Origin of the sequence: Cellulomonas uda (assembly GCF_006538705.1) — a bacterium.
Lineage (GTDB): Bacteria > Actinomycetota > Actinomycetes > Actinomycetales > Cellulomonadaceae > Cellulomonas > Cellulomonas uda.
Window position 1 is genome coordinate 1 of the sequence record NZ_BJLP01000020.1, and the last position, 57,671, is coordinate 57,671.

The 57,671-nt window shown below is 74.1% G+C and carries 45 protein-coding genes and 1 riboswitch (1 of these 46 running past the window's edge); of the genes, 23 read left to right on the top strand and 22 right to left on the bottom strand.

The features are described from left to right. Positions 1–1,047 (top strand): CE1 family esterase (locus CUD01_RS07325; protein WP_141319904.1); only part of this gene is annotated, 1,047 nt, incomplete at its 5' end. Between the two features lie 83 nt (positions 1,048–1,130). On the opposite strand, the gene CUD01_RS07330 is transcribed toward CUD01_RS07325, so the two are convergent. After that, the gene (locus CUD01_RS07330; protein WP_141319906.1) at positions 1,131–1,850 is read right to left on the bottom strand and encodes an exonuclease domain-containing protein; all 720 of its coding nucleotides are present in this window, start codon (positions 1,848–1,850) and stop codon (positions 1,131–1,133) included. A 78-nt stretch (positions 1,851–1,928) separates the two neighbouring features. Here CUD01_RS07330 and CUD01_RS07335 point away from each other — a divergent pair, with 78 nt between their 5' ends. Then, positions 1,929–3,053: a GuaB3 family IMP dehydrogenase-related protein gene (locus tag CUD01_RS07335; protein ID WP_141319908.1), complete on the top strand. Its 1,125-nt coding sequence runs from the start codon at positions 1,929–1,931 to the stop codon at positions 3,051–3,053. An 89-nt stretch (positions 3,054–3,142) separates the two neighbouring features. Here the strand turns inward: CUD01_RS07335 and CUD01_RS07340 are convergent, their stop codons facing one another. From CUD01_RS07340 to CUD01_RS07360, 5 genes are all read right to left on the bottom strand, one after another. Next, positions 3,143–3,667 carry a PH domain-containing protein gene (locus CUD01_RS07340; protein WP_141319910.1) on the bottom strand — a complete coding sequence of 175 codons (525 nt, stop codon included), beginning with the start codon at positions 3,665–3,667 and terminating at the stop codon, positions 3,143–3,145. A gap of 85 nt (positions 3,668–3,752) precedes the next feature. After that, positions 3,753–4,517, bottom strand: coding sequence for an ABC transporter ATP-binding protein (locus CUD01_RS07345; protein WP_243860781.1), 765 nt, complete (start codon positions 4,515–4,517; stop codon positions 3,753–3,755). A gap of 65 nt (positions 4,518–4,582) precedes the next feature. Next, entirely contained in the window at positions 4,583–5,647 is a 1,065-nt protein-coding gene (locus tag CUD01_RS07350; RefSeq protein ID WP_141319914.1) for a FecCD family ABC transporter permease, read from the bottom strand. Next, positions 5,644–6,693 carry a FecCD family ABC transporter permease gene (locus CUD01_RS07355; protein WP_094180666.1) on the bottom strand — a complete coding sequence of 350 codons (1,050 nt, stop codon included), beginning with the start codon at positions 6,691–6,693 and terminating at the stop codon, positions 5,644–5,646. The genes CUD01_RS07350 and CUD01_RS07355 overlap by 4 nt, the downstream gene beginning before the upstream one ends. After that, positions 6,690–7,760, bottom strand: a complete 1,071-nt coding sequence (locus tag CUD01_RS07360) for an iron-siderophore ABC transporter substrate-binding protein (protein WP_141319916.1) — start codon at positions 7,758–7,760, stop codon at positions 6,690–6,692. The genes CUD01_RS07355 and CUD01_RS07360 overlap by 4 nt, the downstream gene beginning before the upstream one ends. A gap of 186 nt (positions 7,761–7,946) precedes the next feature. Between CUD01_RS07360 and CUD01_RS07365 the strand changes: the two genes are divergently transcribed. After that, a complete protein-coding gene (locus CUD01_RS07365) occupies positions 7,947–9,614 on the top strand; it encodes a succinic semialdehyde dehydrogenase (RefSeq protein WP_141319918.1) in 1,668 nt (555 codons plus the stop codon). Between the two features lie 78 nt (positions 9,615–9,692). On the opposite strand, the gene CUD01_RS07370 is transcribed toward CUD01_RS07365, so the two are convergent. The 3 genes from CUD01_RS07370 to CUD01_RS07380 form a co-directional block, all read right to left on the bottom strand. Next, the gene (locus tag CUD01_RS07370; protein ID WP_141319920.1) at positions 9,693–10,892 is read right to left on the bottom strand and encodes an acetate/propionate family kinase; all 1,200 of its coding nucleotides are present in this window, start codon (positions 10,890–10,892) and stop codon (positions 9,693–9,695) included. Then, complete coding sequence (gene pta, locus CUD01_RS07375) at positions 10,889–12,976, bottom strand: phosphate acetyltransferase (RefSeq protein ID WP_141319922.1); 2,088 nt, start codon at positions 12,974–12,976, stop codon at positions 10,889–10,891. The genes CUD01_RS07370 and pta overlap by 4 nt, the downstream gene beginning before the upstream one ends. Positions 12,977–13,112: 136 nt before the next feature. Further along, entirely contained in the window at positions 13,113–15,593 is a 2,481-nt protein-coding gene (locus tag CUD01_RS07380) for a phosphoketolase family protein (protein WP_141319927.1), read from the bottom strand. Between the two features lie 288 nt (positions 15,594–15,881). Between CUD01_RS07380 and CUD01_RS07385 the strand changes: the two genes are divergently transcribed. Together CUD01_RS07385 and CUD01_RS07390 are read left to right on the top strand one after the other, a co-directional pair. After that, positions 15,882–16,757 carry an SURF1 family protein gene (locus CUD01_RS07385; protein ID WP_244937700.1) on the top strand — a complete coding sequence of 292 codons (876 nt, stop codon included), beginning with the start codon at positions 15,882–15,884 and terminating at the stop codon, positions 16,755–16,757. 161 nt (positions 16,758–16,918) lie between these two features. Next, positions 16,919–17,335, top strand: a complete 417-nt coding sequence (locus CUD01_RS07390) for a hypothetical protein (protein ID WP_141319929.1) — start codon at positions 16,919–16,921, stop codon at positions 17,333–17,335. Positions 17,336–17,395: 60 nt separating this feature from the next. On the opposite strand, the gene CUD01_RS07395 is transcribed toward CUD01_RS07390, so the two are convergent. Then, positions 17,396–19,135, bottom strand: a complete 1,740-nt coding sequence (locus CUD01_RS07395; RefSeq protein ID WP_141319931.1) for an ABC transporter ATP-binding protein — start codon at positions 19,133–19,135, stop codon at positions 17,396–17,398. After that, entirely contained in the window at positions 19,132–20,985 is a 1,854-nt protein-coding gene (locus CUD01_RS07400; RefSeq protein WP_141319933.1) for an ABC transporter ATP-binding protein, read from the bottom strand. The genes CUD01_RS07395 and CUD01_RS07400 overlap by 4 nt, the downstream gene beginning before the upstream one ends. Positions 20,986–21,112: 127 nt before the next feature. Here CUD01_RS07400 and guaA point away from each other — a divergent pair, with 127 nt between their 5' ends. The 4 genes from guaA to CUD01_RS07420 all read left to right on the top strand — a co-directional run bounded on the left by guaA (position 21,113) and on the right by CUD01_RS07420 (position 24,762). Next, a complete protein-coding gene (guaA, locus tag CUD01_RS07405) occupies positions 21,113–22,696 on the top strand; it encodes a glutamine-hydrolyzing GMP synthase (RefSeq protein WP_094180658.1) in 1,584 nt (527 codons plus the stop codon). 28 nt (positions 22,697–22,724) lie between these two features. Continuing rightward, positions 22,725–23,162: a DUF3817 domain-containing protein gene (locus CUD01_RS07410; protein WP_371860766.1), complete on the top strand. Its 438-nt coding sequence runs from the start codon at positions 22,725–22,727 to the stop codon at positions 23,160–23,162. 155 nt (positions 23,163–23,317) lie between these two features. After that, positions 23,318–24,007, top strand: a complete 690-nt coding sequence (locus CUD01_RS17290) for an aromatic ring-opening dioxygenase LigA (protein WP_307722671.1) — start codon at positions 23,318–23,320, stop codon at positions 24,005–24,007. Between the two features lie 260 nt (positions 24,008–24,267). After that, positions 24,268–24,762 carry an aromatic ring-opening dioxygenase LigA gene (locus tag CUD01_RS07420; RefSeq protein WP_141319935.1) on the top strand — a complete coding sequence of 165 codons (495 nt, stop codon included), beginning with the start codon at positions 24,268–24,270 and terminating at the stop codon, positions 24,760–24,762. A gap of 71 nt (positions 24,763–24,833) precedes the next feature. Here the strand turns inward: CUD01_RS07420 and CUD01_RS16495 are convergent, their stop codons facing one another. After that, positions 24,834–25,184, bottom strand: a complete 351-nt coding sequence (locus tag CUD01_RS16495; RefSeq protein WP_166771950.1) for a hypothetical protein — start codon at positions 25,182–25,184, stop codon at positions 24,834–24,836. Beyond that, positions 25,181–26,704 carry a PspC domain-containing protein gene (locus CUD01_RS07425; protein WP_166771951.1) on the bottom strand — a complete coding sequence of 508 codons (1,524 nt, stop codon included), beginning with the start codon at positions 26,702–26,704 and terminating at the stop codon, positions 25,181–25,183. The genes CUD01_RS16495 and CUD01_RS07425 overlap by 4 nt, the downstream gene beginning before the upstream one ends. A 180-nt stretch (positions 26,705–26,884) precedes the next feature. Between CUD01_RS07425 and CUD01_RS07430 the strand changes: the two genes are divergently transcribed. The 6 genes from CUD01_RS07430 (at position 26,885) to CUD01_RS07455 (ending at position 34,868) form a co-directional block, all read left to right on the top strand. Continuing rightward, on the top strand, positions 26,885–28,282 hold the full coding sequence (locus tag CUD01_RS07430) for an ATP-binding protein (RefSeq protein ID WP_244937701.1): 1,398 nt from the start codon (positions 26,885–26,887) through the stop codon (positions 28,280–28,282). Then, positions 28,279–28,980: a LuxR C-terminal-related transcriptional regulator gene (locus CUD01_RS07435; RefSeq protein WP_141319939.1), complete on the top strand. Its 702-nt coding sequence runs from the start codon at positions 28,279–28,281 to the stop codon at positions 28,978–28,980. The genes CUD01_RS07430 and CUD01_RS07435 overlap by 4 nt, the downstream gene beginning before the upstream one ends. A 94-nt stretch (positions 28,981–29,074) precedes the next feature. Continuing rightward, positions 29,075–29,422: a hypothetical protein gene (locus CUD01_RS07440; protein ID WP_141319941.1), complete on the top strand. Its 348-nt coding sequence runs from the start codon at positions 29,075–29,077 to the stop codon at positions 29,420–29,422. 64 nt (positions 29,423–29,486) lie between these two features. Next, on the top strand, positions 29,487–29,969 hold the full coding sequence (locus tag CUD01_RS07445) for a DUF456 domain-containing protein (protein WP_094182290.1): 483 nt from the start codon (positions 29,487–29,489) through the stop codon (positions 29,967–29,969). A gap of 74 nt (positions 29,970–30,043) precedes the next feature. After that, positions 30,044–32,641, top strand: coding sequence for a DNA helicase PcrA (gene pcrA / locus CUD01_RS07450; protein WP_141319943.1), 2,598 nt, complete (start codon positions 30,044–30,046; stop codon positions 32,639–32,641). Positions 32,642–32,789: 148 nt separating this feature from the next. Continuing rightward, on the top strand, positions 32,790–34,868 hold the full coding sequence (locus CUD01_RS07455; protein ID WP_244937702.1) for an acyltransferase family protein: 2,079 nt from the start codon (positions 32,790–32,792) through the stop codon (positions 34,866–34,868). 14 nt (positions 34,869–34,882) lie between these two features. Here CUD01_RS07455 and CUD01_RS07460 read toward each other — a convergent pair whose 3' ends face one another. Beyond that, complete coding sequence (locus CUD01_RS07460) at positions 34,883–35,404, bottom strand: Clp protease N-terminal domain-containing protein (protein WP_141319947.1); 522 nt, start codon at positions 35,402–35,404, stop codon at positions 34,883–34,885. Beyond that, positions 35,404–35,619, bottom strand: coding sequence for a helix-turn-helix domain-containing protein (locus tag CUD01_RS07465; RefSeq protein WP_141319949.1), 216 nt, complete (start codon positions 35,617–35,619; stop codon positions 35,404–35,406). The genes CUD01_RS07460 and CUD01_RS07465 overlap by 1 nt, the downstream gene beginning before the upstream one ends. A gap of 91 nt (positions 35,620–35,710) precedes the next feature. Here CUD01_RS07465 and CUD01_RS07470 point away from each other — a divergent pair, with 91 nt between their 5' ends. Continuing rightward, the gene (locus CUD01_RS07470) at positions 35,711–37,804 is read left to right on the top strand and encodes an ABC transporter ATP-binding protein (protein ID WP_141319986.1); all 2,094 of its coding nucleotides are present in this window, start codon (positions 35,711–35,713) and stop codon (positions 37,802–37,804) included. Here CUD01_RS07470 and CUD01_RS16500 read toward each other — a convergent pair. The 3 genes from CUD01_RS16500 to CUD01_RS07485 form a co-directional block, all read right to left on the bottom strand. After that, a complete protein-coding gene (locus CUD01_RS16500) occupies positions 37,740–38,507 on the bottom strand; it encodes a hypothetical protein (protein WP_166771952.1) in 768 nt (255 codons plus the stop codon). The genes CUD01_RS07470 and CUD01_RS16500 overlap by 65 nt on opposite strands. A gap of 144 nt (positions 38,508–38,651) precedes the next feature. Beyond that, positions 38,652–38,954: a type VII secretion target gene (locus CUD01_RS07480; RefSeq protein ID WP_141319951.1), complete on the bottom strand. Its 303-nt coding sequence runs from the start codon at positions 38,952–38,954 to the stop codon at positions 38,652–38,654. Then, positions 38,951–39,694 (bottom strand): hypothetical protein, encoded by a 744-nt coding sequence (locus CUD01_RS07485; protein WP_141319953.1) that lies wholly within the window; start codon positions 39,692–39,694, stop codon positions 38,951–38,953. Before CUD01_RS07485 ends, CUD01_RS07480 begins: the two co-directional genes overlap by 4 nt. Positions 39,695–40,029: 335 nt before the next feature. On the opposite strand from CUD01_RS07485, the gene sucC reads away from it, so the two are divergent. From sucC to CUD01_RS07500, 3 genes are all read left to right on the top strand, one after another. Further along, a complete protein-coding gene (sucC, locus tag CUD01_RS07490; protein ID WP_141319955.1) occupies positions 40,030–41,205 on the top strand; it encodes an ADP-forming succinate--CoA ligase subunit beta in 1,176 nt (391 codons plus the stop codon). Between the two features lie 23 nt (positions 41,206–41,228). Beyond that, positions 41,229–42,119, top strand: coding sequence for a succinate--CoA ligase subunit alpha (gene sucD / locus CUD01_RS07495; protein WP_141319957.1), 891 nt, complete (start codon positions 41,229–41,231; stop codon positions 42,117–42,119). Between the two features lie 142 nt (positions 42,120–42,261). Continuing rightward, positions 42,262–43,596: a cell division protein PerM gene (locus tag CUD01_RS07500; RefSeq protein ID WP_208404920.1), complete on the top strand. Its 1,335-nt coding sequence runs from the start codon at positions 42,262–42,264 to the stop codon at positions 43,594–43,596. 86 nt (positions 43,597–43,682) lie between these two features. On the opposite strand, the gene CUD01_RS07505 is transcribed toward CUD01_RS07500, so the two are convergent. Beyond that, positions 43,683–44,228, bottom strand: a complete 546-nt coding sequence (locus CUD01_RS07505; RefSeq protein ID WP_141319961.1) for a hypothetical protein — start codon at positions 44,226–44,228, stop codon at positions 43,683–43,685. A 100-nt stretch (positions 44,229–44,328) separates the two neighbouring features. After that, positions 44,329–44,416: riboswitch (ZMP/ZTP riboswitch) on the top strand. 32 nt (positions 44,417–44,448) lie between these two features. Between CUD01_RS07505 and purH the strand changes: the two genes are divergently transcribed. Next, positions 44,449–46,083: a bifunctional phosphoribosylaminoimidazolecarboxamide formyltransferase/IMP cyclohydrolase gene (purH, locus tag CUD01_RS07510; RefSeq protein WP_141319963.1), complete on the top strand. Its 1,635-nt coding sequence runs from the start codon at positions 44,449–44,451 to the stop codon at positions 46,081–46,083. A gap of 71 nt (positions 46,084–46,154) precedes the next feature. Here purH and CUD01_RS07515 read toward each other — a convergent pair whose 3' ends face one another. Continuing rightward, positions 46,155–47,450, bottom strand: coding sequence for an NAD(P)/FAD-dependent oxidoreductase (locus CUD01_RS07515; protein ID WP_244937703.1), 1,296 nt, complete (start codon positions 47,448–47,450; stop codon positions 46,155–46,157). Positions 47,451–47,484: 34 nt separating this feature from the next. Here CUD01_RS07515 and CUD01_RS16505 point away from each other — a divergent pair, with 34 nt between their 5' ends. Further along, the gene (locus CUD01_RS16505) at positions 47,485–48,084 is read left to right on the top strand and encodes a DUF3017 domain-containing protein (protein ID WP_166771953.1); all 600 of its coding nucleotides are present in this window, start codon (positions 47,485–47,487) and stop codon (positions 48,082–48,084) included. Between the two features lie 29 nt (positions 48,085–48,113). Here the strand turns inward: CUD01_RS16505 and CUD01_RS07525 are convergent, their stop codons facing one another. Next, a complete protein-coding gene (locus tag CUD01_RS07525; RefSeq protein ID WP_141319965.1) occupies positions 48,114–48,881 on the bottom strand; it encodes a hypothetical protein in 768 nt (255 codons plus the stop codon). Positions 48,882–48,952: 71 nt separating this feature from the next. Beyond that, positions 48,953–50,026, bottom strand: coding sequence for an MIP family channel protein (locus tag CUD01_RS07530; RefSeq protein WP_141319967.1), 1,074 nt, complete (start codon positions 50,024–50,026; stop codon positions 48,953–48,955). Positions 50,027–50,260: 234 nt separating this feature from the next. Here CUD01_RS07530 and CUD01_RS07535 point away from each other — a divergent pair, with 234 nt between their 5' ends. Beyond that, positions 50,261–51,478 (top strand): NADP-dependent isocitrate dehydrogenase, encoded by a 1,218-nt coding sequence (locus CUD01_RS07535; protein WP_141319969.1) that lies wholly within the window; start codon positions 50,261–50,263, stop codon positions 51,476–51,478. Between the two features lie 310 nt (positions 51,479–51,788). Further along, positions 51,789–57,671: the 5' portion of a pullulanase-type alpha-1,6-glucosidase gene (gene pulA / locus CUD01_RS17025; RefSeq protein ID WP_243860724.1), read on the top strand. Its footprint extends 1,110 nt past the window's final position; the window shows 5,883 of its 6,993 coding nt (coding positions 1–5,883); the start codon lies at positions 51,789–51,791; its stop codon lies off the right edge, out of view.

Below are 57,671 nucleotides of genomic sequence, written 5' to 3' on the forward strand. Positions count from 1 at the left end.
AAGCCGTACCGGCTCGTCGTCGGCCTGCACTGGTGGCACGGCACGTCCAACGACGTGGTGAACGAGAACTACTACGGCCTCAAGCCGCTGTCCGGGACGAGCACGATCTTCGTCGCGCCGCAGGGCATCGACAACGCCTGGCCCAACTCGGGCGGCCGTGACGTCACGTTCATCGACGACGTCCTGCGGCGCGTCGAGTCCGACCTGTGCGTCGACACCACGCAGCGCTTCGCGCTGGGCTTCAGCTACGGCGGCGGCATGAGCAACGCGCTCGCGTGCGCCCGTGCCGACGTGTTCCGCGCCGTCGCGATCCTCAACGGCGCCGAGCTCAGCGGGTGCGCCGGCGGCACGCAGCCGATCGCCTTCCTCGGCTCGCACGGCGTCAGCGACGACGTCCTCAACATCTCCATGGGGCGCTCGCTGCGCGACCGCGCGCTGCGGAACAACGGGTGCACGGCCCAGAACGCGCCCGAGCCCGCGCCGGGCAGCGGCACGCACACGCGCACCGCGTACAGCTGCCGTGCCGGCTACCCGGTGGTCTGGCTCGCGTTCGACGGCGGGCACGCGTGGGCCGCGCGCGACCGCAACCAGGGCCAGTCCTGGGTGCCGGGCGAGGTGTGGCAGTTCTTCACGTCCCTGACGTCGACGACGACCACGCCGCCCACCCAGACGACGCCGCCGCCGACCGAGACGACCCCGCCGCCGACCGAGACCACCCCGCCGCCGACCGAGACGACGCCGCCGCCGGTCACCGGCGCCTGCACCGCGCGGTACACGACCGTCAACTCGTGGCCCGGCGGGTTCCAGGGCGAGGTCACCGTCACGGCGGGCTCCGCCGCCCTCGGTGGTTGGACCGCGAGCTGGGCCCTCGCCTCGGGGCAGGGCGTCACGCAGGTCTGGGGCGGCACCTCGTCCGTGAGCGGCGGTCGCGCGAGCGTCGCGAACGCGCCGTGGAACGGGACGCTCGCACCCGGGGCGTCGACGACGTTCGGCTTCATCGGCACGGGCTCGCCGAGCACGCCCTCGGTGGCGTGCGCGGCACGGTGAGCGGCGACGGCTGACGTCGCGCACCGCGAGGGTCGTCGTCCGCGTCCGGGTCAGCGCGGACGACGACCCGTCCGGCCCGCAGGTCAGCCGACCGCCGCGGGCGTCGGGACGGTCATGAGGGCGTCGAGCACCGCCTGGGCCGCCTCGGCGGCCTTGCGCGCGTGGTACGCCGCGCGCCACGCGGCGACCGCCACGCGCTGCCGGTCGTGCAGGTCCTCGGGCGTCGCGGCCAGCAGCGCGGGGGACGACGCGAGCACCCGCTCCAGGACGTCGAGCGTCGCGAGCGCGTCGGCGTCCGCGGTGTGCAGCAGCCCCGTGGTCACGCCGTGGTGCTCGCACAGGTCGACGAGCCGGCGGCCGCCGGCACGCGCCGGGTCGGCCATCCGGTCGAGCACCATGGGGTCCAGGACCGGGCGGACCGGCCCGCCGAGGCGCTCGGGGAGCGTCGGCAGGCCGTGCCGGACCAGCTCCGCGTCGAGCACCGCGAGGTCGAAGTCCGCGTTGTACGCGACGAGCGCGCTGCCGCCGCGCAGTGCCGCCGCGATCTCGTCGGCCACCGCGTCCAGCGCGGGGCCGGGTGCGGTGCCGTGCTCGCGCACGTGCTCCGTCGTCAGCCCGTGCACCGCGCCGGCCGCCTGCGGGATCTCGACACCCGGGTCGACGAGCCACGTGCGCACGTGCGTCCCGGTGGCGTCCCGGCGCACGAGCGCGGCGCTCACCACGCGGTCGGAGCGCACGTCGACACCCGTGGTCTCGGTGTCGAAACCCAGCAGAGGCACGTGGTTCCAGCTCGCGGCGTTCACCCGCGCAGCATCGCACCGCGCACCGACACCGCCGAGGCAGCGACACGGCGCGCGAGATCGCCCCGGTAGGCTCGTCGGGTGAGCAACGAGATCGAGATCGGCCGCGGCAAGCGCGGACGGCGGGCCTACTCCTTCGACGACATCGCGGTGGTGCCCTCGCGGCGCACGCGTGACCCGCAGGACGTGTCGGTCGGGTGGCAGATCGACGCCTACCACTTCGACCTGCCGGTGGTCGCGGCCCCGATGGACTCCGTGATGAGCCCGGCGACCGCGGTCGCGCTCGGTCGCCTCGGTGGACTCGGCGTGCTCGACCTCGAGGGTCTGTGGACCCGGTACGACGACCCGACCCCGTACCTCACGGAGGTCGCGGCGCTCGACCCGCAGCAGGCCACCGCCCGCATGCAGGAGATCTACGCGGCGCCCATCCAGCCCGAGCTGATCACCGCGCGGCTCAAGGAGATCCGTGCCGCGGGCGTCACCGTCGCGGGCGCGCTGTCGCCGCAGCGCACGCAGGAGCACTGGCGCACGGTCGTCGACGCGGGCGTCGACCTGTTCGTGATCCGCGGCACCACCGTCTCGGCCGAGCACGTCTCCGGCAACGCCGAGCCGCTCAACCTCAAGCGCTTCATCTACGAGCTCGACGTCCCGGTGATCGTCGGCGGCGCGTCCACCTACACCGCGGCGCTGCACCTCATGCGCACGGGCGCCGCGGGCGTGCTGGTCGGGTTCGGCGGCGGCGCCGCCCACACGACGCGCGTCTCGCTGGGCATCCACGCCCCCATGGCGACCGCGGTGGCGGACGTCGCGGCCGCGCGCCGCGACTACCTCGACGAGTCGGGCGGCCGGTACGTGCACGTCATCGCCGACGGCGGCGTGGGCCGCTCGGGTGACCTGGTCAAGGCCGTCGCGTGCGGCGCCGACGCGGTCATGCTCGGTGCGGCGCTCGCGCGCGCGACCGAGGCGCCCGGCCGCGGCTTCCACTGGGGGCCCGAGGCGCACCACCCGCACCTGCCGCGCGGCGAGCGCGTCGAGGTGGGCACGTCCGGCACGCTCGAGCAGATCCTGTTCGGCCCCGGCCGCACCGCCGACGGCACGCTGAACCTCATCGGCGCGCTGCGCCGGGCGATGGCGACGACCGGCTACTCGGACCTCAAGGAGTTCCAGCGCGTCGAGGTCGTCCTGTCGCCGTACCAGCCGCGCTGACGCCGTTCCCGACGAGCGCCGGCCCCTGATGGACGCCGGCCCCTGACGGACGCCGGCCCCTGACGGACGCCGGCCCCGCGGGGGCCGGGTCAGGCCTTCGGGAAGCGGTCGGGCTCGTCGTCCAGGCGGTCGTCGAGGCGTGCGTACAGCAGCGCGTGCACCTTCTCGACGCGCGGGATGTCCTCGAACTCCAGCGGGTCGTCCGACGCGGACTCGATGATGAGCGTCCCCGTGCGCAGGATCCGGTCCACCAGCCCGTGCCGGAACTGCACGCTGTTGATGCGCAGCACGGGGATGTCGATGCCGGAGCGCGTGAGGATGCCCTGGCGGAACATCACGCGGCGGTCGGTGATGACGAAGTGCGTGGTGCGCCACGACACGAGCTTCGCGACGAACCACACGAGCGCCGCGAGCCACACGACGGCGACGGCGACGGCGACGGTCGTCGCGACACCGTCGGACACCGAGTCGCCGGTCGACCACGCCAGCCCCCAGCCGCCGAGGGCGGTGGCGACGACGAGCGCCAGGCCCGGGGCGAGCAGCGCCTTGACGTGCGGGTGCTGGTGGACGACGACGACCTCGTCGTCGGTCAGCACGTCGTTCGGGTAGCCCACGGCTCCTCCTCGGTCCCGGCCGCCCGGCCGGCGGCGGCGTCGTCGGCGGAAGCATCCCACGCCGCGCGCCCCCCGCGGAACTCCGTCAGCCGGTCAGCTCCTGCGGCGTGACCTGCGGGTTCGTCGGCGTGTGGTGGCGTCCGACGGGCACGACGAGCGGCGTGCCGGACACCGGGTCGGCGATCACGCGAGCCGTCATGCCGAACACCTCCTCGACGAGCGCGGGCGTCACCACGTCGGACGGGGCGCCCTGGGCGACGAGCCGGCCCTCGCGCAGCGCGACCAGGTGGTCCGTGTAGCGCGCGGCGAGGTTGAGGTCGTGCAGCACCATGACGATCGTCGTCCCGCGCGCGCGGTTGAGGTCGGTGAGCAGGTCGAGCACCTCGACCTGGTGCGCGACGTCGAGGAACGTCGTCGGCTCGTCGAGCAGCAGCACGTCGGTCTGCTGCGCGAGCGCCATGGCGATCCACACGCGCTGGCGCTGGCCGCCGGACAGCTCGTCGACGGACCGGTCCGCGAGGTCGAGGATGTCGGTCGCGCGCAGCGCCTCCTCGACGGCCGCGTCGTCCTGCGCGGTCCACCGGCGGAACCAGCCCTGGTGCGGGTACCGGCCGCGTCCGACGAGGTCCGCGACCGCGATGCCCTCGGGGCTGACGGGCGTCTGCGGCAGCAGGCCGAGCACGGTGGCGACCTCGCGCGGCGGGATCGTGTCGATCGGGCGGCCGTCGAGCAGCACGCGGCCGGTCCGGACCTTCAGGAGGCGCGCCATCGCGCGCAGCAGCGTGGACTTCCCGCAGGCGTTGGCGCCGACGATCGTCGTGATCCGGCCCGCCGGGACCTCGAGCGTCATGTCGTGCACGACGACGCGCTCGTCGTAGCCGATCGTCGCGGCCTCGACCGCGAGGGTGTGGGTGCTCACAGGCTTCCTCCGGAGCGGTTGGTCCTGGCCAGGAGCCAGAGCAGGTAGGGCGCGCCCAGCACGCCGGTGACGACGCCCACGGGGAAGCGCGCGACGAGCAGGTGCTGGCCGACGAGGTCGCCCACGAGCACGAGCAGCGCACCGACGAGCGCGGCGGGCACGAGCAGAGACCCGGTGCCGCGCACGAGCCGGTGCGCGATGGGGCCGGACAGGAACGCGACGAACGCGACGGGCCCGGTCGTCGCGGTCGCGACCGACACGACGGCCACGGCGACGACGATCAGGGCGAGCCGCGTGCGGTCGGGGCGCACGCCCAGCGCGGACGCGGTGTCGTCACCGAGCTGCAGCGCCGACAGGCGCCGAGAGAGCGCCAGCAGCACGGGCAGCAGCACCGCCATGGCGACCGCGAGCGGACCGACGCCCGGCCAGAACGCCGAGTTCAGGCTGCCGGTGAGCCAGCGCAGCGCCTCGTTCGCGTCGTACACGCCCGCGCGCGTCATCGCGTACGCGATGACCGAGTCGAGCATCGCGCCGACCGCGATGCCGATGAGCACCAGACGCGCGCCGTGCACACCGCCGCGCCACGACAGCCCGTAGATCGCCGCCGCCACGGCGATGCCGCAGACCACGGCGACGAGCGACAGCGCCGTGCCGCTGAGCCCGAACATCGTGATCGCGACCACCGCGGCCGCGCTCGACCCGGCGCTCACGCCGATGATGTCGGGGCTGGCCAGCGGGTTGCGCAGCATCGTCTGGAACACCACGCCGCCCATGCCGAACCCGAGGCCGACGAGCAGACCGGTGAGCATCCTCGGCAGTCGGATCGTCTCGACGTTGAACGTGGCCCCCGGCACGCGCTCACCGAGCAGGACCTGCAGGACCTGGGCCGGTGAGTAGGTCCGCTCGCCGACGCACAGCGTCACGACGGCGACGACGAGCAGGATCCCGACGAGCACGCCCACGACGGTGCGGCGGCGGCGCGCGCGTGCGCGACGTCCGGCGCTGACCGTGCTGATGCCTCCTGGGGCGGGCCGAGCCGCGGGAGGCAGGACGGCCGTCACAGCTCGCGCACCTTCTGCCGGCGGATGATCGCGATGAACACGGGCGCGCCCAGCACGGCGGTCACGATGCCGACCTCGACCTCCTGCGGCCGCGCGACGACGCGCCCGACGACGTCCGCGGCGAGCAGCAGGGCGGAGCCGAGCGCCGCCGCGTACGGCAGCAGCCACCGGTGGCTGGGGCCGGTGAACGCGCGCGCGAGGTGCGGGACGACGAGCCCGACGAACCCGATGGGGCCCGCGATCGCGACCGACGCGCCGCACAGCAGCACCGTCGCGAGCGCGCCCACCCCGCGCACGAGGCCGACGCGCTGACCGAGCCCGGTGGCGACCTCGTCGCCGAGCGCGATCGCGTCCATGCCGCGCGCGCAGCCGACCGCGAGCACCGTGCCGACCACGAGGAACGGCACGATCTGCCCGATCTCGGCGTACGACGCGCGGCCGATCGACCCGACCTGCCAGAACCGGAACGTGTCGAGCACGTCGGTGCGCGTGAGCAGCACCATGGACACGGCGGAGAGCAGCGCGGCGGACGTCGCGGCACCCGCGAGCGCGAGCTTGAGCGGGGTGGCGCCCTCGCGGCCCATCGAGCCGATCGCGTAGACGAGCAGCGACGCGAGGGCCGCGCCGAGGAACGCGGCCCAGACGTACTGGGTGAGGGTCGCGAGGCCGACCCAGGCCATGCCGAGCACGACGAACAGCGACGCGCCCGAGCTGACCCCGAGGAGCGCGGGGTCGGCGAGCGGGTTGCGCGTGAGCCCCTGCATGACGGAGCCCGCGAGGCCCAGCGCGGCGCCGACGAGCAGGCCCAGCAGCGTGCGCGGCACGCGGGACGCCACCGCGGCCTGGGCGATGGTGTCGTCGGGGTGCAGCACACCGGCCACGACGTCGGACCAGCCGACGACGCGTGAGCCGAACGCGAGCGAGCACACGACGGCGACGACCACCGCGAGCACGCACACCGCGAGCCCGGTCGCGCGTCGCGGGCGCGCCGACGCCGGCCGCCTCGGGGCGAGGTCGGCCGGCGTCGCGGTGGTGCGCAGGGTCACCCGACCTTCTTCGCCGCTGCCTCGAACTTGTCGAGGTAGTCGTCGAGGACCCACGGGATCGACAGGACCGTCGGGCCGGACGTGGCGACCGAGAGCGGGCCGTCGTTGGGCATGACGACGACCGAGCCGCGCTGCACCGCCGGGATCTTGCCGTAGAGCGGGTCGGCCTGGAGCGTGGCGAGCGTGCCCTCGTCGCCGTAGGTGACCAGGATGTCGACGTCCGCGAGCTCGTCGACGCGCTCGGCGGACAGGGTGATGTAGAACTCGTCGGTCTCGCCGGCGAGCGCGGTGACCGACGGCGCGACCGTCAGGCCGAGGTCCTCGACGAGCTGCACGCGCGCGTCGAGCGGCGAGTACAGGCTCACGGTGGTCGCGGCCGACGGGTCGATCCAGCCGTACGCGAACGTCTTGCCCGCGACGTCGGGGCGCGCGGCGAGCGCGTCGGCGATCTGTCCCTCCACGTCGTCGACGAGCTCCTGCGCCTGCGTCCCCAGGCCGAGCGCGCGGCCGTCGATCAGCGCCATGTCCTGCCAGCTCGTGCCCCACGCGTACTGCGGGTAGGAGACGGTCGGGGCGATGCCGCTGAGCGTGTCGAACTGCTCCTTCGTCAGGCCCGAGTAGGCCGCGAGGATGACGTCCGGCTCGGTGTTGTTGACCGACTCGAACGGGATGCCGTCGGTCTCGTCGAACAGCACGGGGAGCTGGTCGCCCGTGGCGCCGAGCTCCTCGAGCGCCGCGTACGTCCAGGGCAGGACGCCGTCGGTGTCGTCGTCCCCGTACGTCGACTTCTGGATGCCGACGGGCACGACGCCGAGCGCGATCGGCACGTCGTGGTTGCCCCAGTTGACCGTGGCGACCCGCTGCGGCTGCGACTCGATCGTGGTGTCGCCGAACGTGCTCGTGATCGTCACCGGGAACGCGTCCGACGAGGCGGCCGTCGTCGCGGCGCCGGTGGGTGCCGCGCCGTCGTCGGAGCCCGACGAGCAGGCGGTGAGCGCGAGCGCGGCGGCCGCCGCGACGGCGGCGAGCCGGATCGGGCGCGGGGCGCGCAGGAGTACGGGGCGCATGGGGGTCCTCACGGTGGGGAAGGAGGCGCAGGCCTCTGACGTGCGTCGATTAGGCGAGCCTCACCTTAGTCCGCCCACGCGCGTGCTCCAAGGTCGCCGTGATCACAGCACGGCGTCAGAAACGACACCCGGGCACCGCGGACGGCCGTCCGCGGGTGCGTGGGCGGCCGCGCGTACGCTGACGGGATGTCGCAGGATCACGAGGGGCAGCGCCCCGGTCACGACGGCGGGCAGCGCGGCTCGGCGGAGCTGTACGACCCGGAGACCGACCCGCTCGCCACGTACGTCCTCGAGCCCGAGGACGTCGCGACGCTGCTGCGCCGCGTCGTCGCCTCGCCCGGCGCGCAGGCGCACACCTCCCACGCGCCGTTCACGGGCGCGCCGATCGCCGCGGTCCCGCTCTCGACGCCCGACGACGTCGCGCGCGCGGCCCGCTCCGCGCGCGCCGCGCAACGGCTGTGGTCGGCCCGGTCCGTGCGCGAGCGCGCCGCGGTCCTCTCACGCGTGCACGACCTGGTGCTCGCGCGGCAGTCGGACGTGCTCGACCTCCTCCAGCTCGAGACGGGCAAGGCGCGCGTCTCCGCGTTCGAGGAGGTCGCGGACATCGCGCTCGTCGCACGGCACTACGCCGCGCGCGCCCGGCGCTACCTCGCGCCGCGGCGGGTGCTCGGCACGGTGCCCGGGCTCACCGACGTGCGCGTGCTGCGCCACCCCGTCGGCGTGGTCGGCATCATCGCGCCCTGGAACTTCCCGCTCACGCTCACGCTCGGAGACGTCCTGCCCGCGCTCGTCGCCGGCAACGCCGTGCTGCTGCGCCCCGACCCGCAGACCGCGCTCACCGCGCTGTGGGCCGCCGAGCTGCTCGAGGACGCCGGGCTGCCGCCGGGTGTCCTCCAGGTCGTCGTCGGCGACGGCCCCACGGTCGGCGCCGGCGTCGTCGAGCACGTCGACCACGTGAGCTTCACCGGCTCGACCCGCACGGGCCGCGCGGTCGCGGCGAGCGCGGGGGACAAGCTCGTGCCCGCGACGCTGGAGCTCGGCGGCAAGAACGCGATGTACGTCGCCGACGACGTGGACGTCGAGACGGCCGCCGAGGGCGCGGTGCGCGCGGCCTTCGTCGGCGCCGGGCAGGTGTGCGTGAGCATCGAGCGCATCTACGTGCACCGCGACGTCCGGGACGACTTCCTCGAGGCGTTCGCGCGGCGCACGCGGGACCTGCGGCTCGGCGCCGGGCTCGACTACCGCAGCGACGTCGGCTCGCTCACGTCCGCCGCGCAGCTCGCGACGGTCGTCGAGCACGTGGAGGACGCCATCGGGCTGGGCGCACGCGTGCTCGCGGGCGGGGTGCACCGCTCCGACCTCGGCCCCTGGTTCTACGAGCCGACCGTGCTCGTCGACGTCTCGCCGCACGGGCGGCTGTTCCGCGAGGAGACGTTCGGGCCCGTCGTCGCGGTCTACCCCGTCGCGTCCGACGACGAGGCCGTCGCCGCGATGAACGACACCGAGTTCGGGCTCAACGCGAGCATCTGGACGCGCGACGCGCGTCGCGGGGCCGCGCTCGCGCGGCGCGTGCACGCGGGCACCGTCAACGTCAACGAGGGCTACGTGGCCACGTGGGGCTCGGTCGGCGCACCGCAGGGCGGCTGGGGCGCGTCGGGCATCGGCGTGCGGCACGGGCGCGAGGGGCTCTGGGAGACGACGCGCCTGCAGAGCGTCGCGGTGCAGCACGGCGCGCACGGCGCGCTCGGGCTGCCGCCGTTCGGGCTGCGACGCCTCTTCGAGCTCGGGACCGACGTGTGGCCGCAGGTCTACACCGAGCTCCTGCGTGTCATGAAGGCCGCCCGGCTGCCCTGACCCGGCACGACGACGGCAGGTGGCCCGCTCTCGCGGACCGACCTGCCGTCGTCGTGGTGTCGCGGATGGTGCGCCCGGTCAGCGGTCGCGGACCACGTCCAGCGCCTGGCGGGCGATCGCCAGCTCCTCGTTCGTCGGGTAGACGACCACGGTCGTCGCCGAGGCCTCGGTCGAGATGACCGTCGGCTCCTTCTTGCGGCCCGCGTTGCGCTCCAGGTCGATCTCGATGCCGAAGCCCTGCAGCCCCTCGAGGGACCGCGCCCGGACGATGTCGTCGTTCTCGCCCACGCCCGCGGTGAACGCGATGACGTCCACCCCGCCCATGACCGCGGCGTACGAGCCGATGTACTTCTTGATGCGACGCGTGTAGACGTCGACCGCGAGCCGCGCGTCCTCGTCACCCGACTCGACGAGGTCGTGGACCTCGCGCAGGTCGTTGTGGCCCGTCAGGCCCTTGAGGCCCGAGCGGCGGTTGAGCAGGTCGTCGATCTCGTCGATGCTCATGCCCGCGTTGCGCGACAGGTGGAACACCACGGCCGGGTCGATGTCGCCCGTGCGCGTCCCCATCACCAGGCCCTCGAGCGGCGTCAGGCCCATCGACGTGTCCACCGCGTGACCGCCGTCGACGGCCGAGACGGACGCCCCGTTGCCCAGGTGCAGCACGATCGTCCTGGTGGTCGCCAGGTCGCGGCCGAGGAACTCCGCGACCCCGCGCGAGACGAACTGGTGCGACGTGCCGTGCGCGCCGTAGCGGCGGACCTTGTACGTCGCGGCGACCTCGCGGTCGATCGCATACGTCGCGGCCGCCGCGGGCAGGTGGTGGAAGAACGCCGTGTCGAACACCGCGACGTGCGGCACGTCCGGCAGCAGCGCGCGCCCCACCCGGATACCCGTGAGGTTCGCCGGGTTGTGCAGCGGGGCGAGCGCAGACAGCTCGTCGATCTTGCGCTCGACCTCCGCGTCGACCAGCACCGGGCCGTCGAACGCCATGCCGCCCTGCACCACACGGTGACCCACCGCGACGACGTTCGCCTCCGCGAGGTCCGGACCCGCCACCTCGAACAGGCTCAGCACGCGCCGCAGGCCCTCGCCGTGGTCCGGGATGTGCAGCTCACGCTCGGTCGTCGTCCCGCCGTGCACGTGCCGCAGGGAGCCCGTGGGCTCGCCGATGCGCTCGACGACGCCCGACGCGACCGCCGCTCCGGTGCCGAGCTCGACCAGCTGGTACTTGATCGAGGACGACCCCGAGTTGACGACCAGGACTGTCTGGGTGGTCATGCCTGAGCCTCCTCGCCGGCCTGCTGGGCCTGCGCCTGGATCGCGGTGATCGCGACCGTGTTGACGATGTCCTGCACGAGCGCGCCGCGCGACAGGTCGTTGACCGGCTTGCGCAGGCCCTGCAGGACCGGGCCGATCGCGACCGCTCCCGCGGAGCGCTGCACGGCCTTGTAGGTGTTGTTGCCCGTGTTCAGGTCCGGGAAGACGAACACGGTCGCCCGGCCCGCGACGGCGGAGTCCGGGAGCTTGGTCTTCGCGACCGACGCGTCGACCGCCGCGTCGTACTGGATCGGCCCCTCGACCGACAGGTCGGGCCGGCGCTCGCGCACGAGCGCGGTGGCCGCCCGCACCTTGTCGACGTCCGCGCCCGAGCCGGACTCGCCGGTCGAGTACGAGAGCATCGCGATGCGCGGCTCGATGCCGAACTGGATGGCCGTCTCCGCCGACGAGATCGCGATGTCCGCGAGCTGCTCGGCGCTCGGGTCCGGGATCACCGCGCAGTCCGCGTAGACGAGCACGCGGTCCTCGAGACACATGAGGAACGCCGACGAGACGTTCGAGACGCCCGGCGCGGTCTTGATGATCTCGAAGCTCGGCTTGATGGTGTGCGCGGTGGTGTGCAGCGCACCCGAGACCATGCCGTCCGCCAGACCCAGGTGGACCATCATCGTGCCGAAGTACGACACCGACGGGACGATCTCCCGGGCCCGCTCGACCGTCATGCCCTTGTGCGCGCGGATCTTGGCGTACTCGCCCGCGAACCGGTCCACGTACTGCGGGTCGTGCGGGTCGATGACGTCGGCCGCGTCCAGCGCGAGGCCCAGCTCCGAGGCGCGCGACCGGATCGCGGACTCGTCGCCGAGGATCGTGAGGTCCGCGACGCCGCGCTCGAGCAGCGTCGAGGCCGCCCGCAGGATCCGGTCGTCGTTGCCCTCGGGCAGGACGATGCGCTTGCGGTCCGAGCGGGCGCGGTCCAGCAGCGTGTACTCGAACATCAGCGGCGTCACCACGTCCGGCTTCGCGACGTCGAGCGCCGCGAGCAGACCCGGGCCGTCGACGTGCCGCTCGAACAGGGACAGCGCGGTGTCGACCTTGCGCTGCGAGTCGGCCGACAGCCGCCCGCGCGTCGAGGCGACCGTGCTCGCGGTACGGAACGTGCCCAGGTCGGTCGCGATCAGCGGCAGCCGGCTGCCCAGGCCCTCGACCAGCCGCGAGATCGTCTTCGACGGGCGGAACCCGCCGTTGAGGATGATGCCCGCGAGCGTCGGGAAGCCGTCCGCCTGGTGCGCGAGCAGCAGACCGAGCAGGATGTCGGACCGGTCGCCCGGAGTCATGATGACCGCGCCGTCCGAGAGGCGACCGAGCAGGTGCTCGATCTCCATCGCGCCGACGAGCATGTCGAGCACCTCGCGGCCCAGCAGCTCCGGGTCGCCCGAGATGAGCGTGCCGTCCACCGCCTCCATGAGCTGGCGCATGGTCGGCGCGGACAGCAGCGGGCTCTCCGGGAGCGCCCAGGTCGGCCGGTTCAGCGACGTCTGGAGCAGGCGGCGGACCACGTCGAGCGCGGGCTGCGCGCAGCGGTTCGGCACGATCGCCGCGACGTGCGCGTGGTTCAGCGCGAGCTCGTTGACCGCGACCTCCGCGACCTGCTCGATCTCGTCGGGCCGACGGCGGGCGCCGTTGATGACCAGCACGACGGGCGCGCCCAGGTTGGCCGCGATCCGCGCGTTGAACGCGAGCTCGGTGGGGGAGGTGACGTCGGTGTAGTCGGTGCCGACGATCACGACCGCGTCGCAGCGGCGCTCGACCGCGTGGAAGCGCGCGACGATCTGCGACAGCGCCTCCTCGGGGTCGTCGTGCACCTGCTCGTACGTCGTGCCGATGCACTCGTCGTACGACAGGCCCACGCCGTCGTGCTCGAGCAGAAGCTCGAGCACGTAGTCGCGCGCCTGCGTCGAGCGCGCCACGGGGCGGAACACCCCGACGCGCTGGACGGTGCGGGCGAGGAGGTCGACGAGACCGAGGGCGACGGTCGACTTGCCGGTGTCGCCCTCTGGAGAGGCGACGTAGATGCTGCGGGCCACGGTGGGCGTGCTCCAGTCCTGCGGGGAGGGGTCGTGCTTCTAGCGGGTCATGCCGGTGGTGCGGGTCGTGCTGGTGGTGCAGGTGCGTGAGGTGACGGCGGGGGCGGGCCTGACCGGGCCCGCCCCCGCGTGTCGTCTACTCGTTGTCACCGCCCGTCGCGACGGTCGCGGCCACCTGGCCGGAGTCGGACAGGTCCTGCGCGTCGGGCCACACCCAGTCGCGGACCTCGGGAAGGTCCTCGCCGTGCGCCCGCGTGTACTCGCGGGCCCGGAGGCGGGCGTCGACCATGCGCTGGCGCAGGCCGGCCTGCGACGCGCGCAGCCAGTGCACGTGGTCGATGACGTCGATCACCAGGTGGTACCGGTCGAGGTCGTTGAGCATGACCATGTCGAACGGCGTCGTCGTCGTGCCCTCCTCCTTGTACCCGCGCACGTGCAGGTTCGCGTGCCCGTTGCGGCGGTACGTGAGGCGGTGGATGAGCCACGGGTAGCCGTGGTAGGCGAACACGATCGGGCGGTCGGCGGTGAAGATCGTGTCGAACTCCGCGTCCGTCAGGCCGTGCGGGTGCTCCCGTGCGTCCTGCAGGCGCATGAGGTCCACGACGTTGACCACGCGGACCTTGAGCTGCGGCAGCTCGCGGCGCAGGATGTCGACCGCGGCGAGCACCTCCAGCGTCGGCACGTCGCCCGCCGCCGCGAGCACGACGTCCGGCTCCTCGTCGGGCGCCTCCGAGCCCGCCCACTCCCAGATGCCGAGGCCGCGCGTGCAGTGCGCGACCGCCTGCTCCATGGTGAGGAAGTTCGGCGCGGGCTGCTTGCCCGAGACGACGACGTTGACGTACTGACGGCTGCGCAGGCAGTGGTCGTACGTGCTCAGGAGCGTGTTCGCGTCCGGCGGCAGGTACACCCGCACGACCTCGGCCTTCTTGTTGACCACGTGGTCGATGAAGCCCGGGTCCTGGTGGCTGAAGCCGTTGTGGTCCTGACGCCACACGTGGCTCGACAGCAGGTAGTTCAGGCTCGCGATGGGCCGGCGCCACGGGATGTCGTTCGTGACCTTGAGCCACTTCGCGTGCTGGTTGAACATCGAGTCGACGATGTGGATGAACGCCTCGTAGCTCGTGAACAGGCCGTGCCGCCCGGTGAGCAGGTAGCCCTCGAGCCACCCCTGGCACTGGTGCTCCGAGAGCATCTCCATCACGCGACCCGCGCGAGCCAGGTGCTCGTCGACCTCGGGACCCAGCAGCTCGGCGTTCCACTGCTTGTCCGTCACGCCGTACACCGCCTGCAGGCGGTTCGACGCGGTCTCGTCGGGACCGAAGATCCGGAAGTTGTCCGGGTTCCGACGGATGACCTCCGTGAGGTACTCGCCCAGGACGCGCGGCGCCTCCGAGATCGAGCCGCCCGGCTTGGGCACGTCCACCGCGAAGTCGCGGAAGTCCGGCAGGCGCAGGTCCTTGAGGAGGATGCCGCCGTTCGCGTGCGGGTTCGCGCTCATGCGCAGGTCACCCGACGGCGCGAGCGCGCGGATGTCCGGGTCGAGCCGGCCGGTCGCGTCGAACAGGTCCGCCGCGCCGTACGACTCGAGCCACTGCTCGAGCACCTGCAGGTGCTCCGCGGTGTCCCGTGCGTTCGCGAGCGGCACCTGGTGCGCGCGCCACGAGCCCGTCGTCTTCTTGCCGTCGATGACGTCCGGACCCGTCCAGCCCTTCGGCGTGCGGAACACGATCATCGGCCAGGCCGGCCGCGTGAGGTCGCCCGCCGCCGCACGCGCCTTGATCGCGGCGATCTCGTCGAGCACCTCGTCGAGCAGCGCCGCGAACCGGCGGTGCACCTCGACCATCGGCTCGTCCGTGTCGTAGCCGCCCTCGAAGACGTAGGGCTTGTGGCCGTAGCCGACCATGAGCGCGCGCAGCTCGTCGTCGCCGATGCGGTCCAGCACCGTCGGGTTGGCGATCTTGTAGCCGTTGAGGTGCAGGATCGGCAGGACCACGCCGTCCTGCGCGGGGTTGACGAACTTGTTCGAGTGCCAGCTCGTCGCGAGCGGGCCCGTCTCCGCCTCCCCGTCGCCGACGACGGCCGCGACCAGCAGGTCGGGGTTGTCGAACGCCGCGCCGTACGCGTGGGACAGCGCGTAGCCGAGCTCGCCGCCCTCGTGGATCGAGCCGGGGGTCTCGGGAGCCACGTGGCTCGGGATGCCACCCGGGAAGGAGAACTGCCGGAACAGCCGGCGCATGCCCTCCACGTCCTCCGTGATGTCCGAGTAGACCTCGGAGTACGTGCCGTCGAGGTACGCGCTCGCCACGAGTCCGGGACCGCCGTGGCCCGGGCCCGTGACGTAGATCGTCGACTGGCTCCGCTCCGCGATCGCCCGGTTGAGGTGCGCGTACAGGAAGTTGAGGCCGGGGGTGGTGCCCCAGTGGCCCAGCAGGCGCGGCTTGACGTGGTCCCGGGTCAGGGGCTCACGCAGCAGCGGGTTGTCGAGCAGGTAGATCTGGCCGACCGACAGGTAGTTGGCGGCACGCCACCACTTGTCGATGCGCCCCAGGGTCTCCTCGGAGACCTGCGAACCCTGTCCGGTCTGCCATGCGGTCGTCGCCGCCGTCGTCGTGCTCATGCATCGCTCCCCGTGTCGTCCCACGGCGTGCGCCGCAGGTCTTCGAGCCGGATCCAGCCTCTACCGCACGCTCTGACGCCCGTGGGACGTCCGACCCACGGGCGTCAGCACGCCATCTGCCATACAACCGCATTCCGAGCGGTGCCGCAGGACTAGATCGTCGCAGGTCACAGGCAGTTTGCGGGGCTGCGGCGGAGGTCCGGCGCGCCGAGCGCCCACGGCCTCCGCCGGCGGTGTGACGTTGGTGACGCAGGCGAGACGCGCACAGCCCGCGGGTTACCGTGGAGCGTGCCCGAACGACCCGTCGCGCCCGCACCCGCCGAGACCCCCGCGGCGGACGGCGCGTGGGCGGTGCGCCGCGCCGACGAGCCGACGAGCATGCTCCGCGCCGCCGTGCGCCCCCGGATGCTCGGGCTGCTCGTCGTGCTGCTCGCCGCCGCCGCGGTGTGCGGGATGCTCGGCGCCTGGCAGCTCGACCGCGCGGAGATCCGTGGGTCGCGTGCGCAGGCCGAGCACGACGCGGCGATCGTCGCGGCGGACCCCGTGCCGCTGGGCGACGAGCTCGCGCCGCAGACCACGTTCCGCGGCGAGCTGGTGGCGCGCAAGGTCACCGTCACCGGCACGTACGAGGCGTCCGGGCAGGTGCTCGTGCGCCAGCGCGTGCACGACGGCACGTCCGGCTACCTGGTGCTCACGCCGCTACGGGTCAGCGACGCGGGCGGCACGTCCGGGCCGGACGCCGCGGGCGCCGTGCTCCCCGTCGTGCGCGGGTGGGTCGCCACCCCGCAGGACGCCGACGTCCCGCCCGTCGGCCCGGTCGACGTCGTCGGGTACCTGCAGGCCTCCGAGGAGTCCGGCGACGGTGTCGAGGACGGCGAGGTCGTCGCGATCTCCTCCGCCGAGCTCGTCGGCGCGTGGGGCGGCCCCATCTACACCGGGTACCTGGTGCTCGTGGCGTCCGAGCCCGGCCAGTCGGGTGCCCTCGCGCTGCTCGACCCGCCCACCACGCCCGGCTCGGAGCTCAACCTGCAGAACCTCGCGTACGCGGCGCAGTGGTGGATCTTCGGGGCGTTCGCCGTGCTGCTGTGGCTGCGCATGGTGCGCGACGAGGCCCGCGGGCGGCCCGCCGACGAGCCCACCGCGCCGCAGACCACGGCGGCCTGACCCCGTCCGATCTCGTCGCCGGGTCCGGCGCTCGTGGGTCTGCTCGTGCCGTGGGGTCGTCCGGCACGCCGCACCGACCCGAGACGCACGCGCCGCCAGGTGCGACGATGCACCGGGGCGCGGGGGTGCGCCGGGACGGTCGCGGACGACAGGAGACGAGCATGCTCGCGCAGGGCACCTACGACGCCGACTACATCGCGGACAGCCGGGGCCAGGTCGAGGCCGACATCGCGGCGTTCGACAACGCGCGGGCGGACGCCGACAGCGACGACCACGCGCTCGACGACCTCGAGCTCAGCTACTTCGCCGCGCTCGTGCTCGCGCTCGAGATGCGGTTCGTGCACCGCAAGCGCGGCCGGGAGGGCACGGACGGCAACGCGCTCAACGAGGTGCGGCTGCTGGCCCGGTCGCTCATGACGAACGGCGGGCGTCTGCTGGAGGACCCCGCGATCACGCTGGACCCCGCGCGCAGCGTGCTGGGTCTGCGGCCGGGGGACGACATCGTGGTGCGGTACGAGGACTTCGTGCGCCTGTCGCGCGCGTTCTTCGACGAGCTCGAGGCGCGCTACCTGGACTGACGCCGACGCCCCTGTTCGCTGTGAGCGAACAGGGGCGTCGGACCGGGTCTCCGGCGGGTGTCAGGCCGACTCGTGCTGCCAGGACCGCCACAGCGCCGCGTAGTCGCCGCCGGCCGCCACGAGCTCGTCGTGCGGGCCGATCTCGGTGATCCGGCCGCCGTCGACGACCGCCACGCGGTCGGCGTCGTGCGCGGTGTGCAACCGGTGCGCGATCGCGACCACCGTGCGGCCCTCCAGCACGCCGTTGAGCGAGCGCTCGAGGTGCCGGGCCGCCCGCGGGTCGAGCAACGAGGTCGCCTCGTCGAGGACCAGCGTGTGCGGGTCGAGCAGCACGAGCCGCGCGAGCGCGACCTGCTGTGCCTGGGCCGGCGTGAGCGGGGCACCGCCCGAGCCGATCTCGGTCTCGAGCGCCTCGGGCAACGCGCACACCCAGCCCCACGCGTCGACCGCCTCGAGCGCACGGCGCAGCTCCTCCTGCGAGGCGCCCGGGGCCGCGAGACGCAGGTTGTCCGCGACCGTGCCCACGAACACGTGGTGCTCCTGGGTCACGAGCGCGACGTGCCCGCGCAGCTCGTCCAGCGGCAGGTCGACGAGCGGCACGCCGCCCACGGTCACCGTGCCGCCCGTGGGCGGGTGGATGCCCGCGAGCATGCGGCCGAGGGTCGACTTGCCCGCGCCCGACGGCCCGACGACCGCGAGGCGCTCGCCCGCGCGCAGGTCGAGGTCCACGCCGTGCAGCACGTCGTGACCCTCGCGGTACGCGTACCGCAGCCCCCGCGCGCGCAGGTCCTCGTCGACCGGGGTCCCCTCGCGCACCTCGCGGTCCGGCTCGACGAGCCGCACCCCGACGATGCGCGCGAGCGACGTCGCGGCGACCTGGATCTCGTCCAGCCAGAAGATGAGGTCCCAGACCGGGCCGGACACCTGGTAGGTGTACAGCACGATCGTCGCGACCACACCGATCGTCACGTGCCCCTGCGAGACGAGCCAGCCGCCCCACAGCAGGACCGCGACAGGCGCGGTGATGAACGCGAAGTCGACGCCCGGGAACAGGACCGTGCGCAGGTTCAGCGTCGCGGTCTCCGCCTCGAACGCCTCGCGCAGGTCCGCCTCGACGCGCGCCTGCCGACGCGCGCCCATGCGCAGCGCGTCGATCGTGCGCGCACCCTCGACCGACTCGGTGATGGTGCCGTTCAACGTGGCGTAGGAGGCCGACTCGCGCAGGTACGCGGGCGTCGCGCGGCGCAGGTACCAGCGCACGATCACGAGCATCACCGGCACGCCGACGAACATCGCGACGGCGACCAGCGGCGAGAGCACCAGGCACGCGACGACCGTGAGCGTGATCGTCACGACCGCGACGATCACGCGCGGCACGCCGAACCGCACCGCGTTCTGCAGCTTGTTGACGTCGTTCGTCGTGCGCGCGACCAGGTCGCCCGTGCCGGCCCGCTCGACCGTCGACAGCGGCAGCGACGTCACGGTCTCGATGAACTCCTCGCGCAGGTCGGCGAACACCATCTCGCCGAACCGCATCGAGGACCGCTGGGCGAACCGCGTGAGCACGGTCTGCCCGAGCACCGCGCCCGCGCCGACCGCCACGAGGGCGTTGACGTAGCCCGTCGTCGTGCCGTCGGCGACCGCGTCGACCAGCCGCCCGAGCAGCCACGGGCCCGCCAGGCCCAGGACCGCCGCGCAGGTGTGCAGCACCGCGATCGCGCTCAGCGGGCGGAGGTGCGCGCGCAGCAGGTACGCCGTGTAGGCGCGCACGGTCGCGGAGTCCGCGATGGGGAGCTTCACGGCCGTCCTCCTGTCCTGTCCCGGGCCCCGGCGGGCTCGTCCTGCAGCAGCTCGTCGAACGCCTCCTCGGCGATCGGGTCGTCGTCGCCCACCCGTGCGACGCCGTGCGGTGGTGTCATCTCGTCGAGGTCGCGCCCGACGACGCGGCGGTACGCCGCGCCGTGCGCGTCGGTCCGCGCGAGCAGCCCGGCGTGCGTGCCCGTCGCGACCACGCGCCCGTCGACCAGCAGCTGCACCTCGTCGACGTGGTCGAGGACGAGCGGCGAGGCGGTGACGACCAAGGTCGCCCGCCCGCGCCGGGCCTCGGCGAGCCGCGCCGCGATCCGGGCCTCGGTGTGCGCGTCGACGGCCGAGGTCGGCTCGACGAGCAGCAGGATCTCGGGGTCCAGCAGCAGCGCACGCGCGAGCGCGACGCGTTGCCGCTGGCCGCCCGACAGCGACCGGCCCTTCTCGGGCAGCTCGCCGTCGAGCCCGTCGGGCACGGAGTCGAGCACGTCGTGCGCGTCGGCCAGCGTGATCGCGTGCAGCAGCCGCTCCGCGTCCCGCGTGCCGTGCACGTCGAGCTCGGACGCGAGCGTCCCGGAGAACAGCTGCGGCGTGGCCTCGGCGAGGACGACGCGCTCGCGCACCGCGAGCTTGTCGAGCTCGGCGAGCAGCTCGCCGCCCAGCCGCACCGGGGTGTCCGCCTCGGCCGCGTCGTCGAACCGCGCCATGCGCGTGGCGACGGCCGCCGACGCGTCCGGGTCGACGCACACGAGCGCCGAGACCCGGCCCGGGGTGACGACCGTGCCGGAGACCTCGTCCACGAGCGGGACGTGCGCGGGCGGCATCGGACGGGTGCCCGGCCGGGCACCCGTCGCGGGCACCACGCGCAGCACGTTCAGCACCTTGCTCGCGCCCACGTGCGCGCGCGTCGCCGACTGCACCGTGTACGTCATCTGCTGCACCGGCCACGACAGGAACGCCGCGAACCCGTACGCCTGCACCAGCTGGCCGGGCGTGATCTCGCCCGCGACCGCGAGGTGCGCGCCGTACCAGATGAGCACGACGACGAACGCGCCGGGGAGCAGTACCTGGAGCGCGTCGAGCCAGGACTGCGTGACCGCGACGTCCTCGCCCTTGCGCCGCACGAGCTGCGACTGCTCGCGGTAGCGCGCGGTGAACACGCCCTCGCCGCCGATGCCCCGCAGGATGCGCAGGCCCGAGACCGTGTCGGAGCCGAGCGTCGTCAGCCGTCCGGACGCCTCACGCTGCGCGGCCTGCCGCCGTTGCAGCGGCTTGACGAGTGCGGCGATGCACACGGCGACGGTCGGCAGACCGAGCAGCACGATGAGGCCGAGCGACACCGACGTGCGCAGCATGACGAACGCGGCGATGCCGTAGGCCACGATCGATCCGATGAACCGGGCCGACGTGTGGTAGATCTCGCCGATCCGCAGCGCGTCGTTCGCGACCGCGGACACGACCTCGCCGGTCGGCAGCTCGGCCGTGATGGTGTGCCCCGAGTGGGACACGCGGCGGCCGACGAGCTGGGAGGCGGCGAACGACGCGCGCAGCCAGTTCTCGACGTCGTACCGGTGGCCGACCGCACCCGCGGTGGCCGAGACCACACCCAGCCCGAGCAGCATCGCCGCCGACCGCCACAGGTCCGCGCCGAAGCCGTGCGCGAGGCCCGAGTCGATCGCGTGGCCGGTGACGTAGGGCAGCGCCGCCTGGCACGAGAACATGAGGACGCCGAGCAGCGCGCCGACGGTGAGGATGCCCCACTGGCGGCGCGCCTGCCACGCCAGGTACGCCACGGGCCCCGTCAGAGGCGGGGTTCCCGGGTCGGTGAGGGGGAGGGATCGCACCCGCTCCACGTTACGTGCGGGTACCGACAGACCCGGAACGCTTTTCCGCGCCCGGGCCGGACGTCGTCGGGCTCCCGGACGTGGACGGCGGGCCGGAGCAGGCCGGCGCGGCGACTACCCTGGGGGCGTGACCCAGACGCCTGAGCCCACCGCTCATCGCCCGGTCCTCGTCGTCGACTTCGGCGCCCAGTACGCGCAGCTCATCGCGCGCCGCGTGCGCGAGGCCAACGTGTACTCCGAGATCGTGCCGCACACGGCACGCGTCGAGGACCTGCTGGCCAAGGACCCGGCCGCGATCATCCTGTCGGGCGGCCCCTCGTCGGTGTACGCCGACGGCGCGCCGTTCGTCGACCCCGCACTGTTCGAGGCGGGCGTCCCCGTGCTCGGCATCTGCTACGGCTTCCAGGCCATGGCGCAGGCGCTCGGGGGCACGGTCGCGCAGACCGGTCTGCGGGAGTACGGCGGCACCGCGGTCGAGGTGACGCGGGCGGGCACCGTCCTCTCGGGCAGCCCCGAGCAGCAGACGGTGTGGATGAGCCACGGCGACGCGGTGCACGCCGCGCCGGAGGGCTTCGAGGTGCTCGCGACGAGCGAGGGCTCGCCCGTCGCCGCGTTCGAGGACCGCGAGCGGCGCCTGTTCGGCGTGCAGTGGCACCCCGAGGTGCGGCACTCGCCGCTGGGTCAGAAGGCGCTCGAGAACTTCCTGTACGAGGGTGCGGGCCTCGCGCCCGACTGGAACCCCGGCAACGTCATCGCCGAGCAGGTCGAGCGGATCCGCGCCCAGGTGGGCGACGCGCGCGTGATCTGCGGGCTGTCCGGCGGCGTCGACTCCTCGGTGGCCGCGGCGCTCGTGCAGCGCGCGGTGGGCGACCAGCTCACGTGCGTGTTCGTCGACCACGGCCTGCTGCGGGACGGCGAGGCCGAGCAGGTCGAGCAGGACTTCGTCGCGTCGACCGGCGTGCGGCTCAAGGTCGTCGACGCGCGGGCGCGCTTCCTCACGGCGCTCGCGGGCCACACCGACCCCGAGACCAAGCGCAAGATCATCGGCCGCGAGTTCATCCGCGTGTTCGAGGACGCGGCGCGCGAGGTGGTCGCCGAGGCGGGCGACCACGGCCAGGAGGTCAAGTTCCTGGTCCAGGGCACGCTGTACCCCGACGTCGTCGAGTCGGGCGGCGGCGAGGGCGCGGCGAACATCAAGTCGCACCACAACGTGGGCGGGCTGCCCGACGACCTGCAGTTCGAGCTCGTCGAGCCGCTGCGCACGCTGTTCAAGGACGAGGTCCGCGCGGTCGGCCTCGAGCTCGGCGTCCCCGAGGCGATCGTGTGGCGTCAGCCGTTCCCGGGCCCGGGCCTGGGCATCCGGATCATCGGCGAGGTCACGGCCGAGCGGCTCGACGTGCTGCGCGCGGCCGACGCGATCGCGCGCGAGGAGCTGACGAGGGCCGGGCTCGACCGCGAGATCTGGCAGTGCCCGGTGGTGCTGCTCGCCGACGTGCGTTCGGTCGGCGTCCAGGGCGACGGCCGGACCTACGGCCACCCGGTCGTGCTGCGGCCCGTGTCGTCCGAGGACGCCATGACGGCCGACTGGACGCGGATGCCGTACGACGTGCTCGCGACGATCTCGACGCGCATCACCAACGAGGTCCCCGAGGTCAACCGCGTGGTCCTCGACGTGACGAGCAAGCCGCCGGGCACCATCGAGTGGGAGTGACGGCGAGCCGGTGGACAGGGAGCAGGACGTGACGCAGGACGGGACGACGACGGGCACCACGGGCACCACGGGCACCACGGGCACCGCGGGTACGGCGGGCGCGTGGGCGACGAAGGCGCGCGGCTCGCTGACGCGCTACCGCGTCCTCGCGTGGGTCACCGGGGTGATGCTGCTGCTGCTCTGCGTGGAGATGGTGCTCAAGTACGTGGTCCACTCGCCGGTGGCGGACGCGTTCGCGTGGATCCCGTACGCGCACGGCTGGATCTACGTCGTGTACCTCGTCACCGTCTTCGACCTGTGGGCCACGATGCGCTGGGGCTTCGGCAGGCTCGTGACGATGGCGCTCGCGGGCGTCGTGCCGGTCATGTCGTTCGTGCTCGAGCGTCGCGTGCACGCCCAGGCGCTCGCGCGCATCGATGCCGCGGCACCCCGCTCGCCAGCCGCGCCGGGCCCCGTCGAGGGCTGACCCTCCGGGCACGGCCCGGACGTGCCCGCCCGACACGCCGCAGGTGCGTCCAGTGCGCCCCTCGCTAGGCTTGACGTGCAGGGACGCGACGAGCGGCCCGCGCACGGCCCCGTTCGCGACGCGTCGGGGACCGGCTCTCCAGAGAGGGGAAGCACGTGGCGACCACCGGTAAGCAGCCAGGGGCGAGAGGTCTGGGCCTCTGGGTCATCGTCTTCGGGATCATCTTCATCGTGGCCGGGGCGGTCACCTGGGGTGCGGTCAGCACCAACCTCGCCGCCGAGAACATCACCGTGTCCGACGACGCGAGCGCCTTCCAGAGCCAGCTCGTCGACACCCCGTGGGAGGCCTGGGTCCAGGCCGACATCATCAACCACCACGCGCTCGACTCCTCGGGCGGCAAGACCTACGCCGAGCTCGACCGCGACGACCCGGTCCGCGAGACGATGATGACCGCGTCCTTCCTGCGGTCGTCGCTGTTCACGTCGGTGGTCGCGTTCGGGGTCGCGCTGCTCGTCGTCGGCGTCGGTGTCGCGCTCCTGCTCGTCGGGATCGCGCTGCGTCGGCTGAGCCCCGTCGTCGTCGACGACGACACGTCGCACACGCGCGTCGCACCGGCGGTCGCTCCGGCGAGCGCGTCCCCGGTGGTCGCCGCGCCGGCTGCCCCGGCGCCGCCTGTCACCGCGCCGCCCGCCCAGGTCGCACCGGCGGCCGCGGCACCCACGACGGCTGCACCCACGACCGCGGCACCCACGACCGCAGCGCCCCCCGCAGCGCCGCCCGCGGCCGAGGGGCACACGCACGCCGCCCCGCCCGACCCGACGGTCGAGCGCGACGACCGCGCCTGACCCCGCCGCCGAGGCCCGCGTCCCGTCCGGACGCGGGCCTCGGCCGTGCCCGGACCGTTTCAGTTCGCGGCCCTGAGCCCGATAGTTGCGGACTAAACGGTTATACCTCTCGAAGTGGCGTCACCCGTTCTGGTTACCGTCCCGCATGGCGCCACGGCCGGCGCCGACCCGCGGTCAGGCACCCGACCCACCATCCGACGGACACCCGACGGACGCCGACGGACCTGGTGACGGCGCGGGACGTCGAGAGAGGGGAAGACGTGACGACGACAGCACGCAGCCGCGCAGCCCGGAGCCTGGGTCTCTGGGTCACGATCCTCGGGATCACCTTCATCGTGGCCGGCGTCGGCGCCTGGGTGGGCGTGAGCGTCAGCCTCGGCTCCGAGCGGATCACGGTCTCCGACGACGCACCGGCGTTCGGCGGCAACCGGCTCGACACGCCCTGGGAGGCGTGGGCGCAGACCGAGCAGATCAAGAAGCACGCGCTCGACGCGTCCGGGGGTCAGACGTTCGCGCAGCTCGACCGCGACGACCCGGTGCGCGCGACGCTCGAGACGGCGTCGTTCCTGCGCACGTCGCTGCTCACCTCCGTGATCGCGTTCGGCATCTCGCTGCTCGTGATGGGGGTGGGGCTGGGGCTGCTGCTCACGGGGCTGGCGATCCGCAAGCTCGCGCCGGTCGCGCAGGTCGAGCCGGCCGCGGTGGCCGAGCGCGCGCCCGCGGGCGTGGCGCCGGCCTCGCCGGCGATCGCCTGACCCCGGCGCACGCACCCGGCACACGACGAGGGGCCCCGACCGCCGGTCGGGGCCCCTCGTCGGTGCGGGCGTCAGCCCCGGCGCCGCACGCCGGAGACGACGGACCCGACGAGGAGCGCCACGCCCGCGCCCGCGACCAGCACGATCGCGGCGACGTCCACGTCGATCTGCCGGCCCGCCGCCCAGGCCAGGACCCCCACGCCGAGCACGGCGAGCACCAGACCCCACACGACGGTCCCGACGCGCGGTGCGCGCACGTCGCGCTCCGGACGCACGGGCGACGTCTCGGGGGCCGGCTGCGCCGACGTCTCGTCGGGCTCGAGCACCTGCGTGGCGCCCGTCGTCGGGTCGGTCTCCTCGACCGCCGGGTCGGGCGACGTCGTCGCGTCCGGCTCGAGGCCGCGCGGGTCCTGCGTGCTCATGAGTCCTCCCGGGTGATGGTGACCTCGCCCGCGCCCACGGACACGTCGAGGGACAGCTGTGCCGAGCCCGCACGGCTCGCGTCGTCGCGGAACGTCGTCCCGCCGATGCCGATCCCGGACGTGCTCTCGTACTGCCCGTCCACGTCCCACGTGGCGCTGCCGAGGCCGATCCGCGCCGTCGCCTCGACGGCCGCGTCCGCCGGGACGACGACGTCGAGCCGACCGGCGCCCACCGAGATCGGCACGACGAGGAGATCGTCGGTCAGCGGGACGTCCGTGAGGTCGAGCGTGGCCTCGCCGGCACCGAACCGCAGCCCGTCCTGGGCGGCCGCGCGGCTGGTCACGACGACCGGGGCGCCCGGACGGTGCACGCCGGCCTCGTCCCAGGTCCAGCTGCGGTGCTCGACGGCACCCGCGGGGAGCGACACGAGCAGCGCGACGATCGCGAGGAAGCCGAGCGACCCGCTCGAGCGGCCCCGCAGCCCGGCGACGACGACGCCCGCACCCGCGAGCACCGCGGTGACCCCGAGGGTCGTGAGCAGGACCGGACCGTCGTAGCGGTCCGCGCGCTCGGCGGCGAGCAGGCCGGCGAAGGTGAGCAGCGCCAGCGCGACCACGACGCCCACGCTCGTCGCGCCGGGCCCACGGCGGCGCGGCTTGGTGGGCGCGGGCACGTGGGGTGTGGACGCGTGCGGCCGGGAGGCGTAGGGCGCGGCCGCGTAGGGGGCGGTCGCGTAGGAGGCGGTCGCGGGAGGCCCGCTCGGGGCGCCGGAGGCGTAGGGACCGTACGGGGCGTGCGCGGGCGTGCCCGTGTGGGGCGGGGTCCCGTACGGCGGCGCAGCGGTCGGGGCAGAGGTCGGTGCAGAGGAAGGCGCAGAGGTCGATGCAGCCGTCGGCGCAGACGGGACCGGGGCGGACGGCTGGCCCGGGGTCGGGCCGTAGGGGCCGTACGGCGGGCGCGGCGGCTGACCGGCCCACGGTGGCACCGGGCCGCGCGGCGGACGGCTGCGCGTCACCAGGACCAGCACCGTCACGGCGACGGCGACGACGAAGCCGAGCCACAGCAGGCCGGACAGCACGCCGAACATCCCGTGCGCCCAGCGCGGGCCGGCGTTCCACCAGCCGTTGTCGCCGCGGCCCAGGCCGATCACGAGGAGCGCGGCCGCGCCGAGCACCGCGGTGTCGAACCGTCCGGCGACGAGCTCCTCGGCGTGGATGCGGCCGTCGCGGCGCTCGGGCAGCAGGGCCCACGCGATCGCGTAGGCGACCGCGCCGACCCCGGACAGCAGGAACGTCACGACGAGCAGGCCGCGCACGACGAGCGGGTCGATGCCGAGCCGGTCGGCGACGCCGGCGCACACGCCGCCGACCCAGCGGTCGTCGGAGCGCTGGACGCCGAGCCGGCGGACGGCGCCGAAGAAGCCGCCGCCGTCGGGGCGGGGCGCCCCGTCGGGTGCGGGTCCGTCGGTGGGCTGGGGGGAGGCGGCAGGCGGTGGTGTGCCGGGCGTGGTCGAGCTCATACGACGATCGTGGCGGCCGCGGCCCGCGAGCGACATCGGGTGCTCCCCTGACCGGACCCTGAACCCGGGGTCCGCACCCCGGGTCCGGGCCCTGAGCGATGCCCTGATCCCTGCCCTGATCCGTGCCCGCAGCGGTGGTCGGCGGCTCCGGTCGACGTCGTGACGTGTGACGATGCGGTGGTGGACCTGACCGCCGGACCGACCGCCGTGCCGCGCCCCCGCGTGCCGCGCGGCGCGCTGCGGCGCCCCGAGCGCGGGCGCTGGGTCGGTGGTGTCGCCTCCGGAGTCGCGGCGCACCTGGGCCTCCCGCTGGGCGGGGTGCGCGTGGCGTTCGTCGTCGCGACGCTCGTCGGCGGAGTCGGCGTGGTGCTGTACGTGTTCTGGTGGCTCACCGTCCCGCCGGGCGACCCGTGGGAGGTCGCGGCGGCGTCGCGGCCGTCCAACCTCGCGCGGCTCGCCGGCCGGCCGGGCGGCGACGACGAGCACCCGCGGGGCCGCCGGTGGCCCGTGACCGACATCGCGGTGGGCGTCCTGCTCGTCGTGGTGGCCGGGGTGCTCGTCGCGGTGCGCACCGACCGGCTCGACGCGGGCTGGGTGCTGCCGCTGCTCGTCGTCCTGGCGGGTGCCGCGCTCGCGTGGAGCCAGCTCGACGAGGTCGCGCGGGGTCGCTGGCGCAGCCGCGCGGGCGGCCGCACGCCCGTGTCGGTGGTGCGGCTCCTGGGTGGTGTGGTGATCGCGGGCGTCGGTGTGCTGCTGCTCGTGGGGCGCGCGACGGGCCCCGGGGTGGACGCCGCGACGTTCGTGCAGTCGGTGGTCGCGTCGCTCGCGGTGCTCGCGGGGGTCGCGCTCGTCGTCGCGCCGTGGTGGCTGCGGCTGTGGCGGGCGCTGGCCGACGAGCGGGCGGCGCGGGCGCGCGAGTCGGAGCGCGCCGACATCGCCGCGCACCTGCACGACTCGGTCCTGCAGACGCTCGCGCTCATCCGCGCCCGGGCCGACGACCCGGCGGAGGTCGCGCGCATGGCCCGCGCCCAGGAGCGCGAGCTGCGCGAGTGGCTGTACGACGACCGCCCGGCGCCCGGTACGTCGCTCGCGGCGGCGCTGCGGGACGTCGTCGCCGAGGTCGAGGACTCGCGCTCCGGACCGGGTGGCGAGCCGGTGGCGGTCGACACGGTCGTCGTCGGCGACCGTGTGCCCGACGAGGCGACGGCGGCCCTGCTGCAGGCGACGCGGGAGGCGCTCGTCAACGCGGTCGTGCACGGCCGCCCGCCCGTCTCGCTCTACCTCGAGGTCGGCGCGGCCGAGGTCGAGGTCTTCGTCAAGGACCGCGGCGACGGGTTCGACCCGGAGGCCGTCTCACCCGACCGGTTCGGCGTGCGTGAGTCGATCCTGGGCCGCGTGCGCCGCCGCGGCGGCACCGCGACGGTGACGAGCCGGCCCGGCCAGGGCACGGAGGTGCACCTGGCGATGCCGTTCGCGCCGAGCGCGCCGGCCGACCCCTCGAACGTGACGCCGACCGGGCCCGGCACCGGCGTCCCCCTGTCCGCGGGTGCGCAGGCACCGACCGAGGAGGAGTCATGACGCAGGACGTCCCGCAGGTGCCCGACCGGATCGCCGGCTCGGCCGGGCCGGACGCGGTCGACGTCGTCCTGGTGGACGACCACCACCTGTTCCGCACGGGTGTGCGTGCGTCGCTCGACGAGCGGGTGCGCGTCGTCGGGGAGGCGGCGGGCGTCGACGAGGCGGTGCGCGTCGTGCACGAGCTGCGCCCGCCCGTCGTCCTGCTCGACGTGCACCTGCCGGGCGGCGACGGGGGAGGGGGCGCGGAGGTGATCCGCGCGTGCGCCGACGTCCCGGGGACGCGGTTCCTCGCGCTGTCGGTCTCGGACGCGGCGGAGGACGTGGTGGCGGTGATCCGGGCGGGTGCGCGCGGGTACGTCACCAAGGCGATCGACGGGAACGCGCTGAGCGACGCCGTGCGTCGCGTCGCGGACGGCGACGCGGTCTTCTCGCCGCGGCTCGCGGGGTTCGTCCTCGACGCGTTCGGCGCGGCGGCGGGGGACGTCGCGACGGGCGACGACGAGCTCGACCGGCTGTCCGCGCGTGAGCGTGAGGTCATGCGGCTGATCGCGCGCGGCTACACCTACCGCGAGGTCGCAGGGGAGCTGTTCATCTCGATCAAGACGGTCGAGACCCACGTGTCCGCGGTGCTGCGCAAGCTGCAGCTGTCGAACCGGAACGAGCTCACGCGGTGGGCCGCGGCGCGGCGCCTGCTGTAGCGCGCGAGGTCTGGGGTGCGCGGGGCGGCGATGCCCGACAGGCAGATCCTGACACGGTGTCAGAACGTCACGCGGCTCGTCGTATCCTTGCGGCATGGAGCTCCTGAAGAACCTGCTGCTCGTCCTGCACCTGCTGGGCTGGGCTGTCGTGCTCGGCGGCGTGCTCGTCAGCATGCGCGACCCGAAGATCCCGGCCGGCGCCCTGCACGGTGCCCTCACCGCCCTCGTCACGGGCATCCTCATGGTGGGGGTGAAGGAGATGAGCGACGACCTGGCCGACCCGAACATGGTCAAGATCACGGTCAAGCTCCTCGTCACGCTCGTCGTCACCGCGCTCGTCGTCGTCGGCGGGCGTCGGCCCGAGAAGGTGACCACCGGCTTCCTCGGTGCGATCGCCGGCCTCACCGTGCTGAACGTCGCGATCGCGGTGCTCTGGCACTGACCCGTCCACCCTGCCCGTGGCCTCGCGCCGCGGGCAGGGTCCGCGCCCGGTAGCCTCGGGCCTCGTGCCGGGCTGGGGAGAGGTCGTCGTCGGTGTCGTCGTCCTCGTCGGGCTGTTCGGGGTCGTCGTGCAGGTGCTGCCCGGTGCGCTGCTCGTCGCGGGCGCTGTCGTCGTCTGGGGCGTCGTCACGGGTGGCGTCGTCGGCTGGACGGTCGCGGTGGTCTCCGTGCTGGTCACGGCCGCCGCCATGGTCGGCAAGTACCTCCTCGCCGGACGGCACCTCAAGCGTGCCGGCGTGCCCGGCAGCACGCTGGTCTGGGGCGGCGTGGCCGGCGCCGTGCTGTTCTTCGTCATCCCCGTGGTCGGGCTCGTCGTCGGCTTCGTCGGCGCGGTGTACCTCGCGGAGTGGGTGCGTGTGCGCCGGGCGCAGCCCGCCTGGCGCGCGACGCTCGCCGCGATGCAGGCGACCGGGCTGACCATCCTGGTCGAGCTCGCCGGCGCGATGCTCGTCACGCTCGCGTGGCTCGTCGGCCTCGCGACCTCGTGACCCGCGTCCCGGGACCGGAGGTGCCGCGTGGGGCGTCCCCGGGTGTCGGTGGCGGCGCCTAGGCTGGTCGGGCCATGACGTCGCTCTTCGAACACCTCCCCGACTCGCTCGGCAGCTCCTTCCGGTCAGCCGTCGCGGCGGCCGCCGCGCGCTCGCACGCGGGCGAGTCGTCCGGGTTGCCGCTCGTCGTGCCGCCGCGCGGCGACTCCCCGGACGGCGCGTCCGGCGGGTCGGCAACCGGCCCCCACGAGTCCGCCGCCGAGGACCGGCGTGCGCATGACGACGCGGCCCGCGCGGAGCGCGCGCTGGCCCTGCTCGAGGGGCTCAACCCCCAGCAGAAGGAGGCGGTCACCCACCACGGCGGGCCGCTGCTGATCGTCGCGGGCGCCGGCTCGGGCAAGACGCGCGTCCTCACGCACCGCATCGCGTACCTGCTGGCCATGCGCCGGGCGCGCGCGGGCGAGGTCCTCGCGATCACGTTCACCAACAAGGCCGCGGCCGAGATGCGCGAGCGCGTGGGCGGGCTCATCGGCCCCGCCGCGGGGCGCATGTGGGTCTCCACGTTCCACTCCGCGTGCGTGCGGATCCTGCGCCGCGAGGCGACCACGCTCGGGCTGCGCTCGAGCTTCTCGATCTACGACTCGGCCGACTCGCAGCGGCTGCTCACGCTCGTGGCGCGCGAGCTCGACCTGGACCCCAAGAAGTACCCGGCCAAGGCGCTCGCGTCCAAGATCTCGTCGCTCAAGGACGAGCTCGTGGACCCCGAGACGTTCGCGGCGACCTCGGGCGGAGGCGCGGCGAACGACTTCGACACCGCGCTCGCGCAGGTCTACACGCGCTACCAGGCGCGGTTGCGCCAGGCGCACGCGCTCGACTTCGACGACCTGATCATGACGACCGTGCACCTGCTGCAGGCGTTCCCCGCGGTGGCCGAGCACTACCGCCGCCGGTTCCGGCACGTGCTCGTCGACGAGTACCAGGACACCAACCACGCGCAGTACGTGCTGGTGCGCGAGCTCGTCGGCACGGGGGCCGAGGACGGCCTCGAGCGCGGCGAGCTCACGGTCGTCGGCGACGCGGACCAGTCGATCTACGCGTTCCGCGGCGCCAACATCCGCAACATCCTGGAGTTCGAGGCCGACTACCCCGACGCACGCACGATCCTGCTCGAGCAGAACTACCGCTCGACGCAGACCATCCTGTCCGCGGCGAACGCGGTCATCAGCAAGAACCCGGGCCGCAAGCCCAAGCGGCTGTGGACCGACTCGGGCGCGGGCGCGCAGATCGTCGCGTACGTGGCGGACGACGAGCGCGAGGAGGCCCGGTTCGTCGTCGAGGAGATCGACCGGCTCGGGGACACCGCGGGTGTGCGTCCCGGCGACGTCGCGATCTTCTACCGCGCGAACGCGCAGTCCCGCGTGATCGAGGACGCGCTCGTGCGCGTGGGGCTGCCGTACAAGCTGGTCGGCGGGACGCGGTTCTACGAGCGGCGCGAGATCAAGGACGCGATCGCGTACCTGCGCGCGGTCGCGAACCCCGACGACGACGTGAACCTGCGGCGGATCCTCAACGTGCCCAAGCGCGGGCTGGGGGAGCGCTCGGAGGCGATGGTCGCGTCCTTCGCCGAGCGTGAGCGCATCTCGTTCGGGGCCGCGCTCGAGCGCCTCGACGAGGTCCCCGGGCTGGGCACGCGCGCGGTCACGGGCCTGCGCGCGTTCGTCGAGCTCATGGCGGGACTGCGCGCGCTCGCGGCGAGCGCCGGCCCGGCCGAGGTGCTCGGCGCGGTGCTCGACCGCTCGGGCTACCTGGCCGAGCTGCGCGGCAGCGAGGACCCGCAGGACGCGTCGCGCGTCGAGAACCTGGCCGAGCTGCACGCGGTGGCGACGGAGTTCGAGCAGAGCGACCCTGACGGTGACCTGGCCGACTTCCTCGAGCGCGTGTCGCTCGTCGCGGACTCCGACCAGATCCCCTCGCCCGACGGCGGCGACGAGGTCGCGCACGACCAGCCCGAGCCCGGCGTCGTGACGCTCATGACCCTGCACACCGCCAAGGGCCTCGAGTTCCCGGTCGTGTTCCTCACGGGAATGGAGGACGGCACGTTCCCGCACCTGCGCTCGCTGTCCGACCCGGACCAGCTCGCCGAGGAGCGGCGGCTCGCGTACGTGGGCCTGACCCGCGCGCGCGAGCGGTTGTACATCTCGCGTGCGGCGATCCGTACGGCGTGGGGCGTGCCGAACGAGTTCCCCCCCAGCCGGTTCCTGGCCGACCTGCCCGAGGAGCTCATCGACTGGCGCCGCCGCGAGTCCTCCACCTCGGCGTTGCGCGGCGGGTGGGGCTCGGGCTTCGGCGCGGGCGGGCGCTCGGGCGGGTCCGGCTACGGCTCGGGCTCGGGGTACGGCTCCGGCCGTGCCGGGTCCGGCGGGTACCCCGCCAAGCGCGACGAGCGCCCGGCGCTGCCGTCCACCGGCGCGGCGTTCGGCTCCGCGACCCCGCGCCCCGCCGGCGCGATCCCGTCGCTCGAGATCGGCGACCGCGTGACGCACGACGCGTACGGCCTGGGGACGGTCGTGGCGCTCGAGGGGGCAGGGCACAACGCGGTCGTGAAGGTCGACTTCGGGACCGAGGGGACCAAGCGTCTGCTGCTCCGGTTCTCACCCGTGACGAAGTTGTGACCTGCGGCTTTGCCATGATCCCGGGGTCGGGCGACAGTCTCGGGGTGAACCGCCGACCGGTGGGTTCGTCGCGGACCGGAGTGTCCGCGTCCGGCGTCCACCTGAAGGCACCTACCGTGGCCTTCAGCAGCGAGCAAACGAGGTGCTGGTGACCACCACGACGTCGCGTCCGGAGTCCGGCGAGCAGACCGCTCCCGACCCGACCGCGCGCCGCCGTACGGCCGGGCACATCCGCGGCCTGGACGGGCTGCGGGCGATCGCCGTGCTCGCCGTGATCGCCTACCACCTGTGGCCCGCGGCGGTGCCCGGCGGGTTCCTCGGCGTCGACGTCTTCTTCGTGGTCAGCGGGTTCCTCATCACCACGCTGCTGCTGCGGCGCATGGGCGGCGGCGGTGGGCTCGCGCTGCGGGACTTCTGGGTGCGCCGGGCCCGACGCCTGCTGCCCGCGCTCGCGCTCGTCCTGGTGGTCGGGACGCTCGCCGCGCGCCTCGTCGAGCCGGACCTGCTCGTGGGTGTGCGACGCCAGTGGCTCGGCGCGTGGACGTTCTCCACCAACTGGCTCGAGATCGCGGCGGGGTCGAGCTACTTCGACGCGACGCAGCCCGAGCTGTTCCAGCCGTTCTGGTCGCTCGCCATCGAGGAGCAGTTCTACGTCCTGTGGCCGCTCGTGCTCGCCGGCCTCGTGCTGGCCGCCGGCGCCCTGCACCGGCACGGCGGGCGCAGCATCGCGATCGCGGTCGGCGCTGCCGCCGTGGTCTCCGGCGTCCTCATGGCCGTGATGTACACGCCGGGGGACGACCCGACGCGCGTCTACTACGGCACCCCGACGCACGCCTTCGGCCTCCTCGCCGGGGCGGCGCTCGCGATCGCGGTGACCGGGCGGCCCGCAGCCGCGCCCGCCGGCGCGTCGCGGAGCGACGTCCGGGCGCTGACCCGCGCGCTGCCCGTCGTCGGGCTGCTGGTCCTCGCGGCGCTGGTCGCGCTGCTGCGCGACGACTCCTCGTTCACGTACCGGGGCGGAATCGTGCTCGGGTCGCTCGCCGCGCTCGCGCTCGTCGCGGGCTGCGCGTCCGAGCAGCCCGGTGCGCTGCTGAAGGTGCTCGAGCTGCGGCCCGTCGTGTGGGTCGGGGACCGCTCGTACGGGCTGTACCTGTGGCACTGGCCCGTGATCCTCGTCGTGGGCGCGGCCTTCGGGGACGCGCCGGGCTCTCCGCTGTGGTGGCGCGTCCCGGTCGTCGCGCTCGCGCTGTCGTTCGCGCTCGCGCACCTGAGCCACCGGTTCGTCGAGATGCCGGTGCGGCGCGACGGCTTCCGGGCTGTCGCGGCTCGTGCGGCGGCGGCGCTGCGGGGTCCACGGCCGGGCGCGCGGCTCGCCGGCGTGCTCGCCACCGTGCTCGTGCTCGGCGCGGTCGTGTCGGTCGCGACCGCTCCGGCCGTGACCTCGACGCAGCGGGCGATCGAGGCGGCCCAGCGCGAGATCGACCGGCGCGCCCAGGAGCAGGCCGGTGACGGCACGACGGGCGGGGACGAGAAGGGCACGGACTCGACGGGCACGGACCCGAAGAGCACGGATCCGAAGGACACGGACCCGAAGGGCACGGACCCGAAGGGCGCCGACGGGCAGGACCCGGACGCGAAGGACCCGGACGCGCAGGACCCGGACGCGACGGATCCCGACGGGGAGCAGGGCGGCGACGACGAGGCCGCCGGCCCCGGCCGTGATGCGCAAGGGGCGATCGACGGGTCGGGCGTCGTCGGGTTCGGCGACTCGGTGCTGTCCGGCGCGGCGCCCGCGCTGTTCGACGCGTTCCCGAAGATCGCGATCGACGCCAAGCCGATCCGCAAGTGGCTCGACGCCCCGGCCATCGTGCGTGACGCCAAGGACGCGGGCGGTCTGCGCCCGGTCGTGGTCCTCAACTTCGGGACCAACGGCGGCTTCAAGTTCGACGGCTCGCGCGAGGCGTTCGAGGAGACGCTCGACATCATCGGGCCGGAGCGCCAGGTGCTCGTGCTCACCGTCGTCGGGATCAGCTACTGGGTCGACGACGCGAACGCCGAGCTCACCGAGATCGCGAAGAGCCGGCCGAACGTGCACGTGGTGGACTGGCACGCGTACGTCGCGAAGCACCCGGGCCTGCTGCACTCGGACAAGACGCACCCGAACATGGAGGGCATCGTCGCGTTCGCGGACCTGCTGCGCGAGGCGCTCGAGAAGCTCGACTCCTGACGCCCCTCGGGCAGTCAGGCGGCCGCCGCCCACGCCGCGGTGACCGCGTCGCGGACCGCGTCGTCGGTCAGGCCGAGGGCGCCGAGCGCGGCGTGCGCGCCCGTCTCGTCGAGCCGGACCGCCGCCAGGAGCAGGTGGCCGGTGTCGATGCTCCGGCGCCGGCTGCGCACGGCCTCGCGCAGAGCGACCTCGAGGAGCTTCTTGGCGTCCGGGGTGAAGGTCCTCGGGGAGGTCGGCGGGCCGGCGTCGAGAGCGCCGGGGCCGAAGGTCGACTCGACCTGCTCGCGGATCGCGGCCAGGTCGACGCCGATCGACGCGAGCGCCTCGTCGTCGAGCCCTTCGCGCGCGCGGACCGCGGCGGCGACGTCGTCGGGCTGGACGCCGAGCGACGCGAGCGCGCGCCGCGCGGCGCCGTCGGTCCGCACGGCCGCGAGCAGGACGTGGTCGGCGTCGATGCGCTCTGCCCCGAGCGCGCCGGCCTCGTCCTGGGCCAGGGTGACCGCGGCGCGGGCGTCGCGGGTGAACCTCTCGAACATCAGGGCACCACCTTCCCGTACTTCTTGTGGACGGCCTGGCGCGTCACGCCCAGGCAGTCGGCGATCTGCTGCCAGGACCAGCCCCGGCGGCGGGCGCGCTCGACCTGGAGGGCCTCGAGCCGGTCCGCGAGGGTGCGCAGCGAGCGCACGGCCCGCAGGCCCTCGGCGGGCTCGGCGGCGCCTGCCGCGGTGAGCAACGAGTCGTTCCCGGTCATGGCGTCAACATAGGTTGACGGTCATCGGGATGTCAACATCGGTTGACATCCGGCGCGGCGGCCCGCATCGCCCTACCGTGTCCCGGTGAGCATGGGCGGGCCGGGCGGCCGAGGACGAGGAGCGGGTCGACCGCTCGACGAGGCGGCGCAGCGCCGCCTCAACGCGCAGGCGCCTCGCGTGCCGCAGCTGCGCCGCCGCGTGGTCGCGCTGTTCCGGCCCTACCGCGGGCGCATCGCCGTGACGGGCGTCATCGTCGTGGTCGCCGCGGGGATCGCCGTCGTCCCGCCGCTCGTCGTGCAGCGGATCTTCGACGACGCCCTCTTCCCGCTCGACGGCGGGCCGCCCGACCTGCCGCTCCTGGTACGCCTCGTCGTCCTCATGGTCACGCTGTTCCTCGCGTCCGCCGCGCTCACCGTCGCGCAGACCTGGCTCACCTCGACCGTCGGCAACCGCGTGACGGGCGACCTGCGCGTGCGCCTCTTCGAGCACCTGCAGTCGATGGAGCTCGGCTTCTTCACCCGCACCAAGACGGGCGTCATCCAGTCCCGGCTGCAGAACGACGTCGGCGGCGTCGCGGGCGTCCTGACCAACACCGTCACCACGATCCTCGGCAACGCGGTCACGGTGGTCGCCTCGCTCGTCGCGATGGTGCTCATCGACTGGCGTCTCACGCTCGTCGCTGTGGTCCTCATGCCCGGCCTCGTCGTCGTGCAACGGCGCGTCGGCCAGGTGCGGGCACGCATCGCCGGCGAGACCCAGGAGTCGCTGTCGGAGCTCACGTCGATCACGCAGGAGACGCTCAGCGTGAGCGGCGTGCTGCTGTCCAAGTCGTTCAACCGCCAGCAGTCCGAGTCCGCGCGGTACCGGGCGGAGAACGACAACCAGGTGCGCCTGCAGGTACGGCGCGCCATGAGCGGGCAGGGGTTCTTCGCGGTCGTGCAGGTGCTCATGGCGAGCGTCCCCGCGGTGGTCTACCTGGTGTCCGGACTGCTGATGCGCGACCCGGCCGGCCAGACCATCACCGCCGGCACCGTCGTCGCGTTCACGACCGTCCAGGCGCGACTGCTCGGGCCGCTGCTCGGCCTCATGCGTGTCGCGCTCGACGTGCAGACCTCCGGCGCCCTGTTCGCGCGGATCTTCGAGTACCTCGACCTGCGGCCCGCCATCCGCGACGAGCCCGGGGCGATCGACGTCGAGCAGGCGCCCGGACCCCTCGGCCGCGTCGAGTTCCGCGACGTCGTGTTCCGCTACCCCGACTCCGCACCCGGCTCGCGCGCCACGCTCCAGGGCGTGAGCTTCGTCGCCGAGCCGGGGCAGCACGTCGCGTTCGTCGGCCCGTCCGGCGCGGGCAAGACGACCGTGCTGTACCTCGCGCCCCGCCTCTACGAGGCGTCGGAGGGTGCCGTGCTGTTCGCCGGGCAGGACGTGCGTGAGCTCACGCAGCGCTCGATCATCGCGTCGGTCGGCATCGTCTCGCAGGAGACGTACCTGTTCCACGCGACCATCCGCGAGAACCTCGCGTACGCGAAGCCCGGCGCGAGCGACGAGGAGATCGAGGCCGCCTGCCGCGCCGCGAACGTCCACCACGTCATCGCGGGGTTCGAGAAGGGCTACGACACCGTCGTCGGGGAACGCGGCTACCGACTGTCCGGCGGCGAGAAGCAGCGCATCGCGATCGCCCGCGTGCTGCTCAAGGACCCGCCCGTCCTCCTGCTCGACGAGGCGACCTCCGCCCTCGACACCGTCTCGGAGCGGGTCGTGCAGGAGGCGCTCGACGCCGCGGCGCACGGGCGGACCACCCTGACCATCGCGCACCGGCTGTCGACGGTGCTCGACGCCGACGTCATCCACGTGGTCGACGCCGGCCGCATCGTCGAGTCCGGGACCCACCCCGAGCTCGTCGCCGCGGGCGGGTTGTACGCCGAGCTGGCCGCGCAGCAGCTCGCGACCTCCCGGGTGCTCGCGAGCGAGCCCCACGAGCCGCCCGCAGACCACCCGTCGCGCCGCGCCGACCGCGCCCCCGACGAGGTCCCGGCCGACGTGCCCGACGCCCTCGCCGACGTGCCCGACGCCCTCGACGACGAGGCCGACGGCGTGCCCGGCGCCGCGAGAGGACGGGTCACGCCGTCGCCGACGGCCAGTGACCGTGCGGGAACGTCGACGACTGACCCGTCGCGTTGGTGACGTGGACCGTCGCCGCCGCCGCGGCACCCTGGACCGCCATGAGCCCGGCGACCGCCGCGACGACCATGCCGCTCGTGACCGCCGCCTCCTCGACGACGAGCAGCACCCCCGCCCACGAGAACACCGCCGAGCCGAACGCGGCGATCGCGACCGCGAGGGCGGTCACGACCTTCGCGACGATCACCCCGAGCGCGACGTAGAACGCCAGCCCCGCGGCGGCGCACGTGGTCAAGGACGTGGCCACGGCCGTCGCGACGGCGTGCACCTGAGCCGCGGCCGGAGCCTGCCCCGCGACCGCCGCGCGGTACGCGGTCGCCGCCGCGCCCTCCCACGCGCGCGTCGCGTGCAGCGCGGACGGCTGGAGCTCACCGGCCACGCGCGAGGCCGGCGCGCCGACGTGCGTGACCCAGTCGTGCGCGCGCACGAAGAACAGCACCGGCGCGGCGGCGCCCGTGAGCAGCTCGCCGACGCGCGCGGCGAGGTCGCGGCCGAGGGCCACGAGCCGGTCCGTGCACGAGCGCACCGCGTCGGCCAGCCACCCCGGCACCCATGCGTGACCCACGGCCTGCGACGCCGCGCGAGGGAGCTCCGTGAGCTGCCCGGACAGCGTGCGCACGCCGGCGCGCAGGCTCTCGACGGTCGCCTCGTAGGTGGCGGGGCTGAAGTCGGCGTGCCCGACGGTGGTGACGCTGGCTGGGGTCATGGCGGTGTCCTCGCGGTGTCGGCGGTGCTGGCGGCAGAGCGGTGCTGGCGGCAGAGCGGTGCTGGCGGCAGAGCGGCGGTGCGGGGCGTGGTCGAGCGTGGCGGTGTCGATCAGGGGTGCGGGTGCGCGGCAGGGACCGGAGGCTCAGAACGTCCCGGTCACGCGGTCGGCGACGGCCGCGTCCCGGCGCTCGTACGCCTCGGCGACGGTCCGCAGGGCGGCAGCGACGTCGTTCATGGCCGCGCCGCCTTCCGTGCAGCGCGCGACGACGTGGTCGACCGCGTCGGCGTGCGCATCGCGCATGAGCGCGAACACCCCGCTCTCCAGGGTCGACAGGCGCAGCCGCCCGGCGGCCTGCGCGACCTGGCGGATCCCGGCCGCCTGCTCGTCCCAGGTGACGGCCTCGCGACGTAGGGCCGCGAGGACGACGTCCACGTCGGCGCTCACGTGCGGTCGCCGGCCGACGCCGGGTCTGCGGTCAGCGCCCGCAGGTGCGCGAGCACCTCGGCGAGCAGCGCGTCGCTCACGGCGGGCGCCTGCGCGGCGAGCCGGTGCTGGAGGTCCGTGACGGCGGCGCGCACCGCTCCGGTGAGCAGCCGGGACAGCTGGGTGCCGCTCGTGCGCGCCACGCGTGGCCCGCGCAGCGTGACGCCGACGATCCCGCCGCGCACCACGCGGACCTCGATCTCGTGGTCGAGCGCGCTGCCGGTGCCGACCGCCGCCGCGTCATCGGCCTGCGACGCCGCCGACAGCGACGTGATCGCGATCTCCGCGAGCTCGTCGAGCGGGCGTGGGGTGCCCGCGGGGGCGGGGCTCGCCACGGGCGCGCTCGCCACGGGCGCGCTCGGCGCGCGCCGGCGCCGGTCGGCGTCGTCGGTCAGGGAGGCCCACGCCCGCTCGTCGAGCGTCCGGGCGGCCGTGCGGGCGGCGTCGAGCACCGCGGCGGCGAGGTCGTCGGCGGCGGCGTGGCGCTCCCAGCCGTCGACGACCTGGACGGCCGCGGGGGAGCCGTGCGCGTCGAGGGTGACCCGGGCGAGCCGGCGGCCGTCCCACGCGGTGGTCGTCTCACGACCCGACGACGTCTCGCGGCCCGGCTCCGCCTCGTGACCCGGCTCCGCCTCGTCGCCCGCCGGTGCCCACGCGCCGGGTGCGTGGGGATGGTCCCGGTGGGTGCTCTGGTGGGGCATCGGTGCTCTCCTCGCCGTCGTCGTGCGCGCGGGCTGGCGTGCGCACGGGTCGTGCACGTGCAGGTGCTGGTCGTGACGTCCGCGGGTCGCCGACGGCGCGTCAGGAACGGACACTAGAGGGCGATACGGACATCGCGCAGGTCTTCGGCCGGGGTTGTGGACGTGCGGGCGACACCCCGCCGCACGCGCGGGTGCGGCGGGTCCGGTGTCTCGATGTGAAGAGGTCCACATCTCTCGACATGAAGAGATCTGGGCGCGACGGTCTAGCATCGACCCGGCGCACACGGCCGCACCGAGGCCGCCGTCGCGCGGTCGACGAGAGGAACTGGACCACAGTGGACCTGTTCGAGTACCAGGCACGGGACATCTTCGAGAAGCACGGCGTACCGGTGCTCGGCGGCATCGTCGCCACCACGCCGGACGACGCCCGCGCTGCGGCGACGACGCTGCTCGGCGACCAGCCGGGCGTGGTCGTGGTCAAGGCGCAGGTCAAGACGGGCGGTCGCGGCAAGGCCGGCGGCGTCAAGCTCGCACGCTCGGCCGACGAGGCCGCGGAGCGGGCCGGCGAGATCCTCGGCATGGACATCAAGGGCCACACGGTCCACCGCGTGATGATCGCGGCGGGAGCGCGGATCGCGCAGGAGTTCTACTTCTCGCTGCTGTTGGACCGTGCCGAGCGTCGCTACCTGGCGATGTGCTCGGTCGAGGGCGGCATGGAGATCGAGCAGCTCGCGGTCGAGCGCCCGGAGGCGCTGGCGAAGGTCGCGGTCGACCCGCGCGTCGGCATCGACGCGGCGAAGGCCGACGAGATCGTCGCCGCGGCCGGCTTCGACGCGAGCATCGCCGGCAAGGTCGCCGACGTCCTGCAGAAGCTGTGGCTCGTCTACCGCGACGAGGACGCCACGCTCGTCGAGGTCAACCCGCTGGTCCTCACCGAGGACGGCGAGGTCGTCGCGCTCGACGGCAAGGTCTCGCTCGACGCGAACGCGGACTTCCGGCACGCGGACCACGCGGAGCTCGAGGACAAGGCCGCGGCGGACCCGCTCGAGGCCCGCGCCAAGGCCAAGGACCTCAACTACGTCAAGCTCGACGGCGAGGTCGGCATCATCGGCAACGGCGCGGGGCTCGTCATGAGCACGCTCGACGTCGTCGCGTACGCCGGTGAGAAGCACGGCGCGGTGAAGCCCGCGAACTTCCTCGACATCGGCGGTGGCGCCTCGGCCGAGGTCATGGCCGCGGGGCTCGACATCATCCTCACCGACCCGCAGGTCAAGTCGGTGTTCGTCAACGTCTTCGGCGGCATCACCGCGTGCGACGCGGTCGCGAACGGCATCGTCGCCGCGCTGGAGATCCTGGGCGACGAGGCGAGCAAGCCGCTGGTCGTGCGCCTCGACGGCAACAACGTCGAGGAGGGCCGCCGCATCCTCGCGGAGGCGAACCACCCGCTGGTCACGCTCGCCGACACCATGGACGGCGGGGCCGACAAGGCCGCCGAGCTCGCGAACGCCTGAGACGACGAGAGAGAACAACTGACATGGCGATCTTCCTCACCGAGGCCTCCAAGGTCATCGTCCAGGGCATGACCGGCTCCGAGGGCACCAAGCACACGACGCGCATGCTCGCCTCGGGCACGGCCGTCGTCGGCGGCGTGAACCCGCGCAAGGCCGGCACGAGCGTGTCCTTCCCGCAGGGCGACGGCACGGTCGACGTGCCCGTCTTCGGCTCCGTCGCCGAGGCCGTCGCGGCCACGGGCGCCGACGTCTCCGTGATCTTCGTCCCGCCGGCCCACACCAAGGGCGCCGTGGTCGAGGCCGTCGACGCGGGCGTCCCACTCGTCGTCATCATCACCGAGGGCGTGCCGGTCGCGGACACCGCGGAGTTCTTCGCGTACGCGCAGGACAAGGGCGTGCGGCTGATCGGCCCGAACTGCCCCGGCCTCATCAGCCCCGGGAAGTCGAACGTCGGGATCATCCCGGCCGACATCACGGGCCCCGGGCGCATCGGCCTGGTGTCGAAGTCGGGCACGCTGACGTACCAGATGATGTACGAGCTGCGGGACCTCGGCTTCTCGTCGGCCGTGGGCATCGGCGGCGACCCGATCATCGGCACCACGCACATCGACGCGCTCGCGGCGTTCGAGGCCGACCCGGACACGGACGTCATCGTGATGATCGGTGAGATCGGCGGCGACGCCGAGGAGCGTGCCGCGGCGTTCATCCAGGAGCACGTCACCAAGCCGGTCGTCGGCTACGTCGCGGGCTTCACCGCACCCGAGGGCAAGACGATGGGCCACGCCGGCGCGATCGTCTCGGGCTCGTCGGGCACCGCACAGGCCAAGAAGGAGGCCCTGGAGGCCGCGGGCGTGAAGGTCGGCAAGACGCCGTCCGAGACCGCCGCGCTCGCCAGGGAGCTGCTCTCGCGCTGAACCTGATCCCTCGGCGCAGGACGACGCCCCGCACGGCACCATCCGTGCGGGGCGTCGTCGTTCCCGGGGCAGTCGGACCGGATGCGGGGACTCGCCGGGCGGCGTGCACGGATCCCCGGCGCCGGGCGGTGACGATGGGGCGGTGAGTGCCCCGACCGGATCGCGCCGCCGCACGAGACCCGCCCCCGGGGCGTCGACGCGGCCCGACGAGCGACGCCCGCCCGTGGCGCCCGGCCGGCTCGGGACGGGCAACGGCCGCTCGTCGGCGTTCTTCGTGAGCGCCCTCGACGGGTCGCCGCACTGGCTGGCGGGTGCGCTCGCCGCGCTGCAGGGCGCGCTGCTGTCGTTCCTCGTCGTCGTGCTGCCCGCGGTCGCGGCGTACGTCGCCACGTCGGCCGACCCGGCGAACGAGGGCGTCGAGTGGTTCCGCTCGGTCACCGTCGGCGCGAGCATCTGGCTCGCGGGGCACGGCGTCCCGGCGGACGTCGGTGGCGTGCCGATCACCCTGGTGCCCCTGGGGGTCACGCTGCTGGCGCTGTTCACCGGCTGGGCGTCCGCGCGGCGCTCGGGCGTCGCGGACCGCACCGCCCTGCTGGGTGGCACGCTCGCGTACGCCGGGCTCGTGGCGGTGCTGGCGCTGGCGACGGCGGGCCCGGTGGCGGCGCTCCGCGGCCTCGCGGGCGGGGCGCTCGTGGGTGGGGCCGGGGTCGCCGCGGGGCTGCTGGCGCGCCCCGAGGCGCCGACGTGGCGTGAGGTCACCCGGCCCTGGCACGGGCGGCTGCCCGTCGTGGTCGCGGTCGGCGTCGAGGCCGCGACGGTCGCGGCCGCAGCCGTCGTCGTGGTCGGCGCGGTCGTCGCGACGAGCTGGGTGCTCGCGGGCCGGACGACGGTCGTCGCGATCGCGGAGGGTCTCGACCTGGACACGCTCGGGGGAGCGGTGCTCGCGCTCGCCGAGCTCGCGTTCGCGCCGGTGCTCGTCGTGTGGGCCGTGGCGTGGGCCGCCGGGCCGGGCTTCTGGGTGGGCGAGGGGACGCACTTCGCGACCGACGCGGTGACGGGCGGCACGCTGCCGGCGGTGCCGATGCTCGGGGCCCTGCCGGGGGCGGACGTCGTGGGCGGGCCCTCGCTGCTCGCGCCGGCGCTGCTGGTCGGCTGCGGGGCGCTCGCGGGCTGGTACCTGCACCGGGGGCTGCGCGCGCGCGACGGCCTGCGCGCCTGGAGCACGGGCGTGGCGTGCGTGGTGTGCGCGGTGGGTGCGGGCCTCGTCGCCGGGCTGCTGGTGCTCGCGGGGTCGGGCGGGGTCGGCCCGGGTCGCATGGCGCAGGTCGGGGCGTCGGCCGTGACCGTCGGCGGTGCGGTCGCGCTCGAGGTCCTGTTCGGTGCGGTGCTCGTCGCGCTGCCCTCCGACGAGCGGCTGCGCCGGGCGTGCGCGGCGGGGCTCGTCGGCGCGTGGGCGCGGCTGCGCGGCGCACGCTGAACCACCCGCGCTGAACCACCCGCGCTGAACCACCCGCGCTGAACGACACCAGCGCGCTGCACCACGCCACGGGTGCGGCGGGTCCGTCAGCGGCCGGTGCGCTCCTCGAGCCAGTCCTGGACGGACCGCTCGAACGTCGCCTCGCACTCGTGCCGCGCGCTCACGGTCAACGCACCCGCGAGGCACTCCTGCCGGTCGAGGTAGAGCGGCCACATGAGCGTCATCCCGGCCGACACGACCAGCCAGAACGCCGTCAGTCCCGTGCCGCCCGCGAGCAGCCCGATCATCGCGCCGCGCACGTGCCCCCGGACGGCACGCACGAGCGCACGGATGCCGACGACGAGCGCGATCGCACCGAACACGAGGCTCGCGCCCTGCCACGGGACGGGGAATGTACCCGTGAGCAGCGTCGCGAGCATGAGCACGGCGAACGTGCGTGTCCGCCGGGCGACGTCCACCACGACCGCGGGGTCCGGGGGCGGGGTGTGCCGCGGCGGCGGCGCGACGGGCTGCTGCGCGGGCGGCACGCCCCAGCCCGGCTCGGGGCCACGCTGGTGCTCGCGCGGCGGCGTGCGGCGCTCCGGGGCGTCCGCACCGGGGCGGTCGTCGGGCGGCGCGTAGGGGTTGCTCACCCCGGCATTCTCACCCACGGCACCCACCCGTGACCGCGCGGGACGCGAGGGGTGGGCCGGACCGTGACCTCTTCGACCGGAGCAGGTGGCGGGCTAGACTGACCCCGGCCGTGACTGGCGAGGGTGGGAGCGACCACCGGGGAGCGGCCGAACGTCCCTGCAGCGCACCGCCCGCCTGGGTGCCTGGGTCCCGTGCGAAGCCGACCCAGGAGTGTGCCCCATGAGCGCCGTCCCGCCCGTCCCCGCCACGACCGCCGACCTGGCGTCCGACGTCACGCGCCGCCCGGTCCGCCGTGCCCTGGTCTCCGTCTACGACAAGACGGGTCTCGTCGAGCTCGCCACGGCGCTGCACGCCGCGGGCGTCGAGCTGGTCTCGACGGGTTCGACCGCGTCGACCATCGCCGGCGCGGGTGTGCCCGTGACGCGCGTCGAGGAGCTCACCGGGTTCCCCGAGTGCCTCGACGGGCGCGTCAAGACGCTGCACCCGCGCGTGCACGCCGGGATCCTCGCGGACACGCGCCGGCCCGAGCACCTCGCGCAGCTCGACGAGCTGGGCGTCGCGGCGTTCGAGCTCGTCGTCGTCAACCTCTACCCGTTCACGCAGACGGTCGCGTCGGGTGCCGCGCCCGACGAGTGCGTCGAGCAGATCGACATCGGCGGGCCGTCGATGGTCCGCGCGGCCGCGAAGAACCACCCGAGCGTCGCGGTCGTCGTCGACCCGGCCCGGTACGACGAGGTCGGCGCCGCCCTCGCCGCCGGTGGCTTCACGCTCGCGCAGCGCCGCGCGCTCGCCGCGCAGGCGTTCGCGCACACCGCCGCGTACGACACGGCGGTCGCGGGCTGGTTCGCGAACGCCTACGCACCCGACGAGACCGCCGACGAGTCGGGCTTCGGCGCGGTCGTCGGGGCGCAGTGGACGCGCGGGGAGGTGCTGCGCTACGGCGAGAACCCGCACCAGTCGGCGGCGCTGTACCTGTCCGACGAGGGGCGCGCGGGCCGCGGCCTGGCGGGCGCGACGCAGCTGCACGGCAAGGCCATGAGCTACAACAACTACGTCGACGCGGACGCCGCGTGGCGCGCGGCGCACGACCACGGCGACGCGCCGACGGTCGCGATCATCAAGCACGCCAACCCGTGCGGCATCGCGGTCGGCACCGACGTGGCGGACGCGCACGCGAAGGCCCACGCGTGCGACCCGGTCTCCGCGTTCGGCGGCGTGATCGCGACGAACCAGCGGGTCACGCTCGCGGCGGCCGAGCAGATCGCGCCGGTGTTCACCGAGGTCGTCGTCGCCCCCGGGTTCGACGACGACGCGCTCGCGCTGCTCACGCAGAAGAAGAACATCCGCCTGCTCGTGGTGGACGGCCCGCCGTCGTCCGTCGTCGAGCTGCGCGCGGTCTCGGGCGGGCTGCTGCTGCAGCACGTGGACCGCATCGACGCGGCGGGCGACGACCCGGCGTCGTGGACGCTCGCGGCCGGGGACGCGGCCGACGAGGCCACGCTCGCCGACCTGGCGTTCGCGTGGCGTGCGGTGCGCGCGGTGAAGTCGAACGCGATCCTGCTCGCGCAGGACGGCGCGTCGGTCGGCGTCGGCATGGGCCAGGTCAACCGCGTCGACTCGTGCCGCCTCGCGGTCGAGCGCGCGAACACGGGCGACACCCCGCGCGCCCGGGGGGCCGTCGCGGCCTCCGACGCGTTCTTCCCGTTCGCGGACGGGCTGCAGGTGCTGCTCGACGCGGGTGTGCGCGCGGTCGTCCAGCCGGGTGGCTCGGTGCGCGACGAGGAGGTCGTCGCGGCGGCGCAGGCCGCGGGCGTCACGCTCTACCTCACGGGGACGCGCCACTTCGCGCACTGACCCGCCGGCCTCGGACGGCCCTCGGCGCCTCGGCGCACGGGGGCCATCCGCGTTCGCGTTCCTGCCGTCGGTCAGGGGCGCAGCGGGCGGTCCGGGTCGGCAGCGAGCGGTCGTGCGAGCTCGGGGAGCGTCGCCGACGTGAACAGCCGGCGTGCGGCACCGACGTCACGCGGCCGGTCGACCGTCAGCACCCCGCTGATCGTGTCGCCGCCCGGCCGGTACCAGAGCGCGGTCCACCCGCCGTCCGCGGCGGGGTCGCCGCGCAGCACCACGTCGTCCTCGGCGGACGGCTGGCCGAACAGCGTGAGGTCGTGCCCGAGCTGCGTCGAGAACACGTACGGCGCGCGGTCGCCGCGTCCCGCCGCGGCCGCGTCGCCCTCGAGCAGGTCCGCGACGAGCTCGGCCGGGTCGCGCAGCGCACCGTCCCAGTGGCCGCCGGGCACCCAGCCGTGCCGCCGCGAGCGGCGCAGCGTGACGTCACCGACCGCGCGCACGTGGCGGCCCGGCGCACCCAGCACCGCGAACCCCTCGTCGACGCGCAGCGCCCCGTCCGCCTCGCGCGGGAGCGCGTCGCCGAGCCAGGCCGTCGCGGGGCGGGCGCCCACGGCGGCGAGCACCACGTCCGCGGGCAGGTGCGTGCCGTCGGACAGCCGCACCCCGCGGGCGTCCACCTGCGCGACCGTCCGGCCGGTCAGCAGCCGCACGCCGTGCTCGCCGTACCAGGGCACGGTCAGCGCGCCTACGCGCGCCCCGAGTGCACCCGCGAGAGGCGCGGCCGCCGCCTCCACGACCGTGACGTCCACCCCCGCGCGCGCCGCGACGCCCGCGACCTCGGCCCCGATCCAGCCGGCACCCACGACGACGAGCCGGTCCCCGGGCCGCAGCGCCGTGCGCAGCTCCTGCGCGTCCGCCCAGGTGTGCAGCGTGCGGGCGCCCACCCACGCGCCCGGCAGGACCGCGTGGGCACCGGTCGCGACGACGAGCGCGTCGGAGGTGAGGTCGCCCGCGTCGGTGTGCACCGTGACCGCGTCGGGCGTCACGACGAGCCCGCGGGCCGGCCGTGCGAGGTGGACCGCGTCGGCCTGCGACGTGATGTCGGTGCCGACCTCGTCCGCGAGCCACGCGGGGCTCACGTGGTCCAGGAGGTGCTTGGACAAGGGAGGTCGGTCGTACGGGGCGACGCCCTCGGCCCCGAGCACCGTGACGTGACCGGAGTAGCCGACCTCGCGCAGTGCGGCGACGGTCTGCGTCGCGGCCAGCCCCGCGCCCACGACGAGCACGGACGCGGGCCTGCGCGTGGGCCCGTGCGGCGGGCCGCCCGCGTCACTCGTCGTGCGTGTGCGCGGTCGCTCGGGCGTCAGGCTCACCCGGCAACGGTAGTCTCACCCGTCGGGAGGCGGGATGGTTCACGAGCGCGTGCACGGTCAGTCGGCACGGACGACGACGCACGGCACCCCGCTGCCGGGCGCACCGGCCGGGTGGTCGGCGGGTCCGGCGACCCCGGCACCCGAGGCGCGGGCGGGCGGGCACGAGCCCGCGCCGCCTCCGCAGCACGCGCGACCCGCGTCGGCGAGGTCGTCGGCGGCGTCCCCCGTGCCCGCGGCCGGGCCCGCGAAGCGGCCTGCGCCCGCGAGCACTCCCGCGAGCACTCTTTCGAGCACACCCGGGGGCGTCCCCGAGGACGTGCCGCCCGCCGAGCGCCCGCTCGACCCCCGCGCCATCGCGCGCGCCTCGCTCGAGGCGTCGCGCAACGCGTCGTTGTGGTGGACGGCGGCGGGCGTGGCGCTCGCGTGCCTCGTCGCACTCGTGGCCGGGACCCCCGCGGGGGCGTGGACGCTGTCCGCGCTGCTCGCGGCCGGTGCCGGGGTCCGTGCGGTGCGCCCCGAGCCCGGCCCGGTCGCGTGGGCCGTGCGCTCGCGCGCGCTGGACGTCACGGTCCTGTGCTTCCTCGCGGTCTCGATCGCGGTGCTCGCCGCGATCCTCCCGACACCCGAGAGCTGACACGACCGAGCACCCGGCGCTGAGGGCGATCAAGAACACTCGGGCGCATGACCCGTGATCGACATCGCGGTCCTGTCCTGCCCGGCTCTGCGAGTCCCGTCCTCGTCGTACTCGACGCGAGTCGCCTCGAAGTGCGCGTCGTCGCTCAGCGTCCGCATCGGCTGGACGATCTGCCACAGCTCGCCGGGCCCGATCACGCCCTCGTCGAGGTCGACCCGATGTGACCACGCCTGTGCCGACCACTCGTCTCCCGGTGCTGGAGGAATGTCGCCGGCAACGGTGTACCACCGTCCACCTTCCTGGACCAGGAAGGGAGCGTCGAACTCGAGGTCGACCGCGCCGACCGCCTGGACGCTGACGATCCTGATCGGGGACGTCCCGGTGTTCTTGACCCACACCGCGCTCAAGGCGCGTGTGCTGCGTACGCCGGGATCGGCACAGTTCAGCTCCTCACCACCCGGGCCGACGGTCAAGGAGCCGGCGGGCAGGTTCGAGTCGGCAGCGCAGGCCGCGCTCGCGCCCGCGAGACCAAGGGTCAGAAGGGCGAGCGCCAGGGTACGTCGACCGGGCGTCATGGCCTGGCGACCAGACGCCCGGGTGCTCGGCTGCTCGGGAGCACGCACGATCGCGGTCAGGGCTGCCACCCCGACAAGCGCACGACATCGCACCGCATCCGCATCCACCCCCTGCTCATAGCCACGCGCTGCGCGCGGCGAGGAGGCAAGTCGAGCATCCCGCCGCTCGTGGTGGGCGGAGTTCGGCACAGGCTGCTGGACCGGGCGCGTGATGTGCGTCACGCGCCCGGTCGTCGCGGACGTCGGGGGCGGCATCTCACGCCGTGGGCGGGTGCGGGCCCTTCGATGTCGGATCAGCGCTGCTGCTCCTCCACGACGACGACGTCCTCGCCGGTCACGTACACGTCGTCCTCCTCGAGGAGGTTGTCCTCGAGCGGGGGCTCCGCGGCGAACGCGCGGTACACGATGCCCGCGAGCGCGGCGCCGACGAGCGGCGCGACCCAGAAGACCCACAGCTGCTTCCACGCCCACGACTCGGAGAAGATCGCGGCGGCCGTGGCACGCGCGGGGTTCAGCGCACCGTTGGTGAGCGGGATGGTGATGAGCAGGCCGACGGCGAGCGTGAGGCCGATCGCGAACGGCGCGACGCGCGTGTTGGCGCGGCGGTCGGTCGAGCCGAGGATCACGGCGACGAAGATGCCCGTGACGACGAGCTCGATGACGAGCGCGGTGAACAGCGTCGTCTCCGCCTGGCCGCCCGAGGCGGTGCTCAGCGCGGTGTGCTCGCCGTAGCCGTTGGCGACACCGGAGAAGAACGCGCGCGCCGACTCGGACTGCACGAGGTTCGGCAGGCCGGACGGGATCGCGATGAACGCGACCGCGGCGCCGAGCGCGCCGCCGACGAGCTGCGCGAGCCAGTAGGGGAGCACGTCCTTCCAGGACGTACGGCCGCCGAGCGCGGCGCCGAGCGTCACGGCCGGGTTGAAGTGGCCACCCGAGACGTGGCCGAACGCGGCGGCACCGGCGGCGAGCGCGAGGCCGAACGCGAGGGCGACGCCGAGCGCACCGGACCCACCGCCGAAGATGGCGAAGTTCGACGACGAGAACAGCGCGACCCCGAGGCCGGCGAGCACGAGCAGGAACGTGCCGAGCACCTCGGCCCCGAGCCGCGCGGTCAGGCTCGGGCCGTCGACGATGACGGTGCCGGCGGGCACGACGTACGCGTCGTACTCGGTGGTGTCGGCCTCAGGACCGGGCGTGGGCTCGGGCGTGGGCTCCGGGGCGGGCTCGACGACCGGCTCGACGACGGGCTCGGCGACCGGCTCGACGACGGGCTCGGAGGTGGCCGCGGTCGGCTCGGCGGGCGTCGGCTCGGAGGGCTGGGCGCCCTTCGGCTCGGTCGCGCCGGCGGTGGGGTCCTGGGACATGGCGGTCCGTTCGGTAGGTTCGAGTGGTTCGCGGGCCAATATGCCAGTCCTGGCCGTGCACCGCGGCTGGTGGCGAGCACCAAAATCGGTGCTGCGCGTGGTTCGGCGCGGGTGTGGCGCGCGGGTGGGTGCGCGGCGTCGTCGGACGTGACCAGGCTCGCGTCGGCGGCCCGGCCGAGATCTCTCGATGTCGAGTAATCTTGGGTCGGCCCAGTTCCCAGCAAGGAGTCCCGCATGGCGAAGATCAAGGTCGTCGGCCCGGTCGTCGAGCTCGACGGCGACGAGATGACGCGCATCATCTGGCAGTTCATCAAGGACCGCCTGATCCACCCGTACCTCGACATCGACCTGCGGTACTACGACCTGTCGATCGAGAACCGTGACGCGACCGACGACCAGGTGACGGTCGACGCGGCCCACGCGATCAAGGAGCACGGCGTCGGCGTCAAGTGCGCGACGATCACGCCGGACGAGGCGCGCGTCGAGGAGTTCGGCCTCAAGAAGATGTGGCTGTCCCCGAACGGCACGATCCGCAACATCCTGGGCGGCGTCGTGTTCCGCGAGCCGATCATCATCAGCAACATCCCGCGGCTGGTCCCGGGCTGGAACAAGCCGATCATCATCGGTCGCCACGCCCACGGCGACCAGTACAAGGCGACGAACTTCAAGGTCCCCGGCGCCGGCACCCTCACGCTGACCTTCACGCCGGCCGACGGCTCCGAGGAGATCAAGCAGACGGTCGTCACCTACCCGGAGGCGGGCGGCGTGGCGATGGGCATGTACAACTTCAACGAGTCGATCCGCGACTTCGCGCGCGCCTCGTTCGCGTACGGGCTGCAGCGCGGCTACCCGGTGTACCTCTCGACGAAGAACACGATCCTCAAGGCGTACGACGGTGCGTTCAAGGACATCTTCCAGGAGGTGTTCGACACCGAGTTCAAGGAGCAGTTCGACGCCGCGGGCCTGACGTACGAGCACCGCCTGATCGACGACATGGTCGCCGCCGCGATGAAGTGGGAGGGCGGCTACGTCTGGGCGTGCAAGAACTACGACGGTGACGTGCAGTCCGACACGGTCGCGCAGGGCTTCGGCTCGCTGGGCCTGATGACGTCGGTCCTCATGACGCCGGACGGCAAGACCGTCGAGGCCGAGGCGGCGCACGGCACGGTAACGCGTCACTACCGCCAGCACCAGCAGGGCAAGCCGACGTCGACGAACCCGATCGCGTCGATCTTCGCGTGGACGGGCGGTCTGAAGCACCGCGGCAAGCTGGACGGCACGCCCGAGGTCACGACGTTCGCGGAGACGCTCGAGGACGTCGTCATCACGACGGTCGAGAGCGGCAAGATGACGAAGGACCTCGCGCTGCTCATCGGCCCGGACCAGCCGTGGCTGACGACGGAGGAGTTCCTCGCGGCTCTCGACGAGAACCTGGCGGCGCGCCTGGGCTGAGCCCGCGCGTCCCTCGAACGGCGTCCACCCTCCGGGGTGGGCGCCGTTCGTCGTCCTCCGTCGTCCTCCGCCGTCCGTCGTCCTCCGTCGTTCTCCGGCGGTCGCGTGGCGGGTGGTTCGTGGTGCTTGGTCACGGGTCGGCAACGGCGGCAGCAAACTCTTGCTGCAAGTTGCGGCAAGCCGGTACGGTGCCGCCAGCCGTCGACGCCGCCGTCGTCGGACGCCCCGCAGCGGTGACCGCAGACGCCGCCGCGGCGCGTGCCAGCCCGCATGCCCGCGCCGACCGGCGCGGAGACGAAGGAGTCGCCGCATGTCCAGCGTCCTCGCGCGCGCCCGTCGCCCCCTGTCGCTCCTGACCGCCGCGACACTCGCGCTGGTCGGCGGCGCGGTGGTCACGCAGGGGGCGGCCACGGCCGCCGACCCCACGTACACGCTCGTCGGCTCGCTGCAGACCGAGCTCGGCTGCGCGGACGACTGGTCGCCCACGTGCACCGACGGCGACCTCGCCCCCGTCGCCGGCCGCGAGGGGCACCACGCGGCGACGGTCACGCTGCCCGCGGGCAGCTACGGCTTCAAGGTCGTCGCCGACCACGCGTGGGACACCGCGTACGGGTTCGGCGGGTCGAGCGACGCGGGTGCACCCGACGTGCCGCTCGTCCTGGCGGGCCCCACGCGGCTCCTCGTCGACTTCGACGTCGCGACCGGACGCACGTCCCTGACGCCGCTCGACCTGCAGGACGAGGCCGAGCAGGACGCGGTCGCGCTCGCGCCCGTCCGCCAGCCCGGCTCGGGTCAGCAGCTCTACTTCGTCATGACCGACCGGTTCGCCGACGGCGACCCGTCGAACGACCGCGGCGGCCTCACGGGCGACCGCCTGGTCACGGGCTTCGACCCGACGGACAAGGGGTTCTACCAGGGCGGCGACCTCGCGGGCCTGATCGACCGGCTCGACTACGTGCAGGGCCTGGGCACCACCGCGATCTGGCTCACGCCGTCGTTCACCAACAAGTACGTGCAGGGTGCCGGCACCGACGACGTCTCGGCGGGCTACCACGGCTACTGGGTCACGGACTTCACGACGCTCGACCCGCACTACGGCACGATGGCCGAGCTGGACGCGCTGCTGGACGCCGCGCACGACCGCGGCATGAAGGTCTACTTCGACGTCATCGCGAACCACACGGCCGACGTGATCCAGTACGAGGAGGACCCGCAGCCGGGCGACACCCCGTACCCGTACGTCTCGCAGGCGGACCGCCCGTACACGGACGCGGATGGCGACGCGTTCCTGCTCGCGGACGTCGTCGGACGCCCGTTCCCCGAGCTGGACCCGGCGACGTCGTTCCCGTACACGCCGGTGGTGCCCGAGGCGGAGCGGGACGTCAAGGTCCCGGCGTGGCTCAACGACCCGACGCTCTACCACAACCGCGGCAGCTCGACCTACGCGGGGGAGTCCTCGACACTCGGTGACTTCGGCGCGCTCGACGACCTCATGACCGAGAACCCGGTGGTCGTCGACGGGATGGCCGACATCTTCTCCGACTGGGTCGACCGCGGCATCGACGGCTTCCGGATCGACACGGTCAAGCACGTCGACATGGAGTTCTGGAGGTCCTGGACGGCGCAGGTCATGGACCACGCGCGCGCCACGGGCAAGGACGACTTCTTCATGTTCGGCGAGGTGTACGACGCGGACGCGGCGAAGACGAGCCCGTACGTGCGGCAGACCGACATGAGCGCGGTGCTGGACTTCGCGTTCCAGTCCGCGGCGTCGGGGTACGCCGGCGGCGGGTCCGCCAGGAGCCTCGCGGGGCTGTACGCCTCGGACGACCTGTACACCACACCGGACTCGAGCGCGTACGCGCTGCCCACGTTCCTCGGCAACCATGACATGGGGCGCATCGGGTACTTCCTCGCGGGCAAGGACGCGGCGCTGGACCGGGACGTCCTCGCGCACCAGCTGATGTTCCTCACGCGCGGCCAGCCGGTCGTCTACTACGGCGACGAGCAGGGCTTCGCGGGCACCGGTGGCGACAAGGACGCGCGGCAGTCGATGTTCGGCACCCAGGTGGACTCGTACGCGGACCAGCCGCTCGTCGACGGCACGCCGATGGGCACCGACGACCACTTCGACACGGGCTCCCCGCTGTACGAGGCGATCGCCGAGCTCGGCGCGCTGCGCGGCGAGCACGACGCGCTGTCCCAGGGCGCCCAGGTCGAGCAGCTCGTCGCCGACGGCACGGGCGTGTACGCGTTCAGCCGCGTCGACCGCGACGAGCGCGTCGAGTACCTCGTGGCGGTCAACAACGCGACCGCGGCACGCACCGCGACGTTCACTCCGCTCACGCCGGACGCCACGTTCGACGCGCTGTACGGCGCGACCGGCTCGGTCACGGCGGACGACGAGGTGACGCTCGAGGTGCCGGCGCTGTCCGCGGTGGTCTACCGCGCGACGAGCCCGCTGCCCGCGCGCACGGCCGCCGTCGACGCGCAGTTCGTCGGCGCGCCCGGTCTGCCGGTCACCGCGCTCGAGGACCTCGCGGTCACGCTCGAGGAGGAGGCGTACGCGGAGACGACCTTCTCGTGGCGGGTCGCGGGCGACGACGCGTGGACGACGCTCGGGACGAGCGACACCGGCCGCCCGCGCGTGTTCCACACGACCGCGGGCCTCGCGCCGGGTGCGCTCGTCGAGTACCGCGCGGTGGTGCGCGACGCGAGCGGCAACGAGTCCGTCGCGACGACGTTCGCGACCGTGGGCGAGGGCTACGGGCCCGGCACGCCCGTGGTGGCCGACGCCGAGAGCGTCGTGACGCTGCCCGGCAGCCACGGCTCGGAGATGGGCTGCGCGGCCGACTGGCAGCCCACGTGCGCCGCCGCGCAGCTGACGCAGCAGCCCGACGGCCGCTGGTCGGGCACGTTCGCGTTGCCCGCGGGGACCTACGAGTACAAGGTCGCCGTCGGCGCCGCGTACTACGAGGCGCAGGGCGCCGAGAACGGCGGCTGGCACGAGAACTACGGCGAGGACGGCGTGAAGAACTCGCCGTCGGGCAACATCACGTACACCGTGACGGACCCCGATCGTCCGGTGACGTTCTGGTACGACCCCGCGACGCACCGCGTGGTGAACGACGCCGCGGGCGCGGTGTACACGGTCGCGGGTGACTTCCAGACCGAGCTCGGCTGCGCGGGGGACTGGAGCGCCACGTGCCTGACCGGCGTCCTGGCCGACCCGGACCGGGACGGCGAGTGGACGTACACGACGTCCGCGATCCCCGCGGGCACGTACCAGGCCAAGGCCGTGCGCGGCTTCGACTGGTCGACGAGCTACGGCACGGCCGGTGGCGACGATGTGGCGTTCGCGGTGACCGCGGAGACCCCGACGGTCACGTTCCGGCTCGACACCGCGACGGGCGTGCTGACGATCGACGCGGGCACGCCGCAGGAGCCCGGGCCGGGCGACCTCGTCGTGAGCGTGCCCGGCAGCCACAACAGCGAGATGGGCTGCCCGGGTGACTGGGCGCCCGACTGCGCCGACGCGCGCCTCGAGCTCCAGCCGGGCGGGGTGTACGCGGGCACGTTCACGATCCCCGCGGGCTCGTACGAGTACAAGGTGGCGATCGGCGGCTCGTGGAGCGAGAACTACGGCGCGGGCGGCGTGCGGGACGGCGCGAACGTCGCGTACACGCTGGACGCCGAGCGTGCCGTGACGTTCGTCTACGACCCGGTGACGCACCAGTTCACGTCGACCGCCGAGGGGCCGCTGTTCACGCTCGCGGGCGACTTCCAGTCCGAGCTCGGCTGCCCGGGCGACTGGCAGCCCGACTGCCTCGCCGCGCTCCTGCAGGACGGTGACCGCGACGGGACGTCCACGTTCACGACGACGAGCCTGCCGACCGGGTCGTACCAGGTGAAGGTCACGCAGGACCGGTCCTGGGACCTCAACTGGGGTGCCGACGGCGTGCCCGGGGGTGCGAACATCACCTTCTCCGCCACGGCGGGCAAGCAGGTGCTGTTCTCGTTCGACTCCGAGACGAAGGTGCTCACCGTGACGGTCCAGGACCCGCCGCTGCCCGGCACCGGCCAGGCGCGCGCGCACTGGGTCGCGGCCGACACGCTCGCGTTCCCGCAGGACCTGCTCGGCGACGCCGACGCGGCGGACCTGACGTGGTCGCTGCACGCGTCGCCGACGGGCGGGCTCGAGCTCGCCGACGGTGCGGTCGAGGGCGGCGAGCCGGTCGCGCTCACGTACGACCCGGCGGGACTGCCCGGGGACGTCACGGCGGCGTTCCCGGCGCTCGCGGGCTACGCCGCGCTGCACCTGTCCGCGTCCGACGCGGCGCGTGCGCCGCAGCTGCTCGAGGGCGAGCTACGGGTGCTCGCGGCGGGCGACTCCCCGGTCGCCTTCACGGGCGTGCAGGTCCCGGGCGTGCTCGACGACCTGTACGCCGACGCGGCGGCCACTGCGGACCTGGGCCTGACGTGGGACGACGGCACGCCGTCGTTCGCGCTGTGGGCGCCGACCGCCCAGGACGTCGACCTGCTGGTGTGGCCGGGCGAGGTGTCCGGCGAGCCCACGCGCGTGCCCGCCGAGCGCGGCGACGACGGCGTGTGGCGCGTCGCGGGCGAGGCGGGCTGGACCGGTGCGGCCTACCGCTACGCCGTGACGGTGTACGCCCCGAGCCTGCGGCGCGTCGTCGTGAACGACGTGACGGACCCGTACTCGGTCGCGCTCACGCAGAACTCGACCCACTCGGTCGTCGTCGACCTGGCCGACCCGGCCACGCGGCCGGCGATCTGGACGGACACGCCGTCCCCGACGGTGGAGCAGGCCGTGGACCGTGCGATCTACGAGCTGCACGTGCGGGACTTCTCGATCGCCGACGAGACCGTGCCCGCGGCCGAGCGCGGGACGTACCTCGCGTTCGCCCGCGACAGCGCGGGCACGCGGCACCTCGCAGAGCTCGCCGGTGCGGGTCTGACGACGGTGCACCTGCTGCCGACGTTCGACATCGCGACCATCGAGGAGGACCGCGGGGAGCAGGAGAGCCCCGCGTGCGACCTGGCGTCGTACGCGCCGGACTCCACCGAGCAGCAGGCGTGCGTCACCGCGGTGGCCGACGCCGACGGTTTCAACTGGGGCTACGACCCGTTCCACTACCAGGTGCCCGAGGGCTCGTACGCGGTCGACCCCGACGCGCGGGTCGGCGAGTTCCGCACGATGGTCGGGGCCCTGCACGCGACGGGCCTCGAGGTCGTGCTCGACGAGGTGTACAACCACACGTCGGCGGCCGGCCAGGCGGACACCTCGGTGCTCGACAAGGTCGTGCCGGGGTACTACCACCGCCTCGACGCGACGGGTGCCGTGCGGACGAGCACGTGCTGCTCGAACATCGCGACCGAGCACGCGCTCGCGGGCAAGCTGATGGTCGACTCGGTCGTGCTGTGGGCGCGCGAGTACAAGGTCGACGGGTTCCGGTTCGACCTCATGGGTCACCACTCGGTGGCGAACATGCAGGCCGTGCGGGACGCGCTCGACGAGCTGACGCTCGCCGACGACGGGGTCGACGGCTCGCGCATCTACCTGTACGGCGAGGGCTGGAACTTCGGCGAGGTCGCCGACGACGCGCTGTTCGAGCAGGCCCGCCAGGGCAACCTCGGCGGCACGGGCATCGGCACGTTCTCCGACCGGCTGCGCGACGCGGTGCGCGGCGGCGGCCCGTTCGACGAGGACCCGCGCGTCCAGGGCTTCGGCTCGGGCCAGCTCACCGACCCGAACGGCGCCGCGGTCAACGGCGACGCCGCGGCGCAGGCCGCCACGCTCGCGCACCAGACCGACCTGGTGCGGCTCGGGATGGCGGGCAACCTCGCCGACTTCTCGTTCCTCGCGAGCGACGGGACGGTGCGTACGGGCGCGCAGGTCGACTACAACGGCCAGCCCGCGGGGTACGCGACCGAGCCCGACGAGGTCGTCACGTACGTCGACGCGCACGACAACGAGACGCTGTGGGACTCGCTCACCATGAAGCTCCCGCAGGCCACCTCGATGGACGACCGCATCCGGATGAACACGCTGTCGCTCGCCACCACCGCCCTGGCCCAGACGCCGTCGTTCTGGCACGCGGGCGCCGACCTGCTGCGCAGCAAGTCGCTCGACCGCAACAGCTACAACTCGGGCGACTGGTTCAACGCGATC

Coding starts and splice junctions, on each gene's coding strand:
- CUD01_RS07345 (WP_243860781.1), bottom strand. CDS start 4,517: ATGACGCTCGAGGTCCCGGCGGGCCGGATCACGACGATCGTCGGCGCC.
- CUD01_RS07360 (WP_141319916.1), bottom strand. CDS start 7,760: ATGCGCCCCGTACTCCTGCGCGCCCCGCGCCCGATCCGGCTCGCCGCC.
- CUD01_RS07365 (WP_141319918.1), top strand. CDS start 7,947: ATGTCGCAGGATCACGAGGGGCAGCGCCCCGGTCACGACGGCGGGCAG.
- CUD01_RS07370 (WP_141319920.1), bottom strand. CDS start 10,892: ATGACCACCCAGACAGTCCTGGTCGTCAACTCGGGGTCGTCCTCGATC.
- CUD01_RS07380 (WP_141319927.1), bottom strand. CDS start 15,593: ATGAGCACGACGACGGCGGCGACGACCGCATGGCAGACCGGACAGGGT.
- CUD01_RS07390 (WP_141319929.1), top strand. CDS start 16,919: ATGCTCGCGCAGGGCACCTACGACGCCGACTACATCGCGGACAGCCGG.
- CUD01_RS16495 (WP_166771950.1), bottom strand. CDS start 25,184: ATGAGCACGCAGGACCCGCGCGGCCTCGAGCCGGACGCGACGACGTCG.
- CUD01_RS07425 (WP_166771951.1), bottom strand. CDS start 26,704: ATGAGCTCGACCACGCCCGGCACACCACCGCCTGCCGCCTCCCCCCAG.
- CUD01_RS07435 (WP_141319939.1), top strand. CDS start 28,279: ATGACGCAGGACGTCCCGCAGGTGCCCGACCGGATCGCCGGCTCGGCC.
- CUD01_RS07440 (WP_141319941.1), top strand. CDS start 29,075: ATGGAGCTCCTGAAGAACCTGCTGCTCGTCCTGCACCTGCTGGGCTGG.
- pcrA (WP_141319943.1), top strand. CDS start 30,044: ATGACGTCGCTCTTCGAACACCTCCCCGACTCGCTCGGCAGCTCCTTC.
- CUD01_RS07460 (WP_141319947.1), bottom strand. CDS start 35,404: ATGTTCGAGAGGTTCACCCGCGACGCCCGCGCCGCGGTCACCCTGGCC.
- CUD01_RS07465 (WP_141319949.1), bottom strand. CDS start 35,619: ATGACCGGGAACGACTCGTTGCTCACCGCGGCAGGCGCCGCCGAGCCC.
- CUD01_RS07470 (WP_141319986.1), top strand. CDS start 35,711: ATGGGCGGGCCGGGCGGCCGAGGACGAGGAGCGGGTCGACCGCTCGAC.
- CUD01_RS16500 (WP_166771952.1), bottom strand. CDS start 38,507: ATGACCCCAGCCAGCGTCACCACCGTCGGGCACGCCGACTTCAGCCCC.
- CUD01_RS07485 (WP_141319953.1), bottom strand. CDS start 39,694: ATGCCCCACCAGAGCACCCACCGGGACCATCCCCACGCACCCGGCGCG.
- sucD (WP_141319957.1), top strand. CDS start 41,229: ATGGCGATCTTCCTCACCGAGGCCTCCAAGGTCATCGTCCAGGGCATG.
- purH (WP_141319963.1), top strand. CDS start 44,449: ATGAGCGCCGTCCCGCCCGTCCCCGCCACGACCGCCGACCTGGCGTCC.
- CUD01_RS16505 (WP_166771953.1), top strand. CDS start 47,485: ATGGTTCACGAGCGCGTGCACGGTCAGTCGGCACGGACGACGACGCAC.
- CUD01_RS07530 (WP_141319967.1), bottom strand. CDS start 50,026: ATGTCCCAGGACCCCACCGCCGGCGCGACCGAGCCGAAGGGCGCCCAG.
- CUD01_RS07535 (WP_141319969.1), top strand. CDS start 50,261: ATGGCGAAGATCAAGGTCGTCGGCCCGGTCGTCGAGCTCGACGGCGAC.